The 57,671-nt window shown below is 38.2% G+C and carries 53 protein-coding genes (2 of these 53 cut by a window edge); 4 read left to right on the top strand and 49 right to left on the bottom strand.

Translation table 11 applies throughout. The annotated features are described in order from the left end of the window. On the bottom strand, window positions 1–94 hold the 5' portion of the coding sequence (locus AC1FXZ_RS04340; RefSeq protein ID WP_480051345.1) for a 2-oxoacid:ferredoxin oxidoreductase subunit beta. It extends 773 nt beyond the left edge of the window; the window shows 94 of its 867 coding nt (coding positions 1–94); its start codon is at window positions 92–94; its stop codon lies off the left edge, out of view. Beyond that, complete coding sequence (locus AC1FXZ_RS04335) at window positions 95–1,858, bottom strand: 2-oxoacid:acceptor oxidoreductase subunit alpha (RefSeq protein WP_480051343.1); 1,764 nt, start codon at window positions 1,856–1,858, stop codon at window positions 95–97. Between the two features lie 369 nt (window positions 1,859–2,227). On the opposite strand from AC1FXZ_RS04335, the gene AC1FXZ_RS04330 reads away from it, so the two are divergent. The 4 genes from AC1FXZ_RS04330 to AC1FXZ_RS04315 are packed head-to-tail and all read left to right on the top strand — an operon-like array spanning window position 2,228 to window position 6,393. Continuing rightward, window positions 2,228–3,898, top strand: a complete 1,671-nt coding sequence (locus tag AC1FXZ_RS04330) for a spore germination protein (protein ID WP_480051525.1) — start codon at window positions 2,228–2,230, stop codon at window positions 3,896–3,898. Next, a complete protein-coding gene (locus AC1FXZ_RS04325) occupies window positions 3,846–4,967 on the top strand; it encodes a GerAB/ArcD/ProY family transporter (protein WP_480051341.1) in 1,122 nt (373 codons plus the stop codon). The genes AC1FXZ_RS04330 and AC1FXZ_RS04325 overlap by 53 nt, the downstream gene beginning before the upstream one ends. Then, entirely contained in the window at window positions 4,960–6,168 is a 1,209-nt protein-coding gene (locus AC1FXZ_RS04320) for a Ger(x)C family spore germination protein (protein WP_480051339.1), read from the top strand. Before AC1FXZ_RS04325 ends, AC1FXZ_RS04320 begins: the two co-directional genes overlap by 8 nt. Window positions 6,169–6,183: 15 nt before the next feature. Continuing rightward, entirely contained in the window at window positions 6,184–6,393 is a 210-nt protein-coding gene (locus AC1FXZ_RS04315) for a CLC_0170 family protein (RefSeq protein ID WP_480051337.1), read from the top strand. A 157-nt stretch (window positions 6,394–6,550) separates the two neighbouring features. Here AC1FXZ_RS04315 and AC1FXZ_RS04310 read toward each other — a convergent pair whose 3' ends face one another. The 47 genes from AC1FXZ_RS04310 to AC1FXZ_RS04080 all read right to left on the bottom strand — a co-directional run. Beyond that, the gene (locus AC1FXZ_RS04310) at window positions 6,551–6,811 is read right to left on the bottom strand and encodes a stage V sporulation protein S (RefSeq protein WP_034632153.1); all 261 of its coding nucleotides are present in this window, start codon (window positions 6,809–6,811) and stop codon (window positions 6,551–6,553) included. Window positions 6,812–6,981: 170 nt separating this feature from the next. Beyond that, window positions 6,982–7,776 carry a TIGR00282 family metallophosphoesterase gene (locus AC1FXZ_RS04305; protein ID WP_480051335.1) on the bottom strand — a complete coding sequence of 265 codons (795 nt, stop codon included), beginning with the start codon at window positions 7,774–7,776 and terminating at the stop codon, window positions 6,982–6,984. A 140-nt stretch (window positions 7,777–7,916) separates the two neighbouring features. Further along, the gene (gene rny / locus AC1FXZ_RS04300; RefSeq protein ID WP_480051333.1) at window positions 7,917–9,479 is read right to left on the bottom strand and encodes a ribonuclease Y; all 1,563 of its coding nucleotides are present in this window, start codon (window positions 9,477–9,479) and stop codon (window positions 7,917–7,919) included. 162 nt (window positions 9,480–9,641) lie between these two features. Further along, window positions 9,642–10,307 (bottom strand): OLD family protein, encoded by a 666-nt coding sequence (locus AC1FXZ_RS04295; RefSeq protein ID WP_480051331.1) that lies wholly within the window; start codon window positions 10,305–10,307, stop codon window positions 9,642–9,644. Then, window positions 10,300–10,548 carry a hypothetical protein gene (locus AC1FXZ_RS04290; protein WP_480051329.1) on the bottom strand — a complete coding sequence of 83 codons (249 nt, stop codon included), beginning with the start codon at window positions 10,546–10,548 and terminating at the stop codon, window positions 10,300–10,302. Before AC1FXZ_RS04290 ends, AC1FXZ_RS04295 begins: the two co-directional genes overlap by 8 nt. A gap of 32 nt (window positions 10,549–10,580) precedes the next feature. After that, the gene (locus AC1FXZ_RS04285) at window positions 10,581–11,996 is read right to left on the bottom strand and encodes an AAA family ATPase (protein ID WP_480051328.1); all 1,416 of its coding nucleotides are present in this window, start codon (window positions 11,994–11,996) and stop codon (window positions 10,581–10,583) included. Further along, window positions 11,989–12,981 (bottom strand): metallophosphoesterase family protein, encoded by a 993-nt coding sequence (locus AC1FXZ_RS04280; protein ID WP_480051326.1) that lies wholly within the window; start codon window positions 12,979–12,981, stop codon window positions 11,989–11,991. The genes AC1FXZ_RS04285 and AC1FXZ_RS04280 overlap by 8 nt, the downstream gene beginning before the upstream one ends. Before the next feature lie 82 nt (window positions 12,982–13,063). After that, window positions 13,064–14,113: a recombinase RecA gene (gene recA, locus AC1FXZ_RS04275; RefSeq protein ID WP_480051324.1), complete on the bottom strand. Its 1,050-nt coding sequence runs from the start codon at window positions 14,111–14,113 to the stop codon at window positions 13,064–13,066. Between the two features lie 206 nt (window positions 14,114–14,319). Next, entirely contained in the window at window positions 14,320–15,930 is a 1,611-nt protein-coding gene (locus AC1FXZ_RS04270; RefSeq protein WP_480051323.1) for a DEAD/DEAH box helicase, read from the bottom strand. Continuing rightward, window positions 15,927–17,180, bottom strand: a complete 1,254-nt coding sequence (locus AC1FXZ_RS04265; protein WP_480051321.1) for a competence/damage-inducible protein A — start codon at window positions 17,178–17,180, stop codon at window positions 15,927–15,929. Before AC1FXZ_RS04265 ends, AC1FXZ_RS04270 begins: the two co-directional genes overlap by 4 nt. A gap of 15 nt (window positions 17,181–17,195) precedes the next feature. After that, window positions 17,196–17,774, bottom strand: coding sequence for a CDP-diacylglycerol--glycerol-3-phosphate 3-phosphatidyltransferase (gene pgsA, locus AC1FXZ_RS04260; protein WP_480051319.1), 579 nt, complete (start codon window positions 17,772–17,774; stop codon window positions 17,196–17,198). 175 nt (window positions 17,775–17,949) lie between these two features. Beyond that, window positions 17,950–18,831: a RodZ domain-containing protein gene (locus AC1FXZ_RS04255; RefSeq protein ID WP_480051317.1), complete on the bottom strand. Its 882-nt coding sequence runs from the start codon at window positions 18,829–18,831 to the stop codon at window positions 17,950–17,952. Between the two features lie 19 nt (window positions 18,832–18,850). Then, window positions 18,851–19,624 (bottom strand): DUF3388 domain-containing protein, encoded by a 774-nt coding sequence (locus tag AC1FXZ_RS04250; RefSeq protein ID WP_480051315.1) that lies wholly within the window; start codon window positions 19,622–19,624, stop codon window positions 18,851–18,853. Window positions 19,625–19,968: 344 nt separating this feature from the next. Continuing rightward, complete coding sequence (locus tag AC1FXZ_RS04245; RefSeq protein ID WP_480051313.1) at window positions 19,969–20,220, bottom strand: DUF3243 family protein; 252 nt, start codon at window positions 20,218–20,220, stop codon at window positions 19,969–19,971. Window positions 20,221–20,310: 90 nt separating this feature from the next. Continuing rightward, a complete protein-coding gene (ymfI, locus tag AC1FXZ_RS04240) occupies window positions 20,311–21,039 on the bottom strand; it encodes an elongation factor P 5-aminopentanone reductase (RefSeq protein WP_480051311.1) in 729 nt (242 codons plus the stop codon). Next, a complete protein-coding gene (gene yfmH, locus AC1FXZ_RS04235; protein ID WP_480051310.1) occupies window positions 21,040–22,335 on the bottom strand; it encodes an EF-P 5-aminopentanol modification-associated protein YfmH in 1,296 nt (431 codons plus the stop codon). Continuing rightward, window positions 22,335–23,627: an EF-P 5-aminopentanol modification-associated protein YfmF gene (gene yfmF, locus AC1FXZ_RS04230; RefSeq protein ID WP_480051308.1), complete on the bottom strand. Its 1,293-nt coding sequence runs from the start codon at window positions 23,625–23,627 to the stop codon at window positions 22,335–22,337. The genes yfmH and yfmF overlap by 1 nt, the downstream gene beginning before the upstream one ends. A gap of 133 nt (window positions 23,628–23,760) precedes the next feature. Further along, complete coding sequence (locus tag AC1FXZ_RS04225) at window positions 23,761–24,480, bottom strand: GntR family transcriptional regulator (protein WP_480051306.1); 720 nt, start codon at window positions 24,478–24,480, stop codon at window positions 23,761–23,763. Between the two features lie 20 nt (window positions 24,481–24,500). Continuing rightward, window positions 24,501–26,852: an FtsK/SpoIIIE family DNA translocase gene (locus AC1FXZ_RS04220; RefSeq protein ID WP_480051304.1), complete on the bottom strand. Its 2,352-nt coding sequence runs from the start codon at window positions 26,850–26,852 to the stop codon at window positions 24,501–24,503. 119 nt (window positions 26,853–26,971) lie between these two features. Further along, window positions 26,972–27,193, bottom strand: a complete 222-nt coding sequence (locus tag AC1FXZ_RS04215; protein WP_480051302.1) for a YlzJ-like family protein — start codon at window positions 27,191–27,193, stop codon at window positions 26,972–26,974. Continuing rightward, complete coding sequence (locus AC1FXZ_RS04210) at window positions 27,190–27,933, bottom strand: ClpP family protease (RefSeq protein WP_480051523.1); 744 nt, start codon at window positions 27,931–27,933, stop codon at window positions 27,190–27,192. The genes AC1FXZ_RS04215 and AC1FXZ_RS04210 overlap by 4 nt, the downstream gene beginning before the upstream one ends. A 130-nt stretch (window positions 27,934–28,063) precedes the next feature. Beyond that, window positions 28,064–29,731, bottom strand: a complete 1,668-nt coding sequence (locus AC1FXZ_RS04205) for a ribonuclease J (protein ID WP_480051301.1) — start codon at window positions 29,729–29,731, stop codon at window positions 28,064–28,066. 280 nt (window positions 29,732–30,011) lie between these two features. Beyond that, window positions 30,012–30,881, bottom strand: coding sequence for a 4-hydroxy-tetrahydrodipicolinate synthase (dapA, locus tag AC1FXZ_RS04200; RefSeq protein ID WP_480051299.1), 870 nt, complete (start codon window positions 30,879–30,881; stop codon window positions 30,012–30,014). Window positions 30,882–30,907: 26 nt separating this feature from the next. Continuing rightward, on the bottom strand, window positions 30,908–32,140 hold the full coding sequence (gene dapG / locus AC1FXZ_RS04195; protein WP_480051297.1) for an aspartate kinase: 1,233 nt from the start codon (window positions 32,138–32,140) through the stop codon (window positions 30,908–30,910). 16 nt (window positions 32,141–32,156) lie between these two features. After that, complete coding sequence (gene asd, locus AC1FXZ_RS04190) at window positions 32,157–33,197, bottom strand: aspartate-semialdehyde dehydrogenase (RefSeq protein WP_480051295.1); 1,041 nt, start codon at window positions 33,195–33,197, stop codon at window positions 32,157–32,159. A 146-nt stretch (window positions 33,198–33,343) separates the two neighbouring features. Next, window positions 33,344–33,937, bottom strand: coding sequence for a dipicolinate synthase subunit B (locus AC1FXZ_RS04185; RefSeq protein ID WP_480051293.1), 594 nt, complete (start codon window positions 33,935–33,937; stop codon window positions 33,344–33,346). An 11-nt stretch (window positions 33,938–33,948) separates the two neighbouring features. After that, window positions 33,949–34,833: a dipicolinic acid synthetase subunit A gene (gene dpaA, locus AC1FXZ_RS04180; protein ID WP_480051291.1), complete on the bottom strand. Its 885-nt coding sequence runs from the start codon at window positions 34,831–34,833 to the stop codon at window positions 33,949–33,951. A gap of 287 nt (window positions 34,834–35,120) precedes the next feature. Then, window positions 35,121–35,363 (bottom strand): YlmC/YmxH family sporulation protein, encoded by a 243-nt coding sequence (locus tag AC1FXZ_RS04175; RefSeq protein ID WP_480051289.1) that lies wholly within the window; start codon window positions 35,361–35,363, stop codon window positions 35,121–35,123. Between the two features lie 256 nt (window positions 35,364–35,619). Continuing rightward, window positions 35,620–36,858: a M16 family metallopeptidase gene (locus AC1FXZ_RS04170; protein WP_480051287.1), complete on the bottom strand. Its 1,239-nt coding sequence runs from the start codon at window positions 36,856–36,858 to the stop codon at window positions 35,620–35,622. Between the two features lie 18 nt (window positions 36,859–36,876). Continuing rightward, window positions 36,877–37,851 carry a polysaccharide deacetylase family protein gene (locus tag AC1FXZ_RS04165; RefSeq protein ID WP_480051285.1) on the bottom strand — a complete coding sequence of 325 codons (975 nt, stop codon included), beginning with the start codon at window positions 37,849–37,851 and terminating at the stop codon, window positions 36,877–36,879. A gap of 90 nt (window positions 37,852–37,941) precedes the next feature. Beyond that, complete coding sequence (gene pnp / locus AC1FXZ_RS04160) at window positions 37,942–40,056, bottom strand: polyribonucleotide nucleotidyltransferase (RefSeq protein ID WP_480051284.1); 2,115 nt, start codon at window positions 40,054–40,056, stop codon at window positions 37,942–37,944. A 160-nt stretch (window positions 40,057–40,216) separates the two neighbouring features. After that, complete coding sequence (gene rpsO / locus AC1FXZ_RS04155) at window positions 40,217–40,486, bottom strand: 30S ribosomal protein S15 (protein WP_034629550.1); 270 nt, start codon at window positions 40,484–40,486, stop codon at window positions 40,217–40,219. 137 nt (window positions 40,487–40,623) lie between these two features. Next, window positions 40,624–41,565 (bottom strand): bifunctional riboflavin kinase/FAD synthetase, encoded by a 942-nt coding sequence (gene ribF, locus AC1FXZ_RS04150; RefSeq protein ID WP_480051282.1) that lies wholly within the window; start codon window positions 41,563–41,565, stop codon window positions 40,624–40,626. Window positions 41,566–41,594: 29 nt separating this feature from the next. Further along, entirely contained in the window at window positions 41,595–42,515 is a 921-nt protein-coding gene (truB, locus tag AC1FXZ_RS04145; protein WP_480051280.1) for a tRNA pseudouridine(55) synthase TruB, read from the bottom strand. A 108-nt stretch (window positions 42,516–42,623) separates the two neighbouring features. Beyond that, window positions 42,624–42,974 carry a 30S ribosome-binding factor RbfA gene (gene rbfA, locus AC1FXZ_RS04140; protein ID WP_480051279.1) on the bottom strand — a complete coding sequence of 117 codons (351 nt, stop codon included), beginning with the start codon at window positions 42,972–42,974 and terminating at the stop codon, window positions 42,624–42,626. A 24-nt stretch (window positions 42,975–42,998) separates the two neighbouring features. Then, window positions 42,999–43,280: a DUF503 domain-containing protein gene (locus tag AC1FXZ_RS04135; RefSeq protein WP_480051277.1), complete on the bottom strand. Its 282-nt coding sequence runs from the start codon at window positions 43,278–43,280 to the stop codon at window positions 42,999–43,001. Continuing rightward, window positions 43,277–45,373, bottom strand: coding sequence for a translation initiation factor IF-2 (infB, locus tag AC1FXZ_RS04130; RefSeq protein WP_480051276.1), 2,097 nt, complete (start codon window positions 45,371–45,373; stop codon window positions 43,277–43,279). Before infB ends, AC1FXZ_RS04135 begins: the two co-directional genes overlap by 4 nt. Before the next feature lie 16 nt (window positions 45,374–45,389). Next, complete coding sequence (locus tag AC1FXZ_RS04125) at window positions 45,390–45,692, bottom strand: YlxQ family RNA-binding protein (RefSeq protein ID WP_480051274.1); 303 nt, start codon at window positions 45,690–45,692, stop codon at window positions 45,390–45,392. After that, window positions 45,689–45,961: an RNase P modulator RnpM gene (rnpM, locus tag AC1FXZ_RS04120; RefSeq protein ID WP_480051272.1), complete on the bottom strand. Its 273-nt coding sequence runs from the start codon at window positions 45,959–45,961 to the stop codon at window positions 45,689–45,691. Before rnpM ends, AC1FXZ_RS04125 begins: the two co-directional genes overlap by 4 nt. A gap of 18 nt (window positions 45,962–45,979) precedes the next feature. After that, window positions 45,980–47,101 carry a transcription termination factor NusA gene (nusA, locus tag AC1FXZ_RS04115; protein ID WP_480051270.1) on the bottom strand — a complete coding sequence of 374 codons (1,122 nt, stop codon included), beginning with the start codon at window positions 47,099–47,101 and terminating at the stop codon, window positions 45,980–45,982. A gap of 43 nt (window positions 47,102–47,144) precedes the next feature. Further along, window positions 47,145–47,615 (bottom strand): ribosome maturation factor RimP, encoded by a 471-nt coding sequence (gene rimP / locus AC1FXZ_RS04110; RefSeq protein ID WP_480051268.1) that lies wholly within the window; start codon window positions 47,613–47,615, stop codon window positions 47,145–47,147. A 215-nt stretch (window positions 47,616–47,830) separates the two neighbouring features. Next, entirely contained in the window at window positions 47,831–52,135 is a 4,305-nt protein-coding gene (locus AC1FXZ_RS04105; RefSeq protein WP_480051266.1) for a PolC-type DNA polymerase III, read from the bottom strand. A gap of 116 nt (window positions 52,136–52,251) precedes the next feature. After that, window positions 52,252–53,961, bottom strand: coding sequence for a proline--tRNA ligase (locus tag AC1FXZ_RS04100; RefSeq protein ID WP_480051264.1), 1,710 nt, complete (start codon window positions 53,959–53,961; stop codon window positions 52,252–52,254). Window positions 53,962–54,125: 164 nt separating this feature from the next. Further along, a complete protein-coding gene (rseP, locus tag AC1FXZ_RS04095) occupies window positions 54,126–55,382 on the bottom strand; it encodes an RIP metalloprotease RseP (protein WP_480051262.1) in 1,257 nt (418 codons plus the stop codon). A 20-nt stretch (window positions 55,383–55,402) separates the two neighbouring features. Further along, on the bottom strand, window positions 55,403–56,551 hold the full coding sequence (locus tag AC1FXZ_RS04090; RefSeq protein WP_480051521.1) for a 1-deoxy-D-xylulose-5-phosphate reductoisomerase: 1,149 nt from the start codon (window positions 56,549–56,551) through the stop codon (window positions 55,403–55,405). 41 nt (window positions 56,552–56,592) lie between these two features. After that, window positions 56,593–57,390, bottom strand: coding sequence for a phosphatidate cytidylyltransferase (locus AC1FXZ_RS04085; protein ID WP_480051260.1), 798 nt, complete (start codon window positions 57,388–57,390; stop codon window positions 56,593–56,595). A 15-nt stretch (window positions 57,391–57,405) separates the two neighbouring features. Beyond that, window positions 57,406–57,671, bottom strand: partial view of an isoprenyl transferase gene (locus AC1FXZ_RS04080; protein ID WP_480051258.1) — the final stretch only. Its footprint extends 502 nt past the window's final position; only the last 266 of its 768 coding nucleotides appear in the window; the start codon falls outside the window, past its right edge; it ends in the stop codon at window positions 57,406–57,408.

The following is a 57,671-nucleotide window of genomic DNA, read 5'->3' as shown; positions in this document are numbered from 1 at the left end:
CAGCACGTTGAATCGCTGCTTGTACTGAGAAATCGCCACAACCAGGACACCAGTTTGGCTTTACATTATTTCTAAAATCTTTAAATGTTGCCATTTAAACCAACTCCTTGCTTACTTCAATTAGTCCCTTACATGTTTCATGTAATTCGCCAGGTAAAAACGGATTTCCGTCGTATTTTAGAACATTTTCAATCTCAACATTGCCGATATTCATTTTAATAATATTTGCTAATTGTGCAGTTGCATTGTTCTCGATTACAACAACTTTCTTAGCACGATCGATAAGTGGCTTTAATTCATCTGTTGGGAACGGATGCAACAAACGAATATGCGCGTGATTTACTTTAACTCCATCTGCTTCAAGTCTTGGCATCGCTTCTTCAATTGTACCACGAGTAGAGTTGACACCGATAACAAGTAAATCTGCTTCTTGATGTTCTGCATGCACATATAGTGGATCTTTAAATTGTTTTGGTAAATTAGCTACCTTACGAAGGCGCTTATCCATTTGATTTTTACGATTTTCTGGGCTTTCAGATGGTTTACCAGTTTCATCATGTTCAACGCCTGTTACGTGGTGGATTCCATTCTTCATACCTGGAATAACACGATTTGAAACACCAGACTCAGTTACTTCATAACGCTTGTAATATGCTTTGTTTTCTCTTTCAGGAATTTCTCCATCTAACTGTAGCGCACCACGGCGAATTTCTACCTTGCTATAATCCAATGGTTCTACCGTTTGCTTACCAAGAGACAACGCTAAATCTGTTACTAAAATAACAGGACACTGAAATTCTTCTGCTAGATTAAAAGCTTCAACTGTATCATAGAATGCTTCTTCCACTGTACTTGGTGCAATAACTATTTTAGGAATATCACCATGCGTACTATAAATCATTGCCATTAAGTCAGATTGCTCTTGTTTTGTTGGAAGTCCAGTACTAGGACCACCTCGTTGTGTATCCATGATAACGAGTGGTTGTTCTGTCATACCAGATAGGCCAATTGCCTCAGCCATTAGTGATAAACCAGGACCAGCCGAAGCTGTAAACGAACGTACCCCCGCGTAATTGGCACCAATTGCCATTGTACAAGCAGCAATTTCATCCTCTGTTTGAATGACAGTACCACCGAAAGCCGGAAGTTTGTCAATCATGTATTCCATAATTTCAGATGCTGGTGTAATTGGGTATGCAGCCATAAAACGACTACCAGCAGCGATTGCTCCCATACCAATTGCATCATTTCCAATCATAAACATTCTCTTCTTACCGTCAGCTGGAGCTAATTGTAGATCAGGAATGTTCCCAGCAGCTTCTTTACGGAAATAAGCTGCTCCTGCTCGAATTGCCTCCATATTCTTTTCAACGACGGATGCACCTTTTTTCAAAAATAGATCCTCTACTACATCTTGATACGACTCTGTAGAAAATCCGAGAATGGCACTTGAAGCTCCAACAGCAACCATGTTCTTCATTAAAGATGTTCCCAGTTCAGTTGCAATTTCTGTAAATGGAACCACGAACAAACGTACATCATATCCTTCCGTTACGACTGGCTTAAACTTAGCATCGGCTATTACAATACCGTCTTCGCGTAACTCATGAATATTAACATCAATTGTTTCTTGGTCAAAAGCCACTAGAATATTTAGATCATCAGAAATAGAATTTAATGGTTTCGTACTCACACGAATCTTGTTATTTGTATGCCCACCTTTAATACGCGATGAGAAATGACGATAACCATATAAGTAATACCCTTGTCGATTTAACGCAGATGCAAAAATCTCACCTGTACTTTCAATTCCCTCACCTTGCTGACCGCCAACTTTCCAAGATAACTGCTCTCTCACAACTCTACACCCCTTGTTTGTCTATTAGACTAGAAAACACGTAGTAAAAATTAGTATCATCTTAGCATATTCCCGAGTAGATTACTAGAAATTATTTATTCAATAATCTAATAAAACTTATTAAATATTTTAAACGTTTCAATAATAGTCCTTCTTTCGTAAAAAAGCAAGGCCTTTTTATAAATAAGTACCTCGATTAATCAAAGACTTCGTTTCAGTGACGTACTTCCTGCAATTAAAATATTTCTTACGGAAAGAATATTCCCCCCTCTTTGTGACAAACTACCCAACAAATAGGAACAACGATCACTCACTTTCCAAAGAAAGTATTTATGGGAGGTTGCGGTTATTAAACATAAGCGAAGAACAATTAAGAATAGAAAAATCAAAAAACGTACTACCAGTCCCCCTCCTGATCAAGTACTGGAGAAATTTAAAAACGAGCGAATTAATACAGATTTAGAACAAGCAATCGGATTACTCAACCAATTGCTTGGAGAAAACGATGATATGGTGATTAGGCGTTTTCGTGTTTTCGGAAGAAGCCAAGCTGCCCTTGTTTATTTTGACTATTTTAACGGCAAAGACGATGTTCAAGACATATTAAAGTCTTTTATGTACCCGCCTAGACATTTAGAGCTTAAGAACATAAAAGAAGCAGATTTAAAAGAAGTGTTGTTAAATGAATCTCTCTTTCATGCAGATGCATCACTGGTAGCCGATATCTCTACCCTGTTGCAATCACTGATGGAGGGTAATTCGATCGTATTAATAGACGGATTAGACGAAGGCTTTCAAATAGGGGCACGAAATGTTGATAAACGTTCGATTGATAACCCTGATACAGAGCGAGCTATTCGTGGACCTCGCGAAGGTTTCATCGAGCAATTGTCGTCTAATCTCGCACTATTGCGTTACCGGCTGCAAACAACAGACTTTCGTATCAAAACAATGAAAGTCGGGCGCATGTCGAGCACTAAAGTTGCCGTTTGTTACGTTGAAGGTGTCGCTAACCCGAAACTCGTTGAAGAAGTGAAGGATCGCGTTGCTGCAATTGATATTGATACGATACAAGATTCCGGATATCTTGAGCAGTTTATCGAAGACAGTCACATGTCTCCTTTTCCTCAAATTCAAAATACCGAACGGCCTGATAAGGCAGTGTCGGCCATGTTAGAGGGGAAGGTCGTTCTTGTTGTGGACGGTTCACCTTTTGCATTGATTGCACCTGCCGTTTTTGCACAATTTTTTCAAACGATCGAGGATTATACTGAACGTTTTTTAATGGGAAGTTTACTGCGGTTACTGCGTGTTTTAGCGTTAACGTTCGCATTATTTTTCCCTGCCTTTTACGTTGCCATCATTGCGTTTAATCCTGAATTAATTCCAACCGACTTCGCAGTGGCTGTAGCGAGTGGACGAGCCGGCGTTCCGTTTCCAACTGTGATCGAAGTATTATTTATGGAAATTGCGATGGAAGTGCTTAGAGAAGCAACGGTTCGATTGCCACAACAAGTTGGTGGAGCGCTTTCAATTGTAGGGGTTCTTGTTATCGGGCAGGCGGCAGTAGAAGCTGGGTTTGTTAACCCAATTACGGTTGTTGTTATTGCTTTAACAACAATTGGTTCATTTGCTACACCTGCTTATAACGCAGCAATTGCCTTTCGAATGCTTCGTTTTCCATTAATTATTATATCCGGTCTATTTGGCTTAATAGGCTTGATGTTTGGGTTCATTTTAATTATGAACCACATCCTTTCTTTAAAATCATTTGGTGTTCCTTACTTGACACCTATCGTACCAGGGGATTTTCAAGGAATGAAAGATACACTTATTCGGATGCCCCTTTGGAAGATGCCAAAAAGACCCGGGCAGTTTCATCCGAAAAATCAAAATCGTCTAGGCGATAATGCTGAAGCCGAGTTTAACCAAGAACAGAGCAATCCATTAGATTTACAAGCAGGCTATAAAAGGTGGGATAAGACAAATGGAGTTTCCGAAAAAAATAACAGCGATTCAAACAGCGATCATCATCGCTAGTTCTATTGTCGGTACTGGTTTGCTAACCGTTGCTAGAAGAGCGGTTGAATCTGCAGATACCGGTGCTCCTCTACTCGTTCTATTCGGATCTCTTGTTGCCTATTTAGCTGTTTGGGTTATATGTCAACTCGGAAAAAATTTTTCAGGGAAATCCATTTTTCAATATAGTGAAGAAATTATTGGCAAATGGGTAGCTCGCTTTTTTACAATAGTAATTATTTGTTTTTTTCTTATTTTCACTGCCCTTAGCACTCGTGAATTTGGTGATGTTGTGAAAACAACGGTTTTGCGTGAAACACCTCTAGAGGTGATGGTGCTTGCTATGCTTTTTTTGGTTGCTATTTCAGCGCGTAATAATCTAACGACTTTTGCTTATATACACCATTTTTATTTCCCTTTGATTTTCGCCCCAGCTTTATTTATTGGTATAGTTTCTCTGCAGCAGGCTAATTTTCTTTATCTTGAGCCGATTATCGGCAACACGATTTCAAATCCTATACTAGGAATCTTCTTAATTGCTGCGATGTTTCAAATGTCATTTGTGTTAACCATCGTCATTCCAGCAATGCGCGAAACACAACAGGCTTTAAAAGCTGCTACATGGGGAATTATTATCTCAACTGGGCTTTATCTGACGGTCGTAATTGCTAATGTAGCTGTTTTAGGATCAGAAGAGATTAGAAATATCATTTGGCCAACTTTTGAGCTAACAAGAGTTTCGACATTGCCTGGCCAAATACTGCAAAGATTAGATGCTGCTTTTTTAGCCGTTTGGGTAACAGCTGCCTATACTACTCTTTTTTCTAGTTACTTTCTTAGTATTTATGCACTAAAGCAATTATTTCGCTTTAAGGATCACAAAATGTTTTCATTCCTACTCCTTCCATTTGTTTTTTTACTATCGGCCCTCCCTCGTAACGTGCTAGAGGTGTATGACCTATTTAAAAGCATTGGCATCATTGGGCTTGTTCTTACATTTGCTTATCCATGTTTGTTACTGGTCATAGCGTGGATTCGCAAAACTTGGGGAAAGCAGGACGCTAAAAGGGGTGTAGACTCAAGTGGCTAAAGTGTTTCTTAGTACATTAATTCCTATTGTACTCATGTTCTTGAGTGGCTGTTGGGATTATACCGATATTGAACGAAGAGCTAATGTGTTAGGAATCTCATTTGATCTAGCAGCAGTCGAAGAGGTAGAAAAAGATGTTGAAGTTACACATGAAGATGAAAATGCTCCGTTTCCTGAAGAAAATCCGGTAAGACTCACAGTTCAAATTGGCATTCCAGGAAGCCTTCCACTAGGAACAGGTGGGGAAACAGGACAAACAGGACAAGAAACGGTTAAAGTTATCGAGGTGAAAGGACGAACCATTGCTGATGCCTGGTATAACCTCGAGCAAAAAGTCTCTCCCCCTTTGTTCATGGGACACTTACGTGTTTTGGTTGTAAGTGAAGAGTTCGCCAAGCGTGGTTTACATGCATTTGGGGACTTTCTTAAAAGAAATCCTCAATTAAGAAGAACGGCATGGATGGTTGTGTCACAAGGAATGGCTGATAAACATATGGAGCTTGATCCTGATTTAGAAAGGATCCCCGCTTTGTATTTAGTTTCAACTATTGATGAGGCAATTAACATCGGAAAATTTCCTGAAGACTACGTTGGAGTTGCTTGGACTAAAAACGCGAGTTTAGGACAAGAACCAATCCTGCCTTATGTTTCAATTAAAGAAGGTGGGAACCTCGAAATTTCAGGAATGGCTTATTTTCGTGATAATAAGCTGGTTGGGATAACGAAAGCACTTGAAATTGGCCGTTATATGGCGATTATGGAAATTAACCCAGGTGGTTATCCACTACTAGCCCCACTACCTGAACATGATACGACAGTCATGTTTAACGCTATAAAGCGAAGGTCGAATATTAAAACTGAAATCAGTAATGGTATTCCAGCTGTTAAAATCCGCATTCATGTAGATGGAGAGATCGAAGAAGTGATTGGAGAAGAGTTCGAGTTAAACACAGATATAATAAATGAGATAGAAAAAATAATCGCAGAAAAGGGGAAAGAAAGCTTTATCACATTAATTCAAAAAACACAAAATGATCAATCAGATATTTTCGGGTTTGGTGAGCGTATTCGTGCAAAGCATCGAGCTTATTGGAATCAACACATTCAAACGAAAGAGAAATGGAGTGAGATGTATCAGGACATCCCAGTCGACGTAGAGGTTACGGCAAGTATAAAACGTGTTGGGATGAAATATGAGTAATGGAGGTTGAACACAGTGCACTCCGATGGAATTATATTCATAACCGTTTTTTTATTTTTGTTTTCAGGAGTAACTGCTTTAACGATCGACGCCAACATTTTCAAACGTGATCATTTAAAAAAAGAACAGAAAACTACTCACTTTTTTGGATGGATCAATATCGGCTTTGCTTTAATCGTGATGCTAGCAAGCTGGGCCTACGATAAGTGGTTTATATTTCAGTAAATTCAACCAAATAGTTATTTTATAGACTGCTTTTTTGACGCTTCAACTAACCACTGATTTCGTGTTAAAAGTTTCATGTTTTATTATGTGAAAAGGGACTTAAAGGCCCCTTTTCACATAGTTCATCCTAAATCCCTCTTTTAGCAGACGTCCGTTATTATCTCGGCTCTACGATTATTTTCATGGCTGTTCGTTCTTCTCCCTCTATTTGAATATCAGTAAATGCCGGGATACAAACAAGATCAATTCCACTTGGAGCAACAAAGCCCCTGGCAATCGCAATCGCTTTTATTGATTGGTTGAGCGCTCCTGCTCCAATTGCTTGAATTTCTGCTGCTCCCCGTTCACGAATGACTCCGGCTAAGGCGCCAGCAACAGAGTTGGGAGTAGATTTTGCTGAAACTTTTAAGACTTCCATTTCTTGTACCTCCTCTTTATGCGAAAAGTGGGCTGTCCATGATTACAATCGTCTTCATGCTTTCAACAGTGCAACTAGCAAATTTTTGCTAATCGTACAAGATGTGAATCTAATTCATCTTATTTCAGAAAATCTATCCTTATTCCTAAAAGATCAAATTTTTTTAACGATTACGTATAAAAAGGGTGATCATCATTAATTTGAATCCGTTTAATGGATTGGGCAAGCCCTGTCTTACGATCAATATCAATTACGACACCACTTAACTGGGCACGTCCTTCCGCTACTTCAAATCGAACTGGTAAATTGGTTAAGAACTTATGAAGGACAGGTTCTTTTTCCACTCCGAGGATTCCATCATAAGGTCCTGTCATTCCGACATCAGTCAAGTAAGCTGTACCTTTTGGCAAGATACGCTCGTCTGCGGTTTGCACATGTGTATGGGTACCAACAACTGCAGAAACTCGTCCATCTAAATACCAACCCATCGCTTGTTTTTCACTAGTTGCTTCTGCATGAAAGTCAACAAAGATATAGGGCGTTCGATTCTTTATTTCGGCTAAAATCTCATCCAATTTTGTAAACGGACAATCAATTGGTGGTAAAAATGTCCGTCCCATTGCATTTATAACCGCAATTTCGATATCGTTCACTTTCACAAACGTATACCCTTTCCCCGGAACACCTGCTGGATAATTTGCTGGTCGAACTAATGCTTTAGCCCTATCAATAAATTCAAAAATTTCCCGATTATCCCAAGAATGATTTCCTAATGTAACAACTTGGGCCCCAGCGTCTAAAAAGCCTTTGTAGATCTTCTCTGTAATCCCTTTTCCTGAAGCAGCATTTTCACCATTAATGATCGTAATTGTCGGTTTGTACGTTTGCTTTAGCTTCATTGTATACTCTTTGATCATCTTTCGGCCGGGCGACCCAACTACATCACCAATAAATAAAATTCTCATAATAACTCCTTCAATTTATATACTTTTACATCTGTGACTGTTCGACTTCGTATGTAATAACTACTTAATCTCTATTACCTGTTCCCTAAGTTTACAGAAAACCCCCGTTAAAAACAAATAAAGTGGCGACAATCGCCACTTTATTTCGCATATTCAACCGCTCGTGTTTCACGAATGACCGTTACACGGATATGTCCAGGGTAATCCAATTCATTTTCAATTCTTTTTGTAATATCACGAGCAAGCTTATGCGCAAGTGTATCATCAACAACGTCTGGACGAACCATTATTCGAACTTCACGTCCAGCTTGTATTGCATACGTTTTTTCAACACCTTCAAAGGACTCTGAAATCTCTTCAAGTTTCTCAAGACGACGAATGTATGTTTCAAGTGTTTCTCTTCGCGCACCTGGTCTAGCAGCTGATAAAGCATCAGCAGCAGCAACAAGGGTCGAAATAATAGAAGTTGATTCTGTATCACCATGATGCGAGGCAATCGCGTTAATGACAACTGGGTGTTCTTTATATTTCGTTCCAAGTTCTACACCAATTTCAACATGGCTTCCTTCAACTTCATGATCAATTGCTTTTCCGATATCGTGAAGAAGTCCTGCTCGTTTTGCAAGCTTAACATCTTCGCCTAATTCTGAAGCCATTAACCCAGCTAAATGAGCAACTTCCATTGAGTGCTTTAACACATTTTGACCATAACTTGTTCTAAATTTCAAACGACCAAGAATTTTAATTAAATCTGGATGCAATCCATGAATTCCCATCTCAAACGTCGTTTGCTCCCCGTACTCTCTTATCGCTTCATCAACTTCACGACGAGACTTATCAACCATTTCTTCGATTCGAGCAGGATGGATCCGCCCATCTTGAACAAGTTTCTCTAAAGCGGTACGGGCAATCTCACGACGAATCGGATCAAAACCAGAAAGAATTACTGCTTCAGGCGTATCATCAATAATTAAATCAATTCCTGTCAATGTCTCTAATGCACGAATATTACGACCTTCACGACCGATGATTCTTCCTTTCATCTCATCATTTGGTAATGTAACAACCGAAACAGTCGTTTCTGCTACGTGGTCAGCAGAGCACCGTTGAATCGCAAGAGACAAGACTTCTTTCGCCTTTTTATCAGCTTCTTCTTTAGCTTGTGCCATTCGGTCTTTTACAATAACAGCGGTTTCATGAGCAATTTCTTGTTCGACCTCACTGCGAATGGTTTCACGAGCTTCTTCGCGGGAAAATCCAGAAATACGCTCAAGCTCAGCTTGCTGCTTGTTCAAGATTTCCTCCACTTTGCTATCCATCTCTTCAATTTGTCGTTGTTTTTTGGTGAGAGATTCCTCTCTTCTATCCAAAGACTCTTCCTTCTTATCTAAGGTTTCACTCTTCCGATCTAGAATCTCTTCTTTCTGAACCAAACGATTCTCTTGTTTTTGAATCTCATTTCTTCGTTCACGAACTTCGCGTTCTGCTTCAGTACGAATCTTATGAGCCTCATCCTTCATCTCAAGGACTGCTTCTTTTTTACTCGCTTCAGCTTCACGCTTCGCATCATCAACAATTTGTTTCGCTGCATGTTCCGCACTGGAAATTTTCGCTTCTGCAATGGATTTTCGAACAAGATATCCAACAACTGCACCAATACCTGCAGAGACAACAAGCAAAATGGAGATGATCAAAATTTCCATACTCTTTCACCTCCTCTTGCTATCTAATTGTTGGTTTCAATTTGTCATACTTTTCATTCATTATTAAAAACAAACGCATATTACATTTGATCGCGGAAAAAATAAATATGACATAAAACTTCACCGCATTCCATTTAATTTTATAGCTCGTTTTAGGCAATGTCAAGTGTTGTCAATTTTCGCAACATCACTTACACCGTCTTTAATTGAAACTTCATAAGACAAATCACCGGACTGTGCAAGATGATAATTATGAGTGATCATAATGATTTGTCGATTAAACATCGTACTTAGTGATTTTAGGAACTCATACAAGTATAGAACATAGTCTCCTGATACATGCTTTCCCGGTTCATCTAACAAAAGAGGGCCCTCTCTTCTAGGTTGCACGGTTTCAATCAAAGCAACTCTTAAAGCGAGTGTTACAATATCAACAACCCCTCCTCCTCTGGAATCTTGAGGTTTCGTTTTTACTTTCACCCCTTCATACTCAGAAACGACATAAAATTCTGCAACAGCTTTTGTCCCATGTTCCTCTAATTCTATTTGAAATGAAAATAATGGCCCAAAGACATACTGTAAGGCATTGGTTACAAGAGATTCGATCTGTTGTTTTGCTTGTTCCCTTGCGTACTCGGCTGACTGCTGTAAAAGCACTCTTGCTTTTTCATATGTATCTATTGTTTCAAAGTAAGAATCTAGTTCTTTCATTTTTTCTGTTAATTGTTCTTCTAGTAGTGTTTTTTTAGCATCTAACCTAATCCATTTAGTTTGCGCTTGTTTTAAACGTTGTTCTAACTGCTTTATTTGATTAAGTTCTCTATTCATTTTCAATCAATTCCTTAGGAATCAAATCCCAGGCTTCTTTCAACGATTGGTCAATCTCTTGTTCAAGTTTCTGAATCTCTTGATCAAGGTCTTCTGGCTTAACACCAAGTTCTTCTAATTCAGCTAACAATCTTTGTTTTTGATTTTCTAATTCTTCTAATTTAGCTTCTGCTCGATAACGCATATCTCTAGCTTTATCAATTGCTTGTTTCATTTGAGCTAATTGTTTTTCTACTGACATGAAATCACCTCTCCTTGTACGTTATTTTAATGTTAATGTTTGCAAATTTCTTGGCCACAAGTAGGACAAGTACCATTAGCAAGTAAAAGGTTTTGCAGCTCTTTTTCTGCGACCTCTTGCTCATTTGATTGCTTTTGAATGAATCGCTTTCCTTCTACTACTCTCTTTTGATATCCATGTAATTCAAGCTGTAATGATTGAAGTCGTGCCAAACGATCCGATTTTTTTTCAACTTCTTCTTGCTTACTGAATACCTCTTTGATGTTAGGTAATCGATTGTAGATGCGCTTTACCTGCTGGCGCTTGGTTAAATTTTTCTCTAATTGCTCCTTTACTTCACTTAATTGCTTCTTTCTCGAGCTCTGCTCAACGATCCGACCCAATGATTGAACATCTTTGGAGTTTAGAAAAGCCGTTTTCTTGATTCGTTCCTTTGTTTCCGTCATGGATTGTTCTACTATTTTCCAATGGCCTAGCTTCGTTTTATATTGATTTAACAGTTCAATTTTCCTAGTTGTTAGCATATATTGATTATGAGCCTTGTCTGAGTATTTTGTTTTATCCAACCACTTCTTACAAACTACAATTGCGTTCATCAGTTCTTCGTTTCGCTTTCGTTTCTGCTCATACGCAATAAATCGGTCAAACATCAATTGCAAAGATATGACTTTGTTTTCCCATATATCCGTTTCTTTAACCAGATTAAACTGTTTTAAGGTTTGCTGTTCTTCTATTTTTAGCTGGTTCCACTTCTGCTTAACTTGCTCAAGCTTCTGCTTTTTTTCAACTAATCTCTTGCTATAATCCATTTTTTCTTGCGAACCTTCTAATTTTATTTTCAATTGAGATAGATTCGCATATGGAACTAGACCTTCTTTTAACCTATCTATGCTTTGTTGTTCCTGTTTCATTCTTACATTTAACTGTGAGACATCTTTCGTAGTGTCTCGAATTGCCATATCTAAAAAATGAGCTCCACTTATTCTACCGAGTGCTTTTGCTCGTACTGAACTCGTCTGCTCTAACAAAAAAGGTCCGTCTAATTGCTGCGAAAGGTGTATAAGTAACTCATGATCTTGATCAATTCGCATATGTCCCATTCCATGTGCTTGCATTACTTCTTCTGGCACATGAATGCCAAAGCCTTCAAGGACAAGTTCTTCCTCATCTTTTTTTTGAATAATATAGCGATTTTTAGAACTAGTTCGTTCTCTAGTAATAATCGTTTCGTTTTCAAAGGTGACGGTTACTCTAACAAAATCACCAGATACACGAAGGAAATCTGTTCCTCGTGGCTGATTATACAATGCCCATCTGATTCCCCTTAAGATCGCTGTTTTTCCACTATCAGATTGACCTACAATTACATTTAAACCATTAGTAAATTCAACATATGTATCTAGATGAGATTGAAAATTTTCCAGTCTTACCGCTCGGATGTTATTCATACTCTCCATCCTTCCATACTTCCTCAATAACCGTCATTCTACGTAAAGCTTCTTGTTTGACTTTCTCTTGAACATTTTTAAGGGAAGCAATTTCTAAAATGATATCACTCATGTTTAAAGATTTAAATTGTGACGATTCCTTTACTTGTTGTACGAAACTATGTAATTTTTCCTCTTGGTGGACAGCTTTTTCTAAAAAGGATCGATCGAGGACCTCTTCCCCTTTGAGTGCCCGTTTTATAATTATCTCTCTTAATGATATCTCACCACCAGGTGTTACCGTACCAATGACAACCTTTGGCATTCTACTAATTTCTGACCAGTGGTTATTAACTCTAGATAGTGCGCCAGGATTGCAAATATATTTCCCGTTGTGCTCTTTAATTCCGAACCCTCCATGAAAATGTCCAGTTAAAATGATATCGGCTGTTGTACCCCAAATGTGATCAATAATCGTATGTGGTACGCCTTCTGGTAATGCCTTTTCTACAAGCATACTATGGACGATATGAATAAGTACATCAGCATCTAATTGATTGGTTGGATAATAGTCTAGCTTCGGATCACGTTGATCTAAATCATAATGGTAAGGTTGTCCACTAATTTGAATTCGTAGACCATCTTCTTCAAACAAGACTGGATTCGTTGGATTTATAACGGTCATAACACCAAATGAATCCATTAATCCGAGCATGGTTCGAGATATTGTTTCGGGATTATGGCCAAATGTATCATGGTTTCCGGCAACAACATAGATCGGCATGTTTGCTTTCATGAATATTTTCGCAAATTGACCGACAACATTTGGGGATAAATCTGGTCTATCAAACACATCTCCACCATGCAAAATCAAATCCACTTTTTCCTTGTTTGCTAACTCAATTACCTCGTCCAACTTTTCTTTTAATGTATCTACATAAACATCCAAGCGATTTTTTGGAGTCGTTCCACGAATATGTGTGTCGGTAACATACAAAAATTTCATCATACACCTCTCTAACTTGAAAAGAAGGAGGTGTTCCAAAAGATCAATAGTGACCTTATGAAACACCCCTTCATACGTTTATTTACTTTAAATCAAAAGGAACTTCATCAAACTCTTCATCAGTTGCTGCTGCAACTTCAATCTCTCCGTTTAACCCGTGATGATCACGAATGAGTGTTTCAATTTGATTAGCAAGCTCAGTATTTTCTTTTAAGAACTGCTTGGCATTCTCTCGACCTTGACCGAGACGCTCTTCATTAAATGAGTACCATGCACCACTTTTTTGAACAATATCTAAGTCTGAAGCGATATCTATAATCGAGCCCTCTCGAGAAATTCCTTCTCCGTACATAATATCTACTTCTGCTACTTTAAATGGAGGGGCAACTTTATTTTTGACAATCTTTATCTTTGTTTTATTCCCTACCATGTCATTACCTTGCTTTAATGTTTCCGCACGGCGAACTTCAAGTCGAACAGATGAATAGAATTTGAGCGCACGTCCACCTGGAGTTGTTTCCGGATTTCCAAACATCACTCCGACTTTTTCACGAATTTGGTTGATAAAAATCGCGATCGTCTTCGATTTATTGATCGCCCCTGATAGCTTACGTAATGCTTGAGACATTAGACGTGCTTGCAAACCAACATGGCTATCTCCCATGTCACCTTCAATTTCAGCTTTCGGTACAAGAGCTGCCACACTATCAATTACAATCATATCTACTGCTCCACTACGTACGAGCGCTTCTGCAATTTCAAGCGCCTGTTCTCCAGTATCCGGCTGCGAAAGCAATAACTCATCAATATTAACACCTAATTTTTGTGCATAGACCGGATCAAGTGCGTGCTCTGCATCGATAAATGCAGCTTGACCACCTTGTCTTTGCACCTCCGCGATAGCGTGTAAAGATACCGTTGTTTTACCAGATGATTCCGGACCGTATACTTCGATGACACGCCCTTTAGGATAGCCACCCACTCCTAGTGCAATATCAAGTGCAAGCGCTCCACTTGAGACAGTCGAAACTCGTTGTTCAGCTTGTTCACCAAGCTTCATAATCGATCCTTTACCAAATTGTTTTTCGATTTGACGTAGCGCCATATCAAGAGCTGCCTTACGATCACCCATGCAAATCTCTCCTCTATTATCAATTAAAATGTATTTTAAATAAGAAATAAGAATCTATGTTTAATTCTTTTCTATCATACATGCTTTTTTCGCTTTTGCCAAGAGTTTTTACGAACATTTATTCGCTTGTTTTAGGGGATAGGTTTATTTTTTAGAGGAAAGGAAGAGAAAAAACCCCTAGGAAGGGCTCTTTCTCAACTCAATTGTTAACTACGTGTTGGCGTACGGCGTGGTTCGCGCTTTGGACGTGGCTTCGCAGGCTCTAAATTCACCCTTGCGCCACTAATTCGCGAATAGCGAAGAGCTTCATACACAAACGGAGCTGCTTCTTCAGGAACTTCAACAAATGTAAAGTTCTCAAAAATATCGATTTTCCCAACAGACTTCCCAGGAATACCAACGAGTTCTGAAATGGCTTCAATCAATACTTTAGGTGTCATATTCACATTTCTACCTACATTAATAAAGAAACGTACCATCCCTTTTGCTGCTCCTGTGTCTCCGAAACTGTAGCTTGACTCATCAGAAGCTGTAGTAGGTGAAAAGTTCATTTTCAACAAAGCGGATACAACATCTCTTGCTGAAAACTCAGTAAGAACTTCCTCTACAAGTGGATCAAACAATTCCTTTTCTTTTCCACCCGTTGTGATCGTATCAGCAATTAACTTCTTCCAAGAACCTTGCTGCTTAACAACAACTTCCTCAATCGTCGGAACATCTTGAGAAGGAATGCTCATCTTGATTTCTTGTTCAATTGACCTCAAATGTTTCATTTCACGAGGAGTGACAAGAGTAAGAGCTAGTCCTTTTCTTCCGGCACGCCCTGTACGGCCGATACGGTGCACATAGCTTTCTGGGTCTTGTGGAATATCGTAATTAATAACATGAGTAACATTATCTACATCAATACCCCGTGCAGCCACATCCGTTGCAATTAAAAACTCAATGGAAGAATCACGGAATTTCTTCATAACGGCATCACGTTGTGACTGTGTTAAATCACCATGCAACCCATCAGCTAAGTAACCACGGGCTTGCAGGGCTTCAGCGAGTTCAGCAACTCCCTTTTTCGTACGACAGAACAAAATCCCTAATTCAATCTCTTCACTATCAATAATACGACATAAAGATTCAATTTTATTTCGTTCTAACACTTTATAATACATCTGATCAATTAACGGTGCTGTTACTTCTCCTTTGTTAATCGTAACAGTTTTCGGTGCTGTCATATATTTCCGAGACAACTTCTTAATTGCAGGAGGCATTGTTGCTGAAAAAAGAAGGGTTTGGCGCTCTGTATTAACTTGACGAAGAATTGATTCGATATCGTCAACGAAACCCATATCAAGCATTTCATCTGCCTCATCAAGAACAACAGTATGTACTTGATCAAGCTTTAACGTTTGTCTGCGTAAATGATCTAGTATTCTTCCTGGTGTTCCGATAACAACTTGAACGCCTTGTTTTAGCGCTCGAATTTGATGTCCTATCGATTGGCCACCATAAATTGGCAGTGTTCTAATTGGTTTGTGTACAGATAACTTCTGTAATTCACCAGACACTTGAATCGCTAATTCCCTTGTCGGAGTTAGGATCAATGCTTGAACATAACGATCTGATGTCACCTTATCAACTACCGGTATTCCAAAAGCAGCCGTTTTACCCGTCCCTGTTTGAGCCTGGCCAATTACATCTCCACCTTCTAAAATAACAGGGATTGCTTTTTCCTGAATAGGAGAAGGCTCTTCAAAGCCCATATCCTTAATTGCGCGTTTTATTTGGTCTGAAATTTGAAAATCATTAAAGTATGTTGTCATTCTTTCTTATTCCACCTTTTCATTTCGTTCAATAAATAAAAACAACCATATTTTATCGCACGATCTCTAACAGCATTGCGCCCACCGGGCAGTACTAATTCAAAATACAAAGGGTCGGGAGAAAGTCCTGAAATTCCTATATAAATCGTACCAGGTTCCTTTCCTTCTTGCTTACCGGGACCAGCTACACCTGTAAAGCTTATCGCAACATCAGACTCATATTGTTCCTTTGCACAGCGAGCCATTTCAGTCGCACATTGATGACTGATAACACCATGATTAGTAATGACTTCATTCGACACTCCCAAAACATTTTCCTTCACATCAGTTGCGTACGAAACAATTCCACCTCTGAAAATAGAAGAAGAACCAGGAATAGAAGTCAACAAACCTGAAAACTTACCTCCAGTAAAGCTTTCTGCTGTAGCTATCGTACAGTTTTTTTCTTTTAATTGCAAAAAAAGTTGTTCCATCAGTGACGTATCATCATACCCATAAAAGTATTGGCCGACACGTTTTAATATTCGCTCTTCTGTCACATCTAACAGCCGTTGCTGCTCAGCTTTATCTGCATGTTTCACCGTAAGCCGTAATGTTACTTCTCCTTCACTTGCTAAAGGAGCAATCGTTGGATTCGTCTGTTTCTCAATTAAATCTAATAAGTCCGTTTCAAGTTGCGACTCACCAATACCAAAGAAACGAAGGACTCGAGACGTAATTGACTCTTGTTCTCCCATCATCTTGATCAGCTCTGGTAGTAACTCATTTGTAAACATTGGCTTCATTTCTTGTGGGGGGCCTGGCAAAAGGACAAACTTTGTTTCGTCATCTGAAACAATCATTCCTGGAGCCATACCATGAAAATTATTTAATACATGGCTTCCTTCAATGACAAGAGCTTGTTTACGATTATTCTTAGACATTGGGAGATTTCTTTTCCTGAAAAAATCTTCGATATTATGTAAGGATTCTTCATGATGCACTAGTGATTTTCCAACTACTGAAGCAATCGTTTCCTTTGTGAGGTCATCTTTCGTTGGACCTAACCCACCGGTAAGAATAATTAAGTCTGAACGTGATTTAGCCTGCTTTAGAGCAACAGCAAGTCTTTTATCATTGTCTCCAACCGTTGTCTGATAATAAACATTTATGCCGAGTATCGCAAGCTCCTGAGACAGAAACGCAGCATTTGTATTAACAATTTGTCCTAGTAGCAATTCAGACCCTACAGAAATAAGTTCAGCATTCATGGCATCTACCGCCTACTATTTTGATTTAAGAAGTATATGTTGATTTTTTTGGAAATAGTCAATTCCAGAAACAATCGTCAAAAAGGTTGCTACATAAATTGCAATCATGTCAAAAGGTAATGACAATGCTTGAAAAGGCCAATTGTGAAGCATGAGAGCAGCGATTGCAACGATTTGAGTAACTGTTTTTAACTTTCCTAATTGACTTGCAGCGATCACATCTCCATCTGCTGCAGCAACTAACCGAATTCCAGTTACGGCAAATTCACGGCTTATGATCACAATCGCAATCCAAGCAGGCAACATTTGTAATTCCACAAGTACAATTAAAGCTGCTGTTATCAATAATTTATCAGCAAGTGGATCGAGAAACTTCCCTAAATTTGTTACAAGTTGGTGCTTTCTAGCATAATATCCATCGAGCCAATCTGTTGCTGCAGCAATAATGAAAATTATTGCACCGATTAGATGAGCAAGTGGAATCATGGTTCCTAGAAAATTCACGTCACCAAATGAAAAAGGGACTAAAAAGAATATCATAAATAATGGTATGAGAAAAATTCGTGAGATGGTAATTTTATTTGGTAAATTCAACAAGATTCCCTTCTTTCAAATAACAATGATAGCTAGTCACATGCCCGCAACATTCATTGTACCATAATTACTATAAATTTATAAATTCAACCAACATATTCCTAAATAAAAAAAAGAGGTCACCCATCCTTACCTTTGCAACCAAGTAAGTAGTATGGTGAAGACCTCTTTTTCATTAGTCTATAATTGTAATATCAACTTTCTGATGAGTTATGTCTAAAGGAAACTCAACCCGTTGGTCGTTGATAAAAAATCTAACGTTTTGAGAAGCGCCAAAGTTAAAAATAACTTGTTCTTCTCCCTCTAGATCTAGTGTTATATCATCATCCCCAGCAGAAGGGGTGCCACTATAAAACGTTTTGCCCAACGCATTTTTTACATCAATGTAGGAACGATCTTCTTTAATCTCAATACGAATATCTTCCAAGTGTCCATTCTCTAACTCAAAATAAGATGTATTACCTGAACTTTCTATAAAATTCAGCTCGAATTCTGGCTCAGGCTCTACTTCTTCTTCCTCTTCTTCTTCAACTATCGCTTCCTCTTGTACTTCTTCGATCTCTTCTTCAGGCTCTTCTTCAGGAGGCATTCCTACATCCTCAGAAAAATCAGCCTCAAGATTTTCACTTTCATCCGGAGCAATTGCACCACCGTCTCCAGTACCTCCCTGTGCCATTAACCAAATTCCAACTACGATAATTCCAACAAATGCAATTGCTACTATTGCTGGAAAAAACGAACCTTTCTTGGCTCGTTTTTTCGAAGCTTGTGCAGGCTTACTCCGTTCTACTCGTGACGGGAGCGTCACAGCCTCTCGTTGAGGATTGGGAAGCTCATTCTTATATTGGTCAAACAGTGGCTCGGGATCAATTCCAATTGCTTCAGCATATGTTTTGACAAATGCTCTTGCATAAAAAATCCCCGGTAATGTATCAAAACGCCCTTCTTCAATTGCAATTAGATATCGCTTTTGAATCTTCGTCGTACGTTGAAGGTCATCTAATGACATTTGTTTCTGTTCACGTACTTCCTTTAAATGCTGACCTAATTCTGACACTCATAACACCTACCTACCTCTAACTTATATCAAAAGAGGAAAAACCCGATTCTACAACTTCGTATGTAATCTCTTCTCCCTCATCGTTTCTTAGTTCAATGATGCAATCAAAATCGTCTAATTCATACTCCGTTTCGCGAACGAAAATGTCTGGATGTTCAACCACTTTGATAGCAGGCAAACGCATAATATCACTTACTAATGTTCGATGTTTTTCTGTCGACCGCATCGTTGTTACAATTCCATCAATGATAAAGATATGATCTTCGCTCATCTCATCCTCTGCCAGTTGGCTGCGTACCGTTTGCCTTAAGAGGGTAGAAGAAATAAAGGACCATCTTTTATTTGCACATACACTTGCAGCAACAATCGATTCCGTTTTCCCAACCCTTGGCATCCCTCGAATTCCGACTAAAAAGTGACCTTCACGCTTAAATTGCTCCGCCATAAAATCAACAAGCAGACCTAATTCAGTACGGATAAAACGAAATGTTTTCTTATCATCAGCATCGCGCTCAATATAACGCCCATGACGAATAGCTAAACGGTCGCGTAGTCTTGGTTCTCTAACCTTAATCACTGTAATATCCTCTATCGTTTCTAAAATTGCCTTGAACCTCGCAACTTGGTCATCCGATGAACTGCGAATTAACATGCCTCGCCTCATGTTATCAACTCCATTAATCGTGACGATATTTATTGCTAACATCCCAAGTAAAGAAGAGATATCACCGAGAAGTCCCGGTCTATTTTTATGTATTTGATATTCTAAGTACCATTCTTTTAAACCCATTTGCTTCACCCTTTACACTAATTGAGTCATATGTGAGGCTATATGAGATCTCATTTATCATAATAATTGATTTTGCTAATAAATGAAAGAACTTTGTCGGAAAAAATTGTCTGTTGACATCGTCACTTTGGGTAATCTTGCTAATCATAGTTTGCTCATTAACGTTTGCATTATGTAAAGGATCAAGATTTATACATTACAGAATAAAAAAAGGGTTGTCTCAATTAGGCTCTAACCTAAGACCAGTGTATTATACGCACAAAATGTAAACATACAATAGCTGTGGCTCATAGTTTTATCAGCACCTCATGAGACAACCTCTTTGAAATTTTTTCTATGCTAAATTAACCTTCATTTTGAACAAGTTTTACCATCATGTTTGCAATTGCGTGTTGCTCCTGTTCATCAGCTACTTTCCATAGCTCAGCTAACACACGTTCTTGTTCATTTTTTGGTTCAACTTGTTGTGCCAAATACTCACCAACTTGATAAGCAACATCAGACACAACGTTTTGACTCATTCCCTCAGACTGAGCTTGATTTAGACGATTACCTAAAAAATCTTTCCATTGTTCCCAATTGTCAAGTACAGACATAGTAAGACCCCTCCTTGATAATGTAATTCTTTATTATTTTTTCTCAAGGAAGAGTGGAATATTCATTGCTTTTCACTTTTAACAACTTTTTTAACAGTACCAAGCTCCATTCACCGATAAAACTTGACCATTAATATAATCAGCTTTATCCGAGCTCAAAAAAGCAACTAAATGCGCAACATCAGCAGGCTTACCTATAACATTTGCAGGGATTTCTTCTTTTAAATTTTCTACATTTTCAAGCCCATGATTTTTTAACATTTCCGTTTCAATCGCTCCAGGTGCTACGGCGTTTACTTGGATTTGACTAGGCGCGACCTCTTTAGCTAACCCTTTAACAAAGCTATTGGCTCCTCCTTTTGCAGCCGAATAGACCACTTCGCACGAAGCACCTGTTACTCCCCAAATAGATGATATGAAAATGATCTTCCCCTGTCTTTCTTGAATCATAGAAGGAAGTAAACTTCTGGTGATTTTCATTGGATTAAGGAGATGAATATTCATAACTCTCTTAAGTTCATGATTGTCTACTTCTGTAAATAATCCAAAAGGGCTTAAACCTGCATTATGTACAATCGTATGAAAAGTACGTTCTTTTGGAAGGCTTGCTACTAATTGTTCAGCTCCATCATCACTTGTCAAGTCCGCACTAACAAGCTGAACAATTGCCCCCTTTTTTTCACATTCCAATGCAACGTTTTTTACTGCTTGTTCATTTTGAAAATAATGCAAAAAAAGAGCGGAGCCCGGAGATGCCAGCTCTCTTGCTATTTGAGCGCCAATCCCTCCAGATGCTCCGGTAATTAAAATAGCCTTCATTTACTCTGCATACCCTTCTGGCTTCACTTGACAAATGGTAAATCTGTCAAATTGAAAATGATCTTCTAGCACACCTTGAAGTTCATTTATCGTTAAGCTCTCGAGTGTAGGAACGACATCAAATAAATTCATATCATTAAATTGATAACGAGTAAACTGATTGGCAATATACTCTGGAGAATTTAATGAACGTAAGAATGAACCGATTTTTTTCTTCACAACTCGATTTACTTGTTCATCTGATAATTTTGCTTGTTTAAACGATTCAACCATTTCCTTGATTCTTGCTGCAAGCTTATCTGGATATCTTGTATCCCCTCCAATAATCGTGAAACCGAAGCCTTCTTCTGCAGAGTGGTCAAATGAAAATGAATCGTCAATCAAACCTTCTTCAAATAAAGTTTGATAATTATCAGAGCTTTGTCCAAACATCATATCAAGAATAACATTCAATGATAATTCTCGTTTTAACAAGTCCTCTCCTTGTCGTGTAGCTCCCGTTTCCTTAAACCCTACTAAGCATTTTGGCGTTTGAACAGGCATTGTGATAACATTCATTTCTTTCGCTACTGAATCTGGTTCTTCCTCAAAAAATCGTTTAATTTCTTGCGCCTCTGAAAATTCCTTATTCGACTGATTGTCTTTTACTTGTTGCATAACTTTATCAGGTTCAACTGGGCCTATCACGAATAAAACCATATTAGATGGATGATAAAACGTCTCATAACACGTGTATAACAAATCCTTGGTAATATTAGAAATCGACTTAATAGTACCTGCAATATCAATCTTAACAGGATGATGGTGGAACATATTTTCAATGACACCGAAGTATGCACGCCAATCTGGGTTATCATCATACATCGTGATTTCCTGATTAATAATCCCTTTTTCCTTTTCAACGCTCTCTTCCGTAAAATACGGGTGCTGAACAAAATTTAATAGAGTATCCAAATTCTTCTCTACATTCGTAGTACTAGAAAATAAATAAGCAGTACGAGTGAAGCTTGTAAATGCGTTTGCAGAAGCACCTTGTTTACTAAAATCTTGGAATACATCTCCTTGTTCATCCTCAAACATTTTATGTTCAAGAAAATGAGCGATCCCATCTGGGACTTTTATTGATTCTTCTTTTCCAATTGGTGTAAATTGTTGGTCAATTGAACCATATTTGGTAGTAAATGTGGCAAATGTTTTATTAAACCCTTCTTTTGGCAAGATATAGACATCTAATCCATTATCTAGTTTTTCATGATAAAGAGTCTCGTCTAATTGTGAGAATTGAACTGGTTTCATTACTTCTCCTCCTTGCCTTTTAGGAAATAGATTGTATCTAATTTAACTTTTTTTGCAACTCGAATAATATCCTCTTTTTTAACTCTGTCAATTTGCTGCATCCATTCATCAATCGAACGTGAAGTCCCACTTACTACTTGATGGTAAGACAGCTCGACAAAACCCCTTGCAACATCGGCAGTTTCAAGAATTTGGTTTTTTAACATCGCCTTTGTTTGTTCAACTTCAGCATCAGTAAAGTCACCTTGTTGCATTGCATTAAACTGCTCTTTAATAATTTCAACTGCACGGTCATATTTTTCAAATTCAATTCCTGACATAACCATCATAATACCTTTATGACTTTCAAACCTTGAAGCTGCATAATAAGCTAAACTTTCTTTTTCGCGTACATTAATAAAAAGCTTTGAATGCGAAAATGCTCCGTAAAGGCCATTACATACCTGCATAGCTACATAATCATCATCAGCATATGTTGTATACGTACGAAAGCCCATATGTAGCTTCCCTTGTTTTACATCTTGTTCCTCATTGACAACGTTGACTTGTTGCACTTCTGGGCTAGGTGATGTTTTAAATGTATGCACCACATCGTTTTCTGATAAACCGTTAAATTGCTTTTCTACACTTTTAGTAGCTTCTTCCTCATTTATATCGCCAACTATATAAAGGTCAAAATGATTTGTTTTTAAAATTTCTTTATAGTAATTAAAAAGAGATTCAGCGCTAATTGAATCCACTTCTTCCTCTGTACCAAATGCGGTTAAAGCAAACGGCTCTCCTTTACACATTTCTTCTGTAACACGTACATTGGCATAACGCATTTTATCATCATAGACAGATTTAATTCGTTGTTTAAGCGAACGCTTTTCATTTTCCACGACAGATTGAACAAAGGTACCATTTTCTAACTGTGGTTGAAAGACCACCTCTGCAAGCAATGAGATCGCCTTATCAAACAACGGGGTTGAATCTGATAAAAATCGCTCATTTGCAACATCAAGTCGAATCGAAATAACATGCTCTTCGCCCTTTTTTTGTACATCAGTTGAAAGCATTGCTCCATACATATCATCTAGTCTCTCACGTAATTGTTTCCGAGAAGGACTTTTAGCTGTTCCATTTTGTAAGATATGTGGAAGTAACGCTCGCATAGATACATTAGCCTCTGTTAATGGGGCCCTTGCCATCAATATCAGAGAATTTGTCTTGTATTTATTTGTCTTGATTGAATGCACGGTTAAACCTTTTATTTCATGTATATGTTCTTCTAATTGTATCAAGTCAATCATCTCCTTCTCTGTAGAAACCGGGACGGAACTATAGACTAACGTAATAGTTATTCTTTTGAAACGCCACCTTATTTTTGTGATTCATTTTAAGCCTTTAGTGGTATAAACAGCTCCAATCAAGATTAGGTTATGCTTACACTCTTTTTCTTACTACGTGAAACTTAAATTTATCTGCACGAAAGTAATTTAATGAATAAAGAATCGGCTGTTCTGACTGATCGTAATGCATTTGTTTTAACAAAAGCATTGATGCCCCCGGTTCACATTCTAAAATATCAGAAATACGTTCATGATAGCCAATTGGCTCAACATACGTAACAGCGTAAGAAATGGTCCTACCCAATTCCTCTAAAAAGCGAAAAATCGATTTCGTTTCATGAATAGAATGATTTTTAACCAATTCGTTTGGAATCCGATCCAAACAATACACAACCGGTGAATCATCAGCTGTACGTACCCTTTCAATCTCCATGACTTCCAGTAAATCCTCTTTCATGAACTTGTCTTGCTCTTCCTCACTTGCTTCCTTTACAGAAGAAGATAAAAAGATCGTTCCCGGCTTCATCTTTGCTTTAATAATCATATCTGTAACACTATCTAATTCTTCTAGACCTGAAGAGAAAAGAGGTTTTGAATGAACGAACGTACCTACTCCATGCCTCCGAACGACAACTCCATCTTCTTCAAGTAAGCGTAAGGCTTCACGTAACGTAGCGCGGCTAACACCAAGTATTTTAGAAAGTTCAAACTCGGAAGGTAACTTTTCTCCTTCATTATAAACTTGGTTATCTATATCTTCTTTTAGTCGATCAATCACTTGTAAATATAATGGCCTATGGTCTGCTCTAATCATAATCTCCACCCCTTCTTTCATTACGAGGTTGCCTCATCTTCTCTAGGTTTCTCAATAAGTACTTCCCTCGGTTTACTGCCTTCATATGGCCCTACAATGCCTCTAACCTCCATCTCATCAATCAATCTTGCAGCTCTTGTATAACCGATTCTAAATCGTCGCTGTAACATCGAAACGGAAGCTGTGTTCATATCTGTAACTAACTCAACAGCAGCATCATATAAATCATCATTTACTTTTTCAGTTACAACTTGTTCTTCTGAAGGCTCCATCTCTTCTTGATATTGCGCCTTCTGTTGAGAAATGACAAATTCAACTACTTCTTCTACTTCAGCATCAGAAAGGAACGCACCTTGAATCCTCTTTGGTTTCGTTGCCCCCATAGGCAAGTAAAGCATATCGCCACGCCCGAGAAGTTTTTCTGCTCCTCCTGAATCTAAAATGGTTCGTGAATCCGTTTGAGAAGAAACACCAAATGCAATTCTTGACGGGATATTAGCTTTAATTACACCCGTAATTACATCAACAGATGGTCGCTGGGTTGCGATGATCATATGAATACCTGCTGCACGAGCCATCTGCGCTAACCTTGCAATCGAGTCTTCAACATCACCAGAAGCCACCATCATTAAATCAGCTAGTTCGTCCACAATTACAACAATAAATGGCAGTGTTGGTTGTTTTGCTTCATCAGTTTCATTTTGACGAGTAATCAATTCATTGTACCCTTCAATATTTCTTGTTCCGGTATGTGAAAATAAATCATACCTTCTCTCCATTTCTGCAACAACCTTTTTTAAGGCTTGTGAAGCTTTCTTTGGTTCTGTTACAACTGGTGTTAATAAATGTGGAACTCCATTGTATACGGTTAACTCAACCATTTTCGGGTCTATCATCATTAGTTTGACTTCATGTGGCTTTGCTTTAAGCAATATACTGGTAATTATTCCATTAATACATACACTTTTCCCACTTCCTGTAGCCCCAGCTACAAGAAGGTGAGGCATTTTGTTTAAGTGTGCTAATACCGGCTCTCCAGATATATCTCTTCCAAGCCCTACTGCAAGAACATGTTTATCGGCGTCTGACTCTGGTGTATCAAGTACCTCTCTAAGCGTGACAATCGCAACCTCTTGGTTTGGAACCTCTATCCCTATTGCAGATTTACCGGGGATTGGTGCCTCAATCCGTATATCTTTTGCTGCTAGGGCTAAAGCTAAATCATCTGCTAGATTTACAATCTTACTCACTTTCACGCCAACACTTGGGTTTACCTCATACTTTGTGACAGCTGGACCCAAATGAACTTTTGATACACGTGCCTTAACACCAAAGCTTTCTAACGTTTGTTCGAGCTTCCTTGCATTTGCAGTTAAATGTTTCTTTTCGTTTGCTTGACTAGGGTTATTTGGTAGTTTCAATATGTCCACATTTGGAAGAATATATGATTCATTTGTTTCTTGTGCAGTGACAAGCGGAACATGCACTTCTTCTTCTGTAGAATTCTCAGCTGATTTTTTAGCCTGCTGTGCACTTTCCCCATGTGTCCTGTCAGTTTTTGTTTGTTTATTTTCTTCTTGTCTGTATGCTTTTTGGGTAAAGTCGACAATTTCCGGCTCTACTTCTTCCTGTAAATCTTCTGTGGCTGTAGGAAGATCCAGATCGGTACTTTTACTCTTATCACGCGCCTCTTTTTTATCACGTAATGTTTTTCGCTCTTCTTGCAACCGTTCATTCGCTTTCTCACGTAATTGTTTTAGTTCATTTATCAGACTACTAAATGTATCAATAACAAATAAATAGCATTTTCTTAGTCCTTTTCCTACTATTTCGGAAATAGACTTTCCGGTCATTAAAATGAAACCAATTATAAACAAAATAAAACATAAGAAGTACGTTCCCATTTCAGCGAATAAAAAATGGCTTACTGCAAAAGCAATCGAACCAACCATACCACCACCAAGATCAGAAAGCGCAGTTTCACCTCTCATTTCCATCCAAAATAAATTCCACGTATTACGAATAACCGACTGATCCTGAAATCCTTCCCTCCCACTTAACTGATGAAACAATCCAACATGACTAAATAAAACAAAAGAAAGGATAGTAACATAAACCCCAGACAATCTTCGGCTCCAAAACTTAGGATTTTGCCTTTTAATCATTATATAGAGCGCAACGACTAAAAGTCCTATTGCCAAAACAACAAACCATTCACCAAGAAAAAAACGGAAGAGTCGTACAAATGTTTCCCCGACTGTCCCTAACCTTGCAAATGTAACGACGGCAATGACTAATAAGCCGAGACCGATCAATTCATACGTTAGCTGCGATTTCCACTCGGTTTTTCTTTTTTTCTTACGCCTTGCCATACATTTTCACCCTTTACTACTATAAATACTCAACATATACAAGAAGCAGCCAAAATTGGCTGCTTCGACCATGCTTGGATGAAATTAATTATAGCATACTACAATGGCTCTCTACATAACTAAAGTTGAGGTTTTGCTTGAATAATAGCTCCCGGTGCATATTTATCATCGAGATAATTCATCACATTTCCACTGATTAAGCGAACAACCCGATACTGACTATGGTTAATTTGTTCGACAACTAAATGACCTGCTTCACATGAAATCACTTGCTGTTGCGTGTAGTTTTGATCATCCTCTGGAAAGATATATTCATGTGGCATCATCGTATAAAGGATCATTGAACAACGTCTCCTTGTGGCGTAGGTTTGTTTTGATCAATTAACTCATTTAGTTTTTTTAGAGCTGGTCCAACTCCACCTACTTCATTAATCAGCCCATATTCAACAGCATCTGTTCCGACTACATTCGTACCAATATCCCTTGTTAAATTACCTTTTGAAAACATTAACTCTTTAAATTTCTCTTCAGGGACTGATGAATTTTTTGTAACAAAACTAATAACTCGCTCTTGCATTTTATCAAGATACTCAAACGTTTGAGGTACTCCAATGACTAAGCCAGTTAAACGTACTGGATGTATCGTCATCGTTGCAGTTTCTGCAATAAATGAATGGTTTGCCGCTACGGCAATCGGGACCCCAATAGAATGCCCCCCCCCTAAAACAAGCGTAACAGATGGTTTAGACATCGAGGCAATCATCTCTGAGATCGCAAGACCAGCTTCAACGTCGCCACCAACTGTATTTAAAATTAATAATAACCCTTCAATTTTCGGGTTTTGTTCAATGGCTACTAATTGTGGAATAATATGTTCATATTTAGTCGTTTTATTTTGTGGGGGAAGCTGCATATGTCCTTCAATTTGACCAACAATTGTCATACAATGAATATTTGATTGCCCCATATCGGGTACGTTCGTTTGTCCAAGTTCTTGAATTTTATCAATAATACCTGAACCTTTTTGATCTTTAGGTTGTGCAGGAGCTTGTGGTTGTTGCTCAAGGTTTGGGTTTTCCATCGTCATTAACAACGTCCTCCTTTTTTATTACTAGGAATAGTATGAACCCGTTAGATGATTATCATCCAAGAAACACTTTTTTTTTACTAAATTAAAAAGGACTAAACCATATGGCTTAGTCCTCTATAGATTATACTTCCATGATAATCGGCAAGATCATTGGTCGTCTTTTTGTTTTTTCAAACAGGAAACGGCTTAGTCCTTCCCTAACATTGCTCTTAAGAGAAGACCATTCATTAACATTTTCGCTAACACATTTTTTCAGGATAGACGCAACTAATTCATTCGCATCATCAAGTAATTTTTCGGATTCACGTACATAGACGAACCCACGAGAGATAATATTAGGTCCAGAAACGAATTCACCCGTTTTTTTGTTAAGTGTGACAACCACGACAAGAATCCCATCCTTAGAAAGAAGACGACGATCTCTTAAGACAATGTTTCCAACATCTCCAACTCCAAGACCATCAATTAATACATTTCCAGACGGCACTTTACCTGTTTTTCTTGCTTGTCCATTAGAAAACTCAACTACATCTCCTCTGTCTACAAGGAAGATATTTTCAGCGTTTATTCCTGTTCTCAAAGCTAACTCTCGATGGGCATGCTGCATTCGAAATTCACCATGTATTGGTACAAAATACTTAGGCTTCATAATGTTTAACATAAGCTTTAATTCTTCTTGGCTTCCATGGCCTGAAGCGTGAACCTTTTGTTGGCCATATTCCACATCAGCACCAATGCGATGTAATTTATCGATAATAGCCGAAACTGATTTTTCATTTCCTGGTATAGCTGACGCTGCGATAATAACAGTGTCCTCAGCTGTAATTGTTATTTGACGATGTGCACCTTTTGCCATTCGTGTAAGAGCCGACATCGGTTCTCCTTGACTACCTGTTGTAAGAATTGCAAGTTGCTCAGTGCGATACTTTCCTATCTCATCCATTTCAATAAACAGGTCCTTCGGTGCCTCAATATAACCTAACTTTTTTGCAATCGTAATCACTCGTATCATACTTTTTCCAACAACAGCAAGTTTTCTATTAGCTCTTATTGACGCTTGAATGACTTGTTGGATACGGTGAACATTAGAAGCAAATGTAGTAACAATTATACGTCCTTCTGTCTTTTCAAATACTTCTGCTATCCCTAGACCAACTTCCGTTTCAGACTTTGTTGTACCAGGTCTTTCAGCATTCGTACTATCAGAAAGTAGACAAAGAACTCCCCGCTCCCCAATTGCCGCCATTTTGCCATAATCAGCTTGCTTACCATCTACAGGTGTTTGATCAAATTTAAAATCTCCCGTATGAACAACGCCTCCTTGAGGAGTTTCAAAACAAATTCCAACTGAATCTGGGATACTATGATTTGTACGGAAAAACGACACTGGTGTAGATCCAATGGTTAGACGAGAATTGGCATCAATTAATTTCAATGTAGTATGACGGTAGATTCCTGCTTCTTTCAACTTTTCTTCAACTAGGCCAAGGGTTAGCTTTGTTCCATAAACAGGAACATTAATTTTCTTTAAGACGTAAGATAATCCCCCAATATGATCTTCATGACCATGGGTTAACAAAATTCCTTGTACACGCTCAGCGTTTTCAACAAGGTAAGATACATCTGGTATAACAATATCGACTCCTAACATATCATCATCTGGAAACATTAAACCAGCATCAACAACTAGGATGTCTTCTCCAACTTCAACTACATACATGTTTTTACCGACTTCACCGACTCCACCTAAGGCAAATACACGTACTTTTTCATTATTTTCTTTTGACAATGGACGTTCCTCCTACTATTTAAACTCTCCAATCGACTTTGTTTACATTATTGTATTACCGCTCACTCATCCTTGGCTTAGATGATAATTACGCTAAAAAAATAAACAGATGATCGTCACTTACGATCTAATCCAACCCGAACAAATCAATTATTTATAGTATACCTTATTCAGGAAATGAAAAACAAGACTGAACTTCCTCAGATGGAAAGAGTACACATTTGATAAAGAAAGTGGAAATACAAAAAGACAAGTAAAAAGGCTAACCCCTAATAATGGATTAGCCTTTCTCTAATGCTTTTTTTACTGCTGATTGTTGATGATTATTTAAAGGAATAAGAGGCAGTCTGACATCACCCACATTCAGACCTTTTTGCGAGAGTGCATATTTCACACAAGTAGGATTAGGGGCTAAAAACATAGATTTCATAATTGGTAACAACGAACGGTGAATTTCAGCTGACTCCACCACGTTCCCCTTTTGATAACAATCTATCATCTTTTTCATTTCATCCCCGATCACATGTGCTGCTACTGAAACAACTCCATTTGCACCTATCGAAAATGCTGGTAATGTGTTTGCATCATCTCCAGTATAGAGCGAGAAGTTTTCATCAGTATTCGAAATGATCGAAGCCATTTGTTCTAAATCTCCACTAGCCTCTTTAATGGAAACAATGTTAGAAATTTTTGATAGGGCGATAGTTGTTTCAGCCTCAATGGTCACTCCGGTTCTTCCAGGAACATTATAGAGCATAATAGGAAGTTTAGTTGACTCCGCAATTTTTTTGAAATGCTCATACATTCCTTCTTGTGAAGGCTTATTATAATACGGTGAAACTAGCATAATCGCATCAACACCAATATTAGTCGCCTTTTTTGTTAACTCAATTGATGCTTGCGTATTGTTGCTTCCTGTTCCTGCTATAACAGGAATCCTTTTATCAACATAGTCGACACAAACTTCAAAAAGTTCGATTTTTTCATTTGTAGTTAGCGTTGGCGACTCTCCTGTTGTCCCTGCTACAACAATAGCGTCCGTACCATGGGCGATAAGGTAATCAATTAATTCCTTTGTTTTATCAAAGTCAATTAAACCTTCTTGAGTAAAAGGTGTCACCATCGCCGTGACGATATGGCCAAAGAACATAACCTTCAGCTCCTTGTAAGATATTTCTAAGAAGTTTCTTCTTGCTGATTTCCTACCGTTTTAAGTTGAAACATCTGATGGAGTGCGTTTACTGCTTTTACCATATCTTTTTCTCGGACTAATACCCAAATCGTTGTATGAGAGTCTGCAGATTGAAGTATTTTAATATTTTGCTGTGACAATGCGCTAACGATCTTTGCAGTAACTCCAGGAACACCACTCATTCCTGCCCCTACCGCTGACACTTTTGCGCAATTTCGCATCACTTCTGGTTCATAACCTAGTTGTTGTAAAACGTCAATTGCTTTGTCAGCGACATCCTCCATTACTGTGTAACAAACACCACTTAAATTAATATTAATAAAGTCAACACTGATGTCTGCTTGAGCCATCGCTTTAAACACTTTCTCTTGCAGATCATATTCTTCTTCTTTTGCGAAGACTTTAATTTGTGCAACATTCGCTAAATTAGCAATTCCCGTAATTAGCCTATCTTTCACCTCTGTTGTTGGTTTAACAACCCTTGCAGTCACAAGAGTTCCTTCTCCATTGGAATACGTTGATCGTACTCGAATTGGGATGTTGGCTTGCATCGCAACTTCAACAGCTCTTGGATGAATCACTTTCGCACCTTGATAAGCCATATTGCAAATCTCTTCATACGACATAGCATCAAGGGCACGAGCATCTTTAACAATACGTGGATCAGCTGTCATAACACCTTCTACATCTGTAAAAATATCAACCCATTCAGCTTGAAGAGCTGCACCTAAAGCCGTTGCAGAAGTGTCACTACCACCTCTTCCAAGCGTGGTCGTCTCCCCTGTAAAAGTTTGGCCTTGGAACCCGGCAACTACAATAACGTCAAAGTTATTCAATTGCTGTTTTAAATGATCACATTGCATATCAATGATTTTAGCATTTGCAAAGTCGTCATTCGTTCTAAAGCCCGCTTGCGCACCCGTCATCGCACTCGTAGTGAGACCCATTTTCTGCAATAGATCTGAAAAAACAACAGACGAAATAACTTCTCCACAAGAAACAAGTAGATCTTGTTCTCGTTTTGGTAAATCATTTTGATTAACCAAACCGAGTAATGTATCAGTAGCGTAAGGTTCTCCCTCACGCCCCATCGCTGATACAACTACGATAACTTTATAGCCATCTAAAACAGCTTTTTTGACATGGTTTGCTGCCATTGTTCTGCTTCTATTATCTCGTACTGATGTACCACCAAACTTTTGAACAATGATTTTCATATAACACCTACTTTAACTACGATAAAAGGTCTAATTTTACTAAACTTTCAGCTATTTGTACTGAATTCCAAGCTGCACCTTTCAGTAAGTTATCCGAAACAATCCACATGTGATAACCATTATCGCGATCAAGATCCTTACGAATACGTCCGACAAAAACATCGTTCTTTCCAACACACTCTGAAGCAAGTGGATAAATTTGGTTAGCTGGGTCATCTTGCAATGTCACTCCAGCTGCAGAAGATAATAGATCTTTTAACTCTGCAACAGTCGCTCCACTCTTTTCTGTTTCAACGTAGACAGATTCTGAATGACCTGTTTCAATTGGAAGACGAACACAAGTAGCCGCTACCTCAAGCTCTGTCATTTCCATAATTTTCTTTGTTTCGTTAATCATTTTCATTTCCTCAAACGTATATCCATTTTCTTGGAACAGGTCAATTTGAGGAATTGCATTAAATGCGATTTGATAATGCTTTTTGTCTCCACCTACTGGTAAAATTTCAGGTGTGAAATCTTTTCCTTCAAGAATGTCTTTTGTTTGTTGCTTCATCTCATCAATTGCATCAAGTCCTGCTCCTGAAACGGCCTGATAAGTTGAGACAATAACTTTTTTCAATCCATACTTTTCACGAACTGGCTCAAGCGCCACAACCATTTGAATTGTTGAACAATTCGGGTTCGCAATAATCCCGTTATGATTTCGTAGTGCAGCTTCATTTACTTCCGGTACAACAAGTGGTACAGTTGGGTCCATTCTATATGCACTAGTATTATCAACAACAATTGCTCCACGTTTCACTGCTTCAGGTGCCAAAGCCTTTGAAACAGATCCACCAGCTGAAAATAAAGCTATTTGAACTCCTTCAAATGAATCAGGCGTTGCTTCTTCAACTGTATATTCTTTTCCTTTAAAAGTTAGGACTTTACCTGCAGAACGTTTTGAAGATAAAAGTTTCAAACTGGCAATCGGAAAGTCTCTCTCTTCTAGTGTTTTAAGCATTTGTTGACCAACTGCTCCTGTTGCTCCGACTACAGCTACATGATAATTTGACATTTGTTATTCTCCCCTCATCTACTTGCAAATTAATAGAGTTTCACTAAGATGGAATGATTATAGCATATCCTGCTTAGTTTGTATCTGTTTCATTTCTCTATTAAACTGTAAGGGAAATATTTCATTTGTGCAACCGCTTGTATCGTCTAATCTCTGAATTTTTCAACTAGTACAGGCTGATATTGCTTCCCAGCTATGGCAGACTCAACCGTATCCACTAATGCTTCCATTCTAGCTACTAACGAGTTCGGTTTATTGGTCGGATCATCTTGACCAAAAGGTATGAAATAAATATTTTTTGTAGCCATTAATCTCATTATGTTCACACCATTAAGCCCTAATGCATCATTAGTAGAAATTCCAAGAACAACTGGATTTCCACTACGCAAAGTTGCTTTAGCCCCCATGAGAACCGGTGTGTCAGTCATTGCGTTTGCTAATTTACTAGTAGAATTTCCTGTTATCGGAGCGATAATCATACAATCTAACGGTGTTTTGGGTCCAAAGGGTTCTGCTTTAACAATCGAATCAACAATTGGTTCATTTGTGATATCTTCAATTCTTTTTAACCAATACGCACTAGTTCCAAACTTAGTATCAGTTGATTTCACGTTACCAGAAACAAATGGAGTTACTTTTGCGCCAAGTTCAACCAGTTTTTCTATTTGTGGCATTACCTCCTCATACGTACAGTGAGACGCCGAAATACCAAAACCTATATGCTTCCCCTTTAGTGACATAATATCCCCTCCTATTTTTTTCCTTCTTCTTGTAACAACACGGCAAGGACGTCAGCCAATATTTGACCAGCTGTTTTCGGGGCTACAATACCAGGTAAGCCTGGAGCTAATAGAGCCTTCATCCCTCGTTTTTCAGCGTAACGAAAATCCGTCCCACCAGGTTTCGAGGCTAAATCAATAATAAGAGTGTGCAGTGGCATTTCAGCTAAAACATTTGCTGTTATGATTAGAGCTGGTATCGTGTTAATGCAGATATCAACGTTTTTCAATTCTTCCTTCAAATGATCTGTATGAAATGGAGTTAATCCCATTTCTGTAATTCTTGCTAATTGATGCGACTGATTAGCGCCTACTTTGACATCTGCTCCAAGAGCACTAAATGTTCTAGCTAAAGACATTCCAATTCTTCCTAGCCCAAGTATAGCTACCTTGGCCCGGTGAATCGTTATGTCCGTATGTTGAATAGCCATCATTACAGTACCCTCTGCTGTAGGAATCGAATTATAGATCGCTACATCATCACGATCCATTAACTTTACTAATGAACGCTTGGATTCCTCGAGACATTTGTTTAAATAGTCGTTAGTTATCCCTGAATAAATCACACAATGCTCTGGTGTTTGTTTCAACTGGTCTACCGTTAGTTCTAACGTCTCGCTGGAAAAAACAGTATCAATTTTCCCGTCAGAACTCATACCATTAACCGGGAGTAATATTGCATCAACTGTTGACCAGTCAATTTCATTTAACGTATGTTTCGATGCGCCGATAAACCCGTCATTTAACTGATCAAATCCAACCAACGAAATTTTACTATCAAGGGTCGATAGTTTTTTGATTATTTCAAGCTGGCGTGCATCTCCTCCAATAATGACTACATGTTTGTCTGTTAACATCTGCTTTTGTTCTCCTTTCATTCATGCGAATCTTAATTACCATCGCAGGTCGCTTTAGAAAGAGAAAACTACGCGAATCTAATAAAACTCTATTGCACAAGCGACACCAACAATCCCTCTTCCTGTCTAGCAAAGGATGAACAGCAACGATTCACCATAGCATATGTACTTTATAGAAAATAGGTGAATACCATTCTAGCGTATCCTTTTTAAAAATAAGTAATTGGGTCATATTGATACTAAAAAAAGGCTGTTAGAAGTTCTTCTAAACAGCCTTTCTTTACTATTTACTCATGCTGACCTAAGTTGATAATAATCATATCTTCACCTATCTTCTTCACTTGCTCCCAATAAACAGTTACCTCCCGATCCTTTTTTCCAAAAACAAACCACTTCATTGTCGGAATAATAAAAGCTTCAATCTCACCGGTGTCCTCATTTATTAATAAATCCGTCTGACCTAAAATTCCTAATCTCTCTCCTTTTTGATAATCGATAATCTCTTTGTTGTTAATTTCACTAAGCCTCATCAGATTACCCCCTCGTCTCTCATTATTAGTAACGTATGAAGAGTCACACAAAAAAAGACCAGCTTGTTTAAAAAAGAAGCTATTGATAAAGGTCGCTTTTTACCTTTATCAATAGCTTCTATGCAATGAGCGCAACCGTTGCCCATGGTGTTAAGCCAACTATGAGTGGGCTTTTCATAGTTGGCGCGCAACGTGTGGAGCCATTGCCTCTTCTTCGCAAATAAAGGTCGCTTTACACCTTTATCAATAGCTTCTATTAAACGAATGAAGCCGGAAGTTCGCCAGATGTATTAATTAAAGAGATTGAAGGTTTTTCTTTTAATATCGAAGCAGCTAACTGATTCACCTGCGTAATCGATACATTATCAATTTCATCAACAATATCATCAAGAGTACGATGCTTCTTTAACAACAGTTCATTCTTTCCATTACGACTCATGCGACTATTGGTACTTTCTAAGCTTAACATTAAGCTTCCCTTTAATTGCTCCTTGCCATTTTCAAGCTCTTTTTCTGACATACCTTTATCAGCTAGAGTGAAAGCTGTTTCTTGTAGAGCTTTTGACATATCATCTAGTTGATTATGTGCTGTAGCAGCATAAATCGTTAACATTCCACTATCTTGATAAGAAGAATGATACGAAAAGACTGAATAACAAAGCCCTCTTTTTTCACGGATCTCTTGGAATAATCTGCTACTCATACTTCCACCTAATAAATTATTAAGTAGGACAAGTGCATACACATCTTTTTCTCCTATTGCAAGCCCAGGAAACCCTAGACAAAGATGCGCTTGCTCAGTTTCCTTTTTACGAACGATCGAATTAGATAAAAACGTTGGCCCCTCGTTCTTATGTTTGTATGTTGTTGGACTCACTTTCGAAAACATTTCCTTTAGTTGTTCAATCACCTCGTCAGTTATATTACCGGCAATCGAAATAACAACATGATCTCCTGTATAGAACCGGGACATATATTCTCTTAATGAATCTCCATTAAACGTTTCTAGCGTTTTTACGGAACCGAGAATTGGATATCCTAGTGCGTGACTTCCGTAACTTGCCTCACTTAATAAATCGTGGACAATATCGTCAGGAGTATCATCTACCATTTTTATTTCTTCAAACACAACATTCTTTTCCTTTTTTAGTTCTTCTTCATCAAAGACTGAGTTAAAAAACATATCTCCTAAAACATCAATAGCGTACTGTGCATGGTCATCTAATACTTTTGCATAATAACAAGTATATTCCTTTGATGTAAATGCATTCACTTGACCACCAATTCGATCAAATGATTCAGCTATTTCAGAAGCTGTTCTCGTTTTCGTACCCTTAAAGAACATATGCTCTAAAAAGTGAGAAATCCCATTTTCTTCTTTCGTTTCGAATCTCGATCCCGTTCCAATCCACACACCGATAGAAACAGAACGTACTGATGAAATATTTTCAGCTAAAATTCGAACGCCGTTATCTAACTCTATTCTTTTTACCACTAATAATCCTCCTTATGGTCATTGGGTTACACCTAACGTAACGCGCTCTTCCGATAAAACATCCGAAACCGTGCCGATTCGGTAGCCTTTTTCTTGTATACCAACAATTAGATCTTCTAACCCTTCTGCTGTCGGTTCTGTTGGATGCATTAAGACCATTGCTCCATTATGAACTTTCGAAAGTACACGATTAACCATTTCATTTGGATGTGGCTTTCTCCAATCTATTGTATCAACAGACCATAAAACCGTTTTCATCCCATGTTTGCTTGCTTGTTCTACAACCGTTTGATTGTAGCTTCCACTTGGAGGCGCAAACCACTCTGGTGTAACATCAATCGTCGCTTCTATGACCGAATTTGTTTTTTGTAGTTCTTCGTCTATTCGTCCAACCGATAATTTACTCATATCAGGATGTGAATAGGCATGATTTCCAATTTCATGTCCTTCTTCTACGAGCATCATAGCAAGATTAGGATTGTTTTTCACCCATGAACCATCTAAAAAGAAAGTTGTATGTAGTTCATGTTTTTTTAATGTTTTGAGCATTTCAGGTAAGTATTCATTTCCCCAAGCAACATTGACTAAAAAGGTCACGACTGGTTTATTTTCATTCCCTTTATAAATTGGTGTCGGTGGTAAGTCATCAAGATGTACATTAGGACTGGTTTGTTTAAAAACAATCCTGTTCTCATCAAACTCACCTTCCTTTTTCATCTTATCATAGGAAGCTTTAACATCAAGCTCGATCCCATTATAACCAGGAATCGCTTTCCATACTTTATCAACCCTTGCATCAATAGCAGGTTCAGAGTAGGATTCGGCTCGCGCGACAATTTCCTCATATAAAGGGTTTTGCTCTTTTAACACTGTTTGGCTTTCTTTTTTCAACTCAGAAATATAATTTAATGAAAAAGGATTTTGAACAGCCCCAAATGATAGGATGACAATGAAACAAAATACACATATATGAATCACCTTTTTCTTCTTCATCACCATACCCTCCTCTAGTCCGAGTGTATGCTAGAGCAGGACAGGTTAGAACGCAAAAGGAGACTAGGCTTTCTCCCCAGTCTCCATATTTTACTTCTGTGCTTGCTGCTTTCGTTCTTTTTCTTCTTTTAAGATGACTTTTCTCGAAAGGTTAACTCTACCTTGATTATCGATCTCTGTAACACGAACAAGAATTTCATCACCAAGCTTAACGACATCTTCAACTTTTTCAATACGTTCTTCAGCTAATTGAGAAATGTGAACCAATCCGTCTTTCCCTTTGAACAGTTCAACAAAAGCTCCAAATTTCTCAATGCGTTTCACTTTACCGAGATACGTTTGTCCAACTTCTACTTCACGAACAATATCTTCTATAATTGAACGTGCCTTTTCATTCATTGACATTTCGACAGATGAAATATAGACTGTTCCATCTTGCTCAATATCAATTTTAACACCCGTTTCCTCGATAATTTTGTTGATCATTTTTCCACTTGGTCCTATTACGTCCCTAATTTTATCTGGGTTTATTTTCATAGTCATAATTTTAGGAGCGTAAGTTGAAAGCTCAGTACGGTATTCACCAATTGCAGATAGCATGTTATCTAAAATGACCATACGGCCTCTTTTAGCTTGATTCAACGCTTCTTCTAAAATTTCGCGATTAATCCCAGAAATCTTAATATCCATCTGTAACGCTGTAATTCCTTCACGAGTACCTGCTACTTTAAAGTCCATATCTCCTAAAGCATCTTCCATCCCTTGAATATCGGTAAGGACCGAGACATGTTCATCTTGTTTAACAAGCCCCATTGCAATACCTGCTACAGGTGCCTTAATCGGTACACCGGCATCCATCATCGCTAGTGTACTAGCACAAATACTTGCTTGGGAAGTAGATCCATTTGATTCTAATACTTCGGATACGAGTCGAATCGTATATGGAAAATCATTCTCATTTGGAATAACCGGCTCGAGTGCACGTTCACCTAAGGCACCATGTCCAATTTCACGTCGACCAGGTCCACGGATAGGGCCAGTCTCCCCTACACTAAATTGAGGGAAATTATAATGATGCATGAATCGTTTTGATTCTTCAATTCCAAGACCATCAAGAATTTGCACATCGCCTAATGCACCAAGTGTACAAATGCTTAATGCTTGTGTTTGTCCACGAGTAAAAAGTCCGGAACCATGTGTACGTGGAAGGAGATCTACTTGTGAAGAGAGTGAACGAATCTCATCTACTTTTCTTCCATCAGGGCGAATTTTATCAACAGTGATTAATCGACGTACTTCTTCTTTCACAATCTTATGTAAGACTTCTTTTACATCTGATAAATCAATGTCCTCGCGCTCTTCGAATGATTCAACTACCTTATCTTTGACAGCGTCAATTGCTTCAGCACGAGCATGCTTTTCTTGCACTTGTACAGCTTCTTTTAAGTCTGCTTCAGCTAATTGTCGTACTTCTTGCTCAAGATCAACATCAACTAGTTTCAATTGAACTTCGGACTTTTCTTTTCCAACTGCTTGAGCTATTTCTTCTTGAAACGTAATTAACTTCTTGATCTCGTCATGACCAAACATAATCGCTTCTAACATAACTTCTTCCGTTACTTCAGAAGCACCTGCTTCAACCATGTTAATGGCATCTTTTGTGCCTGCTACCACAAGGTCAATGTCACTCTGTTCCAGCTGCTCTGTTGTTGGGTTAATGACAAATTTCCCGTCTAACCTTCCAACTGTCACTCCGGCAATCGGACCGTCAAATGGAATATCAGATACACTGAGCGCAAGTGAAGAACCTAACATTGCAGCCATTTCTGATGATGCATTCGGATCAGAACTCATCACAATACTAATAACTTGAACTTCATTCCGGAACCCATCTGGGAAAAGTGGTCTGATCGGACGGTCAATTAATCGACTAGTTAAAATCGCTCTTTCACTTGGACGTCCTTCCCGTTTAATAAACCCTCCAGGGATTTTTCCAGCGGCATAAAGACGCTCCTCATAATTAACCGTAAGTGGAAAGAAATTTAGATCCTTTGGTTCTTTTGAGGCTGTAGCTGTAGATAAAACAGCTGTGTCGCCATATCTAACAAGAACTGCACCATTTGCTTGCTTGGCTAACTGCCCAGTCTCTACGGTCAATTCGCGTCCAGCCCACTCCATTTTAAAAACTTGTTTCGTTTGTTCCATTACGCGTACTCCTCTCGTACACCATTTATTAATCCAGCTTCATTTATTATTGCCAAATTTTTTTAAAACTAAAAGAATAATAAGAATGGTTATTTTTAGTGAAATTTCCAATCTTATTTGATCAAGAAAAAAGCGGGACAATATCCCGCTTTCATCAAGATTATCGGCGTAAACCAAGCTTATCAACTAGGTTACGGTAACGAGTAACATCCTTATTACGTAGGTATGTTAACAAATTACGACGCTGACCTACCATTTTAAGAAGACCACGACGTGAATGATGATCCTTCTTATGAGTACGTAAATGCTCATTTAATGTGTTGATTTGCTCTGTAAGGATAGCAACCTGAACTTCTGGAGAACCAGTGTCAGTATCATGCGTTTTGAATTCTGAAATTAATTCATTTTTACGCTCTTGTGTTAAAGCCATCCTATCCACCTCCTTTTCTATAATCTCCTACCCCCTAGCAGACGTCGGTGACTCGATCTGCCAAGAAACGGATCTGTACTTAAAGTACAAAGATTACTATACCTTCTTTTTTAAGGAATTGCAAGTATTCACGACATTTAGTAGACTCTTGCATTCAAAAAAGTCATTGCAGTCTCTTTATCGCGAGAAATTTGTTCTATTAATTCTTCAACACCTGCAAATTTCTTCTCCGGTCTAATACGAGAATACCAACTAACCTCAACTTCCAAACCATAAATATCTTGATCAAAATTAAAGAGATGTACCTCAATAGACGGTGTTCCTTTTTTATTGTGAAAAGTAGGTTTATAACCCACGTTACAAACACCATCAAATTGTTCATTATTAATCGTGATCCTCACTGCGTAAACACCGGTCTTTGGTATGATATAGCGCTCTTTTGGTTCGATGTTAGCAGTAGGAAATCCTATCGTTCTTCCTCTCTTCTCGCCGTCAACAACTCTTCCTCTTATTGCATACTCTTCTCCTAATAGATTGCTTGCCTCTTCAACATTTCCGGTCTCCAAAAGATGACGTATTTTAGTAGAACTTACCTTTTCATTGTTCTCTTCATACTTCTCTACTATCGTAGAATCTAACAGGTTACGTGCATGAAACGGCAATGTTTCCATCGTGCCTTTCCCAAGTGCCCCGTAAGTGAAATCAAATCCAGCGACAGCATGTACAACATGTAAGTTAATTAAATACTCATCAACGAATTGTTGTGGGGTTAAATTAGCAAAAGCAGACGTGAAACTAACTACATAAAGCGTATCCACACCCAAGGCTTCAATTTTTTTAATTTTATCGGGTAAAGGTGTTATGTAATTCATTTCTGTTTTTCGTAGCACTTCTTTTGGATGAGGATCAAACGTCATCACTGAAGCTGTATGCCCAAGCTCTTTCGCAATCTCTTTAGCCTTTAAAATGACTGATTGGTGGCCAACATGAACGCCGTCAAAATACCCTAATGCCATTACTGTCTTATCTCGTTTTAATGTTTCTCCATCAATAGGATGTTTTAAATAAATGGTATCCATTAAAGAATCCCCTTTTCACTCCTAAATTGTTAAGATGGCTCATTTGTCCAAAACATCTTTTCTGGTTTGATGAGTCCCTCTTTTGTCGGATGGCGCTTATAAACTGCTAAACACTCTCCTTCTTTATTATAAACGGTAAATCGCAAATGTTCTAACCCTTTCTTTATTGGCAACACAGATCCATTCTTAATCTTCTCTTCCGTTTCCTGATCCACTACCCATTTCGGTAAATGGTTAAGCGCCGTATCAAAAGGAATTAGCACAGAAGATAGCGATCCATTTTCTTTTCCTTCCTCGAGTTGCTCAAACGTTTTACTCTGTTCTAATGTGTAAGGACCAGAAGAAGTCCGTACTAAATCAGACATATGCGCTGGATAGCCGAGTTTCTCACCAATATCAACTGCTAATGTGCGAACGTACGTCCCTTTACTACAATGGACTCTGAATCGAAACATTGCTGTGTCATCGGAATAAGAGATATCAGAGAGAAGTTCAAGTGAGTGTATCGTAACATTTCTTTTAGGACGTTGAACTTCTTTACCTGCTCGTGCATATTCATAGAGCTTCTTACCGTTTACTTTAACCGCTGAATACATAGGGGGAACTTGAACAATTTCTCCTAAAAAAGCATCCAGAGTTTTTTCAATCTCTTCTTTTGTCCACTTACTCGATACTGGTTTAGACTTAACAACGTCTCCACTTTTGTCTTCAGTTGTTGTCGAGAAACCTATTGTTACTTCCCCTTCATATACTTTTGAATATCCAGACATGTATTCAACCACTTTAGTCGCCTTGCCTATACATATTGGTAGCACACCATTAACATCGGGGTCGAGGGTGCCCGTATGACCTACTTTTTTCGTTTGAAACAAGCGTCTTACTTTCATTACACAATCATGAGACGTCATACCTCTAGGCTTATGTAAAATTAAGATTCCATTTGATTTCATTGATTCCTCCGGATTAGTTGAAAACTTGGTGTATTAATAATACAAACCGTTCATGTTTTATAAAGTCTAAAAGGATAGAAGAGCTTTTGCTCCTCTATCCCCTAATTTTTATCGTTGATTTTTATTAAGATCTTGAAGAAGCGTTTCAATGCGATTTCCATATTCAATCGACTCATCAAACTCAAAGACTATATCAGGAGTTTTACGAAGACGGATTCGCTTTCCAATTTCAGAACGAATAAAACCTTTCGCTTTCGATAACGCTTGAAGGGTTGCTTCCTTTTGATCGTCACTTCCAAGAACTGTAATAAATACTTTTGCCTGCTGCAGATCACCTGTTACGTCAACTCCGGTTACCGTTACAAAACTAACACGAGGATCCTTAACTTCACGCATAATAATATCACTTAGTTCTTTTTTCATTTGTTCACCAACACGGTGTGCACGAACATTACTCATAGTCATTCACCTCTGTTCTTTACATTAGAGCCATTCATAATCCGTAACTGTTCTTTCTGCAGCCGGCTCACTATCAATTAACGATAGTGCCTTCTGCAGTTCACGCTCGCACACAGTACGAGCGTTTGAGACAGCAACCATGGTTAACTCAGCTCGCTGCCAAACGTCATAATGATCCGTTTCTGCAACGGAAAGGTTAAATCGTTGCTTGATTCTCGTTTGTATACTTTTTAAGACAGAGCGTTTTTCTTTGAGCGATTGAGCATCATAAATGAAGAGTTCGAGTCGCACTAACCCAATGATCATTTACGCTCAATTTCCTCCATAATATACGCTTCAATTATGTCGCCTTCTTTGATGTCGTTATAGTTTTCAAGTGTAATTCCACACTCGTATCCAGCAGCAACTTCTTTTGCATCATCTTTAAAACGTTTTAAAGCATTAATAGAACCTTCATAGATGACAATTCCATCACGAATTAAGCGCACTGTAGAATCTCTTGTCACTTTTCCTTCAGTAACATACGCTCCTGCAATTGTACCAACTTTGGAAACTTTAAACGTTGTTCTAACTTCAACTTGACCGATTACTTTTTCCTCAAACTCAGGGTCTAGCATCCCTTTCATCGCTGCTTCAATCTCGTCAATTGCATTGTATATAACACGATGAAGACGTATATCAACTTTTTCAGCTTCGGCTGTACGCTTTGCATTAACATCCGGACGAACATTAAAGCCTATAATTATCGCATTAGATGCAGATGCGAGCATTACATCATATTCCGTTATCGCCCCAACACCTGTATGAATGATATTAACTTTCACACCTTCAACATCGATCTTTTCTAAAGATCCACGCATTGCCTCCACAGATCCCTGTACATCAGCCTTAATAATGATATTAATGTCTTTAACTTCTCCTTGTTGGATTTTGTTAAAAAGATCATCTAGACTAACTTTAGATGTTTCAGCAAGGTTCTCTTCACGATGACGAGACATACGTGCTTCTCCAATTTGACGAGCTTTTTTCTCATCAGAAAACGCTTGGAACTGATCCCCGGCAAGTGGCACTTCATTTAAACCAGTAATCTCAACTGGGGTTGATGGTCCAACTTGTTTAACACGACGACCAAGGTCATTAACCATCGCACGTACACGGCCAAAAGATGAACCTACAACAATTGGATCACCGACATTTAGTGTTCCACTTTGTACAAGAAGGGTAGCAACGGTTCCACGACCTTTATCTAACTCCGCTTCAATTACTGTACCTCTTGCAAGTTTGTTCGGATTTGCTTTTAACTCTTCTACTTCAGCTACAAGGAGGATCATCTCAAGTAACTCATCAATACCCGTTCCAGAGAGCGCAGATACATTAACAAAAATAGTATCTCCACCCCAAGCTTCAGGAACTAGCTCAAATTCAGTTAATTCCTGCATTACGCGATCAGGATTTGCAGCTTCTTTATCAATTTTATTTACAGCTACGATAATCGGCACGCCAGCAGCTTTAGCATGGCTAATTGCTTCTTTCGTTTGTGGCATAACACCATCATCAGCGGCCACAACAAGGATGGTAATATCCGTCACTTGAGCCCCACGTGCACGCATCGTTGTAAACGCAGCATGCCCTGGTGTATCAAGGAAAGTAACCTTCTTACCATTTGACTCAATTTGATAAGCACCAATATGCTGTGTGATTCCTCCAGCTTCTCCCTCCGTAACTTTTGTATGACGGATAGAGTCAAGTAATGTTGTTTTCCCGTGGTCAACGTGCCCCATTATTGTTACAACAGGAGGTCTCTCTTGTAAGTCTTCCTCTGAATCCTCTTCTACATAACTTTCGAAATCCATTTCATCGATGACAATTTCTTCCTCAACCTCAACGCCATAGTCTCCAGCGATCAGTTCGATCGTATCTTTGTCAAGCTCTTGATTGATTGTTGCCATAACACCAAGCATCATTAATTTCTTGATCAGTTCAGAAGGCTCTTTATGTAGTTCCTTTGCTAATTCACCAACTGTTAACGACCCACTGTACGTAACTTTTTCAGGTAATGGCTTTGCTTTTGGTGGCTCTTGTCGATGCCCGCCTCCACTACGCTTATTTGAGTTTTGCTTTTGTTGTTGTTTGCCACGATTTTTTTGAGGCTTATTATTGTTTGAAGGCTTTGATTGATTTCGTTTTGAATCATTTTTCTCTTGCTTAGGGCGATTATTTTGTTCTTTTGTTTCTTTTGGAGTTTCAGACTTACCTTTAGTCAATACATCCATCATCTTCTCATCAATAACAGACATATGATTTGTTACTGAAAAACCAGACTCTTTTAATTGATCAATGATCACTTTACTTGCTACATCTTTTTCTTTTGCATATTCGTATATTCGCATTTTTTTCATAAACTTACCTCCAGAATCATTGGTCGAGTAATGCGGTCATCTTCTTTGCAAATCCATCATCCATTACACCAATGACGACTCTCTCCGCTTTTCCGATAGCTTGCCCCAGTGTTGCTCGATCTGACGTTATTCGTACCGGAATTTTGTAATGGCCGCATTTGTCCAATACCTTTTTCTTTGTTTGTTCCGCAGCATCAGAAGACAAGATTACTAATCGAACTGACTTTCTTCTAACTTCCTTTAATACGAGCTCTTCCCCTGTTACAAGTTTTCTTGCTCGTGCTGCGAGTCCTAGTAGCGATACCCATTTTGTAGTCATTTGCGACTCCGTCTGCTTGCTTCTTGCAATTCATCATATATATCAGGATCTACTTTTACCTGTAGATGTCTTGATAAAATATCCTTTTTCTTTGCTAACTCAAAGCTATCATCATCGTTACTAATGTAGGCTCCACGTCCATTCTTTTTTCCAGTTAAGTCAACAGATACGACACCCTCAGGAGAACGAACAATCCGAATCAATTCTTGCTTTGGCTTCATTTCATTTGTCACGATACACTTCCGAAGAGGAACTTTCCGTTTCTTCACCGGCTCCATCTCCTTAACTTAATCTTGTTCTTCCAATTCAGGAACAAAAGAATCTACTTCATTGCTCATTGGTTCAAGCTCTTCGCTATCATCTAATAGCCCGAGCTCTCTAGCGTCTGACTCGCTTTTAATATCAATTTTCCACCCGGTAAGCTTGGCAGCTAACCTTGCATTTTGGCCTCGCTTTCCAATCGCAAGAGAAAGTTGATAATCAGGAACAATAACTTGAGTCATCTTTTCTTCTTCATTTACATTTACTTTTAATACTTTAGAGGGACTTAATGCGTTCGCAACATACTCAACTGGATCTTCTGACCAGCGAACTATATCGATCTTTTCACCTTTGAGTTCATTTACTATCGTTTGAACGCGTTGACCTTTAGGTCCAACACAAGCTCCTACTGCATCTACTTCAGGATTATCAACGTGTACCGCAATTTTAGATCGGTCGCCTGCTTCACGAGATACAGACTTAATTTCAACTGTACCATCATAGATTTCAGGTACTTCAAGCTCAAACAAACGCTTCAATAGACCTGGGTGAGTACGTGAAATTAAAATTTGAGGACCCTTTGTCGTTTTTTCCACTTTCGTAATGTAAGCTTTAATCCGATCGTTATGTTTGTAACTCTCGTTTGGCATCTGCTCACTTAATGGCAGAAGTGCTTCTACTTTTCCTAGATCTACATAAATAAAACGATGATCCTGACGTTGGACTATTCCTGTCATAATATCTTCTTCACGATCAATGAAATCAGAATAAATAATCCCACGTTCTGCTTCCCGTACTCTTTGTGTTACAACCTGTTTAGCAGTTTGCGCTGCGATTCGACCAAAGTCTTTTGGCGTGACTTCAATCTCAACCACATCATCTACTTCATAACTTGGATTAATCTTTTGCGCCTCATCTAGAGAAATTTCCAAGCGTGCATCAAAGACTTCTTCTACAACTGTCTTTCTTGCAAATACACGGATACTGCCATTATCTCTATTTACATCAACACGAACATTTTGAACTTGGTTAAAGTTACGTTTATAACCGGAGATTAGGGCAGCTTCAATCGCCTCAATAATAACTTCTTTTTTTATCCCTTTTTCTCTTTCTAACGTTGTTAATGCATCCATAAAATCACTGTTCATGGATTGTATTTCCCCCTTTCGAAAATTAAGCAAGTATCATGATTTAAAAGATAATTGCTAATCTAGCGTTTGCTACTTTTTCATATGGAACGGTATATACTTTTTTACGCGTCTTTACTTTCATTTCAATTTCTAGAACTTCACCATTAAAATCAATTAGTTTTCCTTCAAAAGCCTTTTCACCATCTATTGGTTCATAAGTTGTAACATGGACATTTTTCCCAATTGCTTTTATGAGATCTTTTTCCTTTTTTAATGGCCTTTCTGCTCCTGGTGAAGAAACTTCTAGAAAATAAGCTTGCTGAATAGGGTCCAGTTCATCAAGCTTTTCACTTAATTTTTCGCTCACCTGTCCACAATCTTCAAGATCAACCCCAGTGTCAGAGTCTATAAATACACGAAGAAACCAGTTAGGTCCTTCTTTTTTAAACTCAACATCTACAAGTTCTAATTTTAATTCATCTAAAATTGGTGTTGCTAATTCGCTTGTTATATCAGTGACTTTCTTACTCATCTATACCCTCCTTGCTGTCCAACTATCTTGTATAAATAATAGCTATATGAGCGTTACTAACATTGTCTTCAATTACATCAAAAATAATCTAAAATAAAGTAGAACGAACAACGAAAGAGTGGGTTTCCCCACTCTTTTTCCGTAACATATTCTAAGTATTACCATATAACAGAATACCATACTATTTGGCGCATTGCAACAGACCCTAAAGCAGACTAGAACAGTGAAAGTTGATTAGAATCAGGCATTCCTTCTAAACATCCATGGTCATCAAGATGTTCTAAAACGGTTTTAGTTAATTTACTACGTTGTTGCAAATCTTCTTTTGAAAGGAACTCTCCATTTTCCCTAGCCTTAACAATATTTAGTGCAGCATTCGTTCCTACACCTGTCATTGCATTAAATGGTGGCAAGAGAGTTTGGTCTTCTTCAACAATAAACTCCGTTGCGCTTGAACGGTACAAATCAACTTTTTGAAAAGCAAAGCCTCTTTCACACATTTCCAAAGCAAGTTCTAAGACTGTAAGTACAGATTTCTCTTTAGGCGAGGCATCTAATCCTTTTGCATTGATTTCTTGTACTTTTGCTTTAATTGCAGCAGGACCTTTTATCATTGTATCTAAATCAAAATCATCAGCACGAACAGTAAAATACGACGCATAATACAAGATTGGATGATGAACTTTAAAATACGCAATTCGAACAGCCATTAATACATAAGCGGCAGCATGTGCTTTAGGGAACATATATTTAATCTTAAGGCAAGACCCAATGTACCAGTCCGGAACATCATGCTTTTTCATCTCATCAATCCATTCTGGTTGAAGACCTTTGCCTTTTCGAACAAATTCCATTATTTTAAATGCTAAAGATGGCTCGAGTCCTTTATAAATCAAATAAACCATAATATCATCACGACAACCAATTACATCTTTTAATTCACACGTCCCATTATATATTAATTCGTTCGCATTATTTAACCATACATCTGTTCCATGCGATAGACCAGAGATTTGAACTAGTTCAGAAAACGTGCTCGGTTTCGTCTCTTCGAGCATTTGACGAACAAACCTCGTTCCAAATTCAGGTATTCCTAGTGTCCCTGTCTTACACATAATTTGTTCTTCTGTTACACCTAATACTTCTGGACCACTAAAAATCTTCATAACTTCTGGATCGTCTGTAGGAATTGTTTTTGGATCGATTCCACTTAAATCTTGTAACATCCTAATAACTGTTGGATCATCGTGTCCAAGGATATCTAACTTAAGTAAGTTATCATGAATGGAATGGAAATCAAAATGAGTTGTTTTCCATTCAGAATTTTTATCATCTGCCGGAAACTGAATCGGACAAAAATCATGGATGTCCATATAGTCCGGAACAACAATAATACCTCCGGGATGTTGTCCAGTTGTCCGTTTCACCCCTGTACAGCCTGAGACGAGCCGATCAATCTCTGCTCCTCTCATATGAAGATCATGGTCACCCTGATATCCCTTTACGTATCCATAAGCTGTCTTTTCGGCAACTGTACCGATTGTACCTGCGCGATACACATACTCTTCACCAAAAAGTTCCTTTGTATAGTGATGAGCCCTTGGTTGATATTCACCTGAGAAGTTTAAATCAATATCGGGAACTTTATCGCCTTTAAAACCTAAAAATGTTTCAAACGGAATATCTTGTCCATCTTTTATATAAGCCGTACCACATTCCGGACAATCTTTATCTGGTAAATCATAACCTGACCCAACCGAGCCGTCATCAAAAAAGTGAGAGTGATGGCAATTTGGACAAACGTAGTGTGGTGGCAATGGATTAACTTCAGTAATCTCTGTCATTGTAGCTACAAATGAAGACCCAACTGATCCCCGGGAACCTACTAAGTAACCATCAATTAGAGACTTCTTAACAAGTTTTTGAGAGATTAAATAAATTACAGCAAATCCATGGCCAATGATACTTTTTAACTCTTTTTCAATTCGCGCCTCTACAATCTCTGGTAGCTCCTCACCATAGATGCTTCTAGCCATGTTGTAGCTCATTTCTCTAATTTCATCATCCGCTCCCTCGATTTTTGGTGTATACAAATCATCGGGGATCGGATGGATCTCTTCAATTAAATCTGCAACCTTCTGCGTATTCGTTACAACTACTTCTTTTGCTTTTTGTTCACCTAGAAACGAAAAAGCGTCAAGCATTTCATCCGTTGTACGGAAGTGAACCTTTGGCAGCGTTTGTTTATTAAGAGGATTGGCTCCTCCCTGCGACGCAATCAATATTTTACGGTAAATGTAATCTTCTTTATGGAGATAATGTGCATTGCCTGTGGCAACAACAGGTTTCTCTAGCTTTTCTCCTAATTTGACAATATTCCCAACAATTTCTTCCAATGCCGATTCATTTTTGACTAATTCTTTTTCAATTAAGTGTTGATAGGTTGCAAGTGGTTGAATTTCAATGTAATCATAGAACTTTGCAATTTCTTCAACTTCATCGGCTGATTTTTGCATCATTCCTTCAAACACTTCGCCCTTGTCACAAGCAGAACCTATTAGTAAACCGTTTCGCAGCTTTTGAAGTTGAGATCTCGGTATACGTGGCGTCCTGAAAAAATAATCAACATGCGACATAGAGACAAGTTGATACAGGTTTTTTAAGCCCTCTTGTGTTTGCGCCAAAATAGTACAGTGCGAAGGACGTTGACGATGAAAGTTTCCCTGACCCATATGTTCATTTAATTGATCATGATAAGATATATCGCGTTCATTTGCGTCTTTCACCATTTTCCAAAGCAAATAGCCAGTTGCTTCAGCATCATAAATAGCGCGATGATGACTAACAAGTTCAATATCAAACTTTTTACATAGTGTATTTAGACGATGGTTCTTAAGCTCCGGGTAAAGAAAGCGTCCTAATTCTAGTGTATCAATAACTGGGTTCTTTGCTTCGCCAAGCCCAATTTTCTTAAATCCAACATTTAAAAATCCCATATCAAAACTTGCATTATGAGCAACAAGTATGGCATCGCCAATAAACTCTTTGAAATCTCTAAGGACATCACCTACTTCAGGTTGACCCTTCACCATTTCATCAGTGATTCCTGTCAATTCAATGATCGTGTTTGTTAACGGCTCATGTGGGTCAGCAAATGACTCAAACCGATCAATAATTTCGCCACCTTTTATTTTAACTGCAGCAAGTTCAATAATTGTATTGTAGACAGCAGATAATCCTGTTGTCTCAACGTCAAATACAATATATTCATCCTCCATTAAAAAGCGATGGGCTTCATTATAAACAATTGGAACCCCATCATCTACGAGGTTAGCTTCAATACCAAATAACACTTTAACACCATGTTTTTTCCCAGCAGAATAGGCTTCTGGAAAAGATTGTACCACTCCATGGTCGGTAATCGCTACAGCAGGATGTCCCCACTTAGCCGCCTGCTCTACATATCTTCCTGCCGATACAATTCCATCCATTTGACTCATTGTTGTATGAAGATGGAGCTCGACTCTTTTCTGATCATCACTAGCAGAATCAGTACGTTCAACAGGACTCAACTGATTTACATCATTTCCAATCATGACTAGGTCTCGAACAAATGTATCGTTTTGAATTCCACCTCGTACTTTGACCCACATCCCTTTTTTAATTGCTTGTAAAAGAGGGACATCTTCTTTATCTCTTGAGAACATTTTTATAAGGATTGAATCTGTATAATCGGTAATTTTAAACGTTAATAATGTTCGCCCACTTCTTAACTCTCTTGTTTCAGCATCAAAAACATAACCTTGAACAGTAACACGTCGCTCCTCATCTACGATAGCTTCAAGTGGCATAGGCTCGTCTTTTATTGGGTAGCCGATTACTAACGGCTTACCACTTAGGTCTTTTTCAGCCTGTTGCTCGTTTTTCTTCTTCTCTAAGATCGCTTCTACGACTTTAGAATGATCTTCTTGTTCTCGTTTCTCAACAAACTTTTCAAATTCTTGTTTTGATTCACGAATATCAGTATCAAGTTTAATAGGTGGTAAACTTAATTCAGAAATCGTTTGTTGAAATGGCTCTATTAGTTTACGTCTTAATGCCACAGCTTCCGTCTCATTTCGAACCTGTATCACAAGTCTCTTACCGTCATACGTCGGTGTTTGTTGAGAGAGAAGGTCTCGTATTCCATTTGATAGTTGAGATAGTTTTGAAATAATTAATGGCCAATAATCAACCCATCCAGACTCTTGTAATTCATTATTTGTATAATGAAACGTGAACGATGCAGACGCTATATGTTCAAACGTTATTCGTAATCGATCAGAAAACAACTCATATACTTGCGCAGGAACAACTACTGGCAATTCTATATGGAAATGCCAAGCTCTTTTTTCCTTACTGATCACTAGCTTTCTAATCATCGCATTTTGAAAATGAGCAGCTACGATTTCCTCTGGTATTTGTAACTGTTGGAGAAGCAACTGAAGTCGTTCCTTACGAATTTGTTCATCTTGTGACATCCATTTATTCCTCCCCCATGATTTTTGATACTCTCTATTTTAAAATGAAACTCTCCTTACGAAAAGAGATGGTACCTCATTAATATGAGATACCATTTTAACATAAAAGATGAAGTTTACCTTAATTGATTAAAAAGCTTGTTTAAGGTTTCTGTTAAATTAGCGACTGGAACTTCAATCATCTCTCCAGTCTTTCTAACTTTCACTTCAACAATCCCTTCAGTAGCTTTCTTACCAACCCCAACACGTATTGGAAGTCCAATTAAATCTGAATCTTTAAATTTCACACCTGCACGTTCTGGACGATCATCAAATAAAACTTCAAAGCCCTCTTGCTTCAATGAAGAATAAAGTTCTTCGCCCAATTGCTTCTGATCATCATCTTTAACATTGATCGTTAGTAGATGAATATCAAATGGTGCAACTGACGTTGGCCATATAATTCCGTTATCATCGTGATGTTGTTCAACGATTGCTGCAACTGTTCTAGATACACCAATCCCGTAACAACCCATAATCATTGTTTGAGTTTTTCCATTCTCATCTAAATACGTTGCCCCAAGTGCCTCACTGTATTTTGTACCTAATTTAAATACATGACCGACTTCAATCCCCATTGCGAATTGGATCGTTCCTTTGCCATCTGGTGAAGGATCGCCTTCTTGTATAAGACGAAGATCTTCATAGCGTGAAACGTCAAAATCACGACCTACATTAACATTTTTGTAATGTTTTTCTTTTTCGTTGGCTCCACATATACCATTAACAATCGCTTCAACTGCATGATCTGCAATAATTGTTACCGTATCTGGAACTTGAATTGGACCAACATAACCAGGTTCACAACCTACTATTTCAACTGTTTGTTCAGGAGAAGCTAACTCTACCGTTGCCTTTCCAAAAGCGTTTCCTACTTTCACTTCATTCACTTCATGGTCACCACGAACAAGAACAAGAACAGGTTCCTTATCAACGATGAAAAGAAGCGATTTAATTGTCGCGCTTGCATCCACATCAAAAAAAGTAGAGACCTCAGTAATTGTCTTTGTATTAGGTGTGTTGACAACTTGAAGTTCAAGAAGGGCCTGATCTGATTTTTGATAGTTTACTCGAACTGGTGCAATCTCAATATTCGCTGCAAAGTCTGATTGATCAGAATACGCAATCGTATCCTCGCCAATTTCACTAAGTACCATAAACTCATGTGTGTCAGTTCCGCCAATTGCACCAGAGTCTGCTTCAACCGCGCGAAAATCAAGGTTAAAGCGCGAGAAAATATTTTGATATGCGTTATACATATCTTGGTAACTTTTATCAAGTCCTTCTTGTGATGTATCAAATGAATAAGCATCTTTCATAATGAATTCACGTGAACGAAGCACTCCGAATCTAGGTCTTCTTTCATCACGGTATTTAGTTTGAATTTGATACAAGTTCATCGGCAATTTCTTATAGGTTTTTACATCATCACGTACTAAGGTCGTAATAACTTCTTCATGAGTTGCTCCTAAAACAAAGTCTCGCTCATGGCGATCCTTCAGCCTCATAAGTTCAGGACCATAATCACCTAGACGGCCCGATTCTTCCCATAATTCAGCTGGCTGAATCGCTGGCATTAAAACTTCCTGTCCACCAAAAGTATCCATCTCATCTCGAATAATATCTTCAACCTTCCTTAAAACCTTTTTCCCTAAAGGTAAGTATGAATAAATACCGGATGCTGTTTGGCGTATAAGTCCTGCTCTTAGCATTAACTGATGACTTTTAATCTCTGCATCAGCTGGTACATCTCGTAATGTTGGTGATAAAAAATTCCTTTGTCTCATTATTCAAGTCCTTTCCAACTTCTTCTTTAAGAAGTCGTGAAAAGGTAACTTTCTACTCTTCCACAACTTCTGAGCAATCAGGGAAATTATTTTGATAATCTCTCTTAACTTCTACTAAAATAAGATAGCGAACAAGTTCATGCACTTTTATCTTTGCTTAAAACTTACATAAAGAATTTATTAATATCGTTCCATGTTACAACAATCATTAAGAGCATTAACAATGCGAAGCCGATAAAGTGAACAAGCCCTTCCTTTTGTGGGTCAATTGGTTTTCCTCGAACTGCTTCAAGTCCTATGAAGATTAGCCGTCCTCCGTCCATAGCTGGAATAGGGAGAAGGTTAATGATACCTAAATTGACACTTAGAGCTGCTGCCCAGTGCATCAGTACAAAAATCCCCATCGCGGCTGCTTCACCTGTATAATTGTATATTCCAACAGGACCAGCTACATAATCTAATGAAAAGTCTCCTGTGACAATCATGCCTAACACTTCAAAAATCATGGTCATGAACAAGTATGTTTGTGTAAAACCAAAGACGATTGAACCACCTAATGAGAACTCGGTTGGCCTAGCAATCCCAACAAACCCTTCTGAGTCACCATATTGCCCTATTCTCTCATCTGGTGTTACAGGAATCATATTAACTTGACCAGCTCTCTCAACTTCAAAAATGATTGATTCATTCGGATTCTGCTGAATAATTGCGGTCATCTCTTCCCAAGTATCTATTGGTTGTCCATCAATAGAAATAACCTGATCTCCTTCTTGTAATCCAGCTTCTGTAGCTGCACTATCTGGGCTGACATCACCAATTTTCGCTTCATCAACTGGCATTCCTTGAAAAAGTGCAAAAGCAATTAAGATAACAATTGCTAAAAGGAAGTTCATCATTGGTCCTGCGAAAATAGCTAATGCACGTTGTCCAACCGTTTTAGAACCAAATTGACGATTCCATGGAGCGATTTGTGTTTCCTGCTCATCTTGGACAAGCACAGCTTTTTCATCAACTTGATAACTAATTCGCTCCCCATCGTCATTATAGGCTTCAATGAGTAACTTATGTTCTAAATCAATTCTCTCAACTTGTACAACCAAAGCTTCAGGGTGCTTCGATTTATTGTTAATGATAATTTTACTTACTTTACGAGCTTTATTAAACACTAGTCCGATTTCGTAACCTGGCTTAATATCAATCATTTCAGGATCCTCACCGGCCATTCTAACAAAACCACCAATAGGAAGTAATCGAATCGTATAAACGGTTTCATCACGTTTAAATGAGAATATCTTTGGGCCAAAACCAATTGCAAATTCTCGACATAGAATTCCCGCTCGTTTTGCAAAGTATAAATGACCCCATTCATGAATGAAAACAAGAAGACCGAAAATAACTATGACTGATAATAAAGTATTCATGGCTTATTTGTCCACCTTTCTTATTTGATGGTAGAGTGGATAAAGGCTCTCGTCTCGGCATCAACTGTAATGATCTCTTCTAATGTTGGCTGTTTCACAACAGTATGTCTTTCCAAAGCTTTCTCAATAACATCTTCAATTTCTAAAAATGATAAACGTTCTTCTAAGAAAAAAGCAACGGCTTCTTCATTAGCGGCATTTAAGACCGTTGGCAAAGTGCCCCCTGCCTTTCCTGCTTCATATGCAAATCGCATACAGCGAAACCTTTCCATATCCAGTTTCTTGAAATTCAAAGTTCCTATTTCCCAAAGGTTTAATCGTTCATTCGATATTGAATGAAGACGTTTAGGAAATGTGAGAGCATATTGGATCGGCACACGCATATCAGGTGTTCCAAGTTGTGCAATCACACTCCCATCTAAGTATTCCACCATAGAGTGTATAATGCTTTCTTTATGTAATACGACGTCAATTTTTTCATATGGTATTCCAAATAGCCAGTAAGCTTCTATCACTTCCAACCCTTTATTCATCATTGTGGCTGAATCGATAGTAATCTTTGCACCCATTGACCAATTCGGATGATTAAGAGCTTCATGTACCGTTACACCTTTTAATTCTTCTCGCGTTCGATCCCGAAAGCTTCCTCCGGATGCTGTAAGGATAAGTCGGTCTACCTCCTTGATATTTTCACCGTTTAATGCCTGAAAAATGGCAGAATGCTCACTATCAACCGGAAGTAACGAAACGTTATGACGTTTTGCCTCTTCTGTAACAATATGACCTGCTGTTACGAGAGTCTCTTTATTAGCTATAGCAATCGTCTTACCTGATTTAATTGCAGCAAGCGTTGGCGCTAATCCAATACTTCCTAGGACCGCATTAACAAGAATTTCTGATTTAGGTGTTATTGCTACCTCCACTAAACCTTCCTTACCATAAACTACTTTTGTTGTGCTTGGAACTTCATGAATTAGTTTATCATAGTCTTCTTTTGATTGTACCGATAAAAGCTCAGGAGCAAATTCATGTACTTGTTGAATCGCTAAGTCAATATTCCTTCCAACAGACATCGATTCTAACTTGAAATGCTTTGGGTATTTGCGAATAACATCTAATGTCTGAGTTCCAATAGAACCCGTTGCTCCTAACAAACTAACATGCTTCAACATACTCACCTACTATTCAAATCTCATTTTTGTTTTACTGATTAAATTAGTTGAAGCAAATGAAGGATTGGCATAACATAAATCAGACTATCAAAACGGTCTAAGATACCACCATGACCTGGTAAAACATTTCCAGAGTCTTTTACTGCATAATGCCTTTTCAACGCTGATTCAACTAAATCTCCTAATTGCCCAAAAGTAGATGCAACAATTATGACAGATAAGGCTGTTATATAGTTTGGAAAAATCGGGAAGAGAAAATAAAACACCGTCCCAACGATTACTGCTGCAATGATTCCTCCTACAGAACCTTCAATTGTTTTTTTAGGACTTATGTCAGGCCACAGTTTATTTTTGCCCCATTTTCGTCCAACAAAATAAGCTCCTGAATCAGTTGTCCAAATTAACAACAGAACAAAGAACACAAGATACATTCCATGTTCTGGTATCTCTCTTGTCATAATTAAATAATGAAATCCAAACCCAACATAAACCGATGCTACAATTACAAAACCAACTTGATCAAATGTAAATGAATTTTTCGTTATGACTGTAAACATAAGCAAAACTAGTATCATAAAAATAAAAAATTCCACTTTGGTAAAGTGTGAAGGGACAACTTGTTCAAACCAATTCGTAGGAACAAGTAGTAGCCACATCGAAGCAAGACTTATGATCCCCATTAAAGAAATAGGAGTAATTCTTTTCATTTTTAGTAGCTCGATCATTGCCATTGATGCTATTAGAAAGATAAATAGTGCAAAAATCCACCCACCAAGCAAAACCATAGTTAAGAAGACGGCTCCACCAATAACTCCAGTAATAATCCTTTGTTTCAATTTACATCGCCCCTTCTAAACGCCACCATATCTTCGCGCTCTTTTTTGATAAATGGCAATGGCTTCTACTAAATGCTTCTCTTTAAAATCGGGCCACAAGACATCAGTAAACCAGAATTCACTATATGCGACTTGCCAGAGCATAAAATTACTAAGGCGAATTTCTCCACTTGTGCGAATGAGTAAATCCGGGTCTCTAAGTTCAGCTGTCATTAAGTTCTCTTTCAGTGTCGATTCATCAATATCCTCAGAGGTAATTGTTCCACTTTCAACTTTTTTTG

The sequence above is a fragment of the Halalkalibacter sp. HAAS-P014 genome (genome assembly GCF_056619965.1).
The sequence above is the reverse complement of the archived record's forward strand: the minus strand, read 5'-3'. Positions and strand labels throughout refer to the sequence as shown.

Coding starts and splice junctions, on each gene's coding strand:
- AC1FXZ_RS04100 (WP_480051264.1), bottom strand. CDS start 53,961: ATGAGACAAAGGAATTTTTTATCACCAACATTACGAGATGTACCAGCT.
- rseP (WP_480051262.1), bottom strand. CDS start 55,382: ATGAATACTTTATTATCAGTCATAGTTATTTTCGGTCTTCTTGTTTTC.
- AC1FXZ_RS04185 (WP_480051293.1), bottom strand. CDS start 33,937: ATGTCACTAAAGGGGAAGCATATAGGTTTTGGTATTTCGGCGTCTCAC.
- rimP (WP_480051268.1), bottom strand. CDS start 47,615: ATGAGTAAGAAAGTCACTGATATAACAAGCGAATTAGCAACACCAATT.
- AC1FXZ_RS04250 (WP_480051315.1), bottom strand. CDS start 19,624: ATGGGTTTAAAAGAATGGTACTTAGAATATCAAATACATAAAAATAGA.
- AC1FXZ_RS04225 (WP_480051306.1), bottom strand. CDS start 24,480: ATGATTAGAGCAGACCATAGGCCATTATATTTACAAGTGATTGATCGA.
- ymfI (WP_480051311.1), bottom strand. CDS start 21,039: ATGAAGGCTATTTTAATTACCGGAGCATCTGGAGGGATTGGCGCTCAA.
- AC1FXZ_RS04175 (WP_480051289.1), bottom strand. CDS start 35,363: ATGAGGCTTAGTGAAATTAACAACAAAGAGATTATCGATTATCAAAAA.
- AC1FXZ_RS04215 (WP_480051302.1), bottom strand. CDS start 27,193: ATGATCCTTTATACGATGATGCCACATGAATATATCTTTCCAGAGGAT.
- dapA (WP_480051299.1), bottom strand. CDS start 30,881: ATGTTCTTTGGCCATATCGTCACGGCGATGGTGACACCTTTTACTCAA.
- dpaA (WP_480051291.1), bottom strand. CDS start 34,833: ATGTTAACAGACAAACATGTAGTCATTATTGGAGGAGATGCACGCCAG.
- AC1FXZ_RS04135 (WP_480051277.1), bottom strand. CDS start 43,280: ATGATCATTGGGTTAGTGCGACTCGAACTCTTCATTTATGATGCTCAA.
- AC1FXZ_RS04280 (WP_480051326.1), bottom strand. CDS start 12,981: ATGAAATTTTTGTATGTTACCGACACACATATTCGTGGAACGACTCCA.
- AC1FXZ_RS04265 (WP_480051321.1), bottom strand. CDS start 17,180: ATGAATGCTGAACTTATTTCTGTAGGGTCTGAATTGCTACTAGGACAA.
- AC1FXZ_RS04245 (WP_480051313.1), bottom strand. CDS start 20,220: ATGTCTGTACTTGACAATTGGGAACAATGGAAAGATTTTTTAGGTAAT.
- pnp (WP_480051284.1), bottom strand. CDS start 40,056: ATGGAACAAACGAAACAAGTTTTTAAAATGGAGTGGGCTGGACGCGAA.
- AC1FXZ_RS04210 (WP_480051523.1), bottom strand. CDS start 27,933: ATGGAAAACCCAAACCTTGAGCAACAACCACAAGCTCCTGCACAACCT.
- recA (WP_480051324.1), bottom strand. CDS start 14,113: ATGGGTGATCGTAAGGCAGCTCTTGATATGGCGCTACGTCAAATCGAA.
- rpsO (WP_034629550.1), bottom strand. CDS start 40,486: ATGGCTTTAACACAAGAGCGTAAAAATGAATTAATTTCAGAATTCAAA.
- dapG (WP_480051297.1), bottom strand. CDS start 32,140: ATGAAAATCATTGTTCAAAAGTTTGGTGGTACATCAGTACGAGATAAT.
- AC1FXZ_RS04325 (WP_480051341.1), top strand. CDS start 3,846: ATGGAGTTTCCGAAAAAAATAACAGCGATTCAAACAGCGATCATCATC.
- truB (WP_480051280.1), bottom strand. CDS start 42,515: ATGAAATCAAATGGAATCTTAATTTTACATAAGCCTAGAGGTATGACG.
- AC1FXZ_RS04125 (WP_480051274.1), bottom strand. CDS start 45,692: ATGACTACAAAATGGGTATCGCTACTAGGACTCGCAGCACGAGCAAGA.
- AC1FXZ_RS04285 (WP_480051328.1), bottom strand. CDS start 11,996: ATGAATAACATCCGAGCGGTAAGACTGGAAAATTTTCAATCTCATCTA.
- AC1FXZ_RS04270 (WP_480051323.1), bottom strand. CDS start 15,930: ATGACAACATACTTTAATGATTTTCAAATTTCAGACCAAATAAAACGC.
- AC1FXZ_RS04295 (WP_480051331.1), bottom strand. CDS start 10,307: ATGAATAGAGAACTTAATCAAATAAAGCAGTTAGAACAACGTTTAAAA.
- yfmF (WP_480051308.1), bottom strand. CDS start 23,627: ATGATTGACTTGATACAATTAGAAGAACATATACATGAAATAAAAGGT.
- AC1FXZ_RS04220 (WP_480051304.1), bottom strand. CDS start 26,852: ATGGCAAGGCGTAAGAAAAAAAGAAAAACCGAGTGGAAATCGCAGCTA.
- AC1FXZ_RS04305 (WP_480051335.1), bottom strand. CDS start 7,776: ATGAGAATTTTATTTATTGGTGATGTAGTTGGGTCGCCCGGCCGAAAG.
- infB (WP_480051276.1), bottom strand. CDS start 45,373: ATGAAAAAAATGCGAATATACGAATATGCAAAAGAAAAAGATGTAGCA.
- AC1FXZ_RS04165 (WP_480051285.1), bottom strand. CDS start 37,851: ATGAAGAAGAAAAAGGTGATTCATATATGTGTATTTTGTTTCATTGTC.
- rbfA (WP_480051279.1), bottom strand. CDS start 42,974: ATGAGTAATGTTCGTGCACACCGTGTTGGTGAACAAATGAAAAAAGAA.
- AC1FXZ_RS04290 (WP_480051329.1), bottom strand. CDS start 10,548: ATGTCAGTAGAAAAACAATTAGCTCAAATGAAACAAGCAATTGATAAA.
- yfmH (WP_480051310.1), bottom strand. CDS start 22,335: ATGAAACCAGTTCAATTCTCACAATTAGACGAGACTCTTTATCATGAA.
- asd (WP_480051295.1), bottom strand. CDS start 33,197: ATGTCAAATTATCATGTAGCTGTAGTCGGAGCAACAGGAGCAGTTGGT.
- ribF (WP_480051282.1), bottom strand. CDS start 41,565: ATGGATACCATTTATTTAAAACATCCTATTGATGGAGAAACATTAAAA.
- AC1FXZ_RS04310 (WP_034632153.1), bottom strand. CDS start 6,811: ATGGAAGTCTTAAAAGTTTCAGCAAAATCTACTCCCAACTCTGTTGCT.
- rny (WP_480051333.1), bottom strand. CDS start 9,479: ATGGAAATTTTGATCATCTCCATTTTGCTTGTTGTCTCTGCAGGTATT.
- nusA (WP_480051270.1), bottom strand. CDS start 47,101: ATGAACAGTGATTTTATGGATGCATTAACAACGTTAGAAAGAGAAAAA.
- AC1FXZ_RS04105 (WP_480051266.1), bottom strand. CDS start 52,135: ATGTCACAAGATGAACAAATTCGTAAGGAACGACTTCAGTTGCTTCTC.